Below are 55,100 nucleotides of genomic sequence, written 5' to 3' on the forward strand. Positions count from 1 at the left end.
TATGCTCAGGCTCGAAGAACGATTGGATAAAAAAATCGACGATAACACCAGAGAAGTAAAGGAACTCAGGACTGATGTACTCAGGGTTGAAAGCAGAATGAAAGTAATAGCTGAAAAACTCGAAGGCCATGAGAAGATTGTTCATCAGAGGTAAAAAGCACACCTCTTGTTAAGTTATCAGTGGTCAGTGGCCCCAAGGCTTATTCAGTGCCGTAGCTGAAGCACTGCATTTACTCACAATCAATAATGAGAATCCAAATACAAGAGAGCTGCCCTCTTACACTGCGAACGGGTGAATATTAAGCTTTTATTCAGGAGCCAGAAGTCAGGAGAGGATGATTGCTTATTCTAAATTCCCACTTCTGACAATTTACTACTCAGTTTCCCGATTACATTGCTAACAAGGTATTACATCTTCTGTGCCCCTTTGTACCTGAATAGTTACATTTTATGCTTATTCACCTATAGCCGTGTGCCCCTCTTTTTTAAACAAGTTTTAAGCCTAACTGCGCCCGGCATAAGAGTCCAAAACCAGACCCCAGAATTACCACCAATGACCCAGGAGCTACTGCTGATGCAGGTCTTTAGCGCGTTTGAGCTGGAAGAACTCTTCGCGTTCTTTTTCTTCGAGGGTATTTTCGAGGTATTTGATGGTTTCGCGGTATTCTGGGATAAAGAGGTAGTTGAGGGAGTTGGCGCGGCGCTGGGTTTTTTTAAGCTCGGTGGCCAGGCGAAAGAGAGAGACCTCGATTTCGGCGAGTTTAGCCAGGCGTTCAAGGCAGAGGCCGAAGCGGTGCACGGCGTTGTCCAGGCTGGGAGAGGTGCCCTGGAAGCCGTACTGGTGGTGTGAGGGAGTTGCCGTGCGGCTGAAGGCCACCTTGGGGATGGCAACGCCCATGATGCTGCGCTCGGTAACCTTGATTTTCTCTTTTGAAGCAACGGCAAAAGAGGCCCTGGTGACGCTCTCGGTGCCAAGGACCATGCTTGCCTCCTCCAGGGCGCGGTAGGCTGATTTGAGGCTATCTTCGGCCTCCTTTTTCCATTTCCGCAGCTCGTCGATCAGGGTCATGACCTCCATGACCAGCACTTCCCGTTTTTGCTCCAGCAGCTCGTAGCCTTCCTGGGCAAAGTCGAGTTCCTCCCTCAGGCGCAGCAGGTTACTGCGGGTAACAGACAGGTTCAATCGGTTGGACATGGCTCCTCCTCGCTTTTTTCCTCGACGGTAGTTTTGGGGTAATACTTTTGGATCTGGGCCTCGCTGACTCTGATCAGCTCTTCCATGGGCAGGGTGGCGGCGATTTTCCAGGCCAGGTCCAGGGTCTGGGTGATGGAGCGGTTTTCGTTCTGGCCCTGGCGGACGAATTCTTCCTCGAACATTCTGCCAAAGTCCAGGTATTTTTTGTCCCGCTCGGACAGCTCGCTCTCGCCGATGATCGAGGCCAGGGTTTCGACCTTTTTCACATAGGAGTAGGCCGCATAGAGCTGGTTTGAGATATTGGCATGGTCCTCGCGGGTTTTGTCCGCGCCGATGCCGTCGTTCATCAGCCGCGACAGGCAGGGAAGCACGTTGATGGGCGGATAGATATTGCGCTTGGCCAGCTCGCGGTCGAGCACGATCTGGCCTTCGGTGATGTAGCCGGTCAGATCGGGGATGGGGTGGGTGATATCGTCATTGGGCATGGTCAGGATGGGGATCTGGGTGATGGAGCCGGGGCAGTCGATGATGCGGCCTGCCCGCTCGTAGATCGAGGCCAGATCGCTGTACAGATACCCGGGGTAGCCTTTGCGGCTTGGCACCTCGCCCTTGGAGGTGGATATCTCCCGCAGGGCCTCGCAGTAGTTGGTCATATCGGTCAGGATGACCAGAACGTGCATGCCCTGCTCGAAGGCCAGGTATTCGGCAATGGTCAGGGCCGAGCGGGGCGTTACCAGCCGCTCGATGGAGGGGTCGTTGGCCAGGTTCAGGAACATGACCACCCGCGAGAGCACGCCGCTTTCCTCGAAGCTTTTGCGAAACATCTGGGCCACATCGTTTTTGACTCCCATAGCGGCAAAGACGACCACAAATTTCTCGCTCTGGCCGCATACTCTGGCCTGGCGCACGATCTGGGCCGCCAGCTCGTTGTGGGGCAGGCCGCTGCCGGAGAAAATGGGCAGTTTCTGGCCCCGCACCAGGGTGTTCATGCAGTCGATGGTGGAAATGCCGGTCTGGATGAAATCCTCTGGATAGTCGCGGACCACGGGGTTGATGGGGGCCCCGTTGATGTCACGCTTTTCCTGGTAGATAGGCAAGGGGCCGCCGTCGATGGGAAGGCCGAGGCCGTTGAACACCCGGCCCAGCATGTCCGCCGAGACCGGAATCTGGAGCGGCTGGCCCTGAAACCGCACCCTGGTGGTGGAAATGGTCAGGCCCCCGGTGCCCTCGAAGACCTCGATCAGGGCCGAGGTGCGGCTGGTGATCAGCACCCTGCCGTGGCGCACCTCGTTATTTTTCATCCTGATCTCCACTACCTCGTCAAAGCCGATGCCGCTGATGCCCTCGATGAACAAAAGGGGCCCGGCCACCTTGGACACGCCGATATACTCCTTGCCGAGAACGCCGCTGGCTGCAATGCCGCTGCAGCTCTCAACCGTGCTGGCGGTGCTTTTGCTTGTGCTTTCACTTATTCTGACTCCTGACTTCTGACTCCTGACTTCTGCTTTATCGCTCATAGGATTGCCATACTCTCCTTTTCGAGCTCTTCCATGCACCGGTCGATCTGCTGGAAGAGGAGGTCGAACTGTTCGATGTTGCCGTTGGGGATTTTCTCCTTCATGCGGTTGATTTCATTGACGATTGGAAGCTGCATGACTTTGGCTATCGGGATGTGGGCCCGGATGACATCGGATGCCCGGCGATAGAAGTGCATGATGGCCCGCAGCATCAGAAACTGCTTGCGGGGCACGGCATACATGTCCACCTCGTCAAAGGCGCTCTGCTGGAGGAAGGCATTTTTCAGGATGCGCGCCCCCTCGAGGATCAGCCGCTGGGCATCGGGCAGGGCATCCTCGCCGATCAGTTTGACGATCCGCTGCAGCTTGTAGTCCTGCTGGAGAATCTGCATGGCCTCATCGCGCAGCACCTTCCAGTCGGCATCCACTTCCCTCGTCCACCAGGCCTGGACAAAGTCCAGATACTCGCTGTAGCTTTCCATGTAGTGAATGGCCGGAAAGTAGCGGGCGCTGGCCAGTTCCTTGTTCAGGCCCCAGAACGAGCGCACGAAGCGCTTGGTGTGCTGGGTGACGGGCTCGGAAAAGTCCCCGCCCGGAGGCGAGACCGCGCAAATGGCACTGACCGAACCGGTCCTGCCGCCCAGGGTCTGCACGCGGCCCGCCCGCTCGTAGAACCTGGCCAGGCGCGTGGCCAGATAGGCGGGAAAGCCCTCTTCGGCTGGCATCTCCTCCAGCCGTCCCGATATCTCCCGCAGGGCCTCGGCCCAGCGCGAGGTGGAATCGGCCATCAGGGCCACATCATAGCCCATGTCCCGGTAGTACTCGGCAATGGTGATGCCCGTATAAATGCTGGCCTCCCTGGCCGCAAGGGGCATGTCCGAAGTGTTGGCGATCAGGATGGTGCGCTCCAGCAGCGGACGGCCACGTTTCAAGTCCATGAGCTTGGGAAAGTCCATCAAAACCCCCGTCATCTCATTGCCCCGCTCCCCGCAGCCGATGTAGACGATGATGTCCGCATCGCACCACTTGGAGAGCTGATGCTGGGTGATGGTCTTGCCCGTGCCGAATCCGCCCGGTATGCCTGCCGTCCCTCCCTTGGCTATGGGAAAGAAGGTGTCGATCACCCGCTGGCCGGTGATCAGGGGCTCTTCGGGCATCAGCCGCAGGAAATATGGCCGCGCCAGGCGCACCGGCCAGCGGTGAACCATGCTGACGGCCTGCGGGCCCGAAGGGGTACGAATCTGGGCCACCGGCTCATCGATGCCGTAGCACCCCTCCCGCTGGATGAGCTCCACCCGGCCCTCAATGGCGGGCGGCACCAGAATCCGGTGCTCAAACAGCGGCGTCTCCCGCACCAGACCCAGAATGCTCCCCGGCCCTACCTGATCACCCTCTGACACTGCAGGCGTAAAGGGCCATTTTCTCTGCCCGTCAAGGGGCCTGATCTTGACCCCCTTGCGGATAAAGCTGCCGCTTCGCTCATGAATGGCCTTGAGCGGACGCTGTATGCCATCATAAATATTGCCGATCAGCCCCGGCCCAAGCTCGACCGAAAGAGGTATGCCAGTGCCATACACGCACGAGCCGGGTTTCAAGCCCGTCGTGCTCTCATAGACCTGGATGGTGGCCCGGTCCTCATCAAGCTCGATGATCTCCCCGATCAGCCGCTCCTCCCCGATCTCCACCAGCTCCATCATCTCGACCGAATGTATATCCACCGCCTTCACCACCGGCCCGTTGATCCAATCCACTATCCCCACTACCTTCAACTTCATCTTGTCCACGTGATATCTCTCCTCTATCCTCCCATAGCCTGGGTCATACTGCCCACCTGGACCATCCACTCCAACAGCCACGCCTGGCGCACTTATTCGAACAGCAGCCTGGCTGCTGCCGAGCGCATGGTTTCCTCCCTGCGCTGGAAGATGGCCTCCAGGGTATTGTCATACTGGAGCCTTCCATCGCTGCGAATGACAATCACACCCCCTTCAGCATCGATGGCCTGCTCAGAGAGCATGAGTCTCTTGCCACTCTCCGCGCTCAGCTCCTCGAGCACCTTCGGGGTGAATAATCTGCGGTCCCGGCCATTGACCTGCACACTGAACTCATCCCCCTCAAGCCACGAGAGGGCCTCACGGGTCAGCCTCATCAGAATGGAGGCATAATCAGGATGGCGGGCCAGGGCATATAACTCCTGCCTCACCGCGGAAAGAACATCCTGGAGTATGGCCTCCTTCTGCCCGATGATCTCCATGCGGGCCGAAAGCTCTGCCTGTGAGATCATCTTGGCCTTGGCCAGATAGATGTCCAACTGGCTCTGACTGCTCTCGGCCTGCTGCCTCATCTGGGCCTGCACCCTGACTGACTCCTGCTGGATGGAGGCTGCCTCCTTCTTTGCCTTCTCCAGGATCGCCTCCGCCTCCTGAAACGCATCTTCCATGATTACCCTGGCTAATATCTCTCCGTTATTGCTTAACATGACCCTCGTGTCCCCTGGTTACTCTGTGTGTGTCCCGGTATGCTCTGTTTCCCTGCCCACGGATTCCCTGTTCCGCCATGAGAATGGTAAAAATAACCATCACCCCCACCCAGGCTCCCCTGCCCCAGGGGCTTTCTGCCTCAAGGGGGAGGAGAAAGACTGCCTTTACTAACAACTGAACCCTAATGACTGACCACTGTCTTCACTGGCCACTGACCACTCTCTCTCCTGACTCCCGACTCCTGACTCCTGACTCCTGTCTTCACTGGCCACTGGCCACTCTCTCTCTCCTCCCTACACCTTGATTCCCAGGGCAGAGAGGGCAAAATCCTCCACCGAGCGCTTGCCGGGAAGCGGTCCAAGGCGGTCAGGAATCTCCAGAATCAGGGCTGCGCCTTTTTTTTGCAGCAGCATCTTATTAATATGGGGCCGTAGCTGCTCAGCCAGCTTCTCGGTGATCAGGCAAATGCCGACATCACGCCGCCTGACGGCTCTGCGCAGGGCAGAAAGGGCCTGCTGGGCCGACTCTGCGGCCACCCCCTCAACCCCGGCCAGAGAAAACCCCAATACCGTCTCCTTATCACCAACCAGAAAGAATTTCATCGCTCTCCACCATCCCTAAAATCCTTGCATCCCCGCAATCCCTACACCATCCCCAGAATCATAATGGCCACAATCAGCCCATAAATGGCGATCCCTTCTGCCAGCCCAACAAAGATCAGTGCCCGGCCTGCCATCTCCGGCCGCTCACTCATGGCCCCCATGGCCGATGAACCCACCAGCCCCACCGCTATGGCCGCCCCGATCGTCGACAGCCCCGTAGCCACTGCCGCCGCCATGAAGCCCCAGCTCACACTGCCTGGATTTTTAGCTTCCTCCTGACTGATGCCTCCCTCCTCACTGCAATATGCCGGAACAACAAAGGGTGATATCACCATAAGCATACTTACTACAAATAATACTGCAAACGTCATGGGCAATACCTTTGATCGTATTACGTTGCCTATTGTCATAATCATTGCTCTTCTATCTCCTTCCCGCTGATTGCACTATGTATACTTTTACTACAATCTTATTGTACCTTTCAAAAACCCGTACTAATGCTCACTTTACACTGAAATAGAGAAATATTTGCTGGGGAGTTTTTCTTTTTTGCTGGGAGCTTTTGAATTGAAAAATCTATTCCGGCATAATAGGCTAAATTCGTAATGGCTTATAGATCTCTCCTCCTCCTTTAAAAAATTTGCTGAAAAACTCGTAATATTCCAGACGAATAATCTGAATAGATACCACCAGACCTTCAATCGCGATTATTCCGATATTGCCTACCAGCATAATCAGCCAGTACCAGAAAATACCCCCTTTCAAGCCCTGTAATACGTTCGCCAGGGCAAAAACCGCCAAAAAGAGACCTGCATGAGCGAGGGCAAATGCCGAGACACGAATGAAGGAAACTGTGTTTGAAAGAAATCCGATTACGGTATCACCTACCTCTATCAGGGACTCCATGAGGTAGATGCCTAAATTTTTGGGTAGAATAGGGATCTTTTTCTTAAATACCACCCTGTTATAGAGGTTATAGAGCGGCTCTTTCAAGAATATGGCCAAAAGGGGCAGAAAAAGTATCATGAACAGATAACCAAAGTTATCCAGAAATTTTCCCGTAGTCAGGTAGAATAATACCAATCCGACACATCCCCAGTAAAAGACCAGACCCATGATACCGAACTCGCCAAATATCCCTCTCTCATAGTCGCTGTGTTTAATCGAATTGATGATGTTTAAGATAAGGGCAATGCTGATTATGATCATGCCGAATCCCACGGTTACTTTCATGAAATAATAGATATTTTCCATGGGATTGAACCATAAGGGAGGAATGAGATGCTCAAAGCCGAACACGGAACCATAGAGGAAGCCAAAAATAGTGGACATGATTCCGCATTCCATGATAATCAGGCCGATATCCTGCAAATTCTGCTTACTGGATTTTTTAAAGGTAAACAATCCCATAAGGATCAAGGCCAGGCCGTGCCCGACATCCCCAAACATAACCCCGAACATAAAAAGAAAGCTCAAGGCGAAAAAGAATGTCGGATCCACCTCTTTATAGGATGGTATTCCATATTCTGAAACAAGTTTTTCAAAGGGTTTGAGAAGAAATGGATTCTGGAAACAGGTAGGTATTTTGAGAAGGTCCCCTACCTGCCACATGACATTTGAAGAGAGCACGGCAATTCTCACCTGGTGTTTTGTCGCTTCCTGTACCTTTTTCTCCAGAACAGGCACTACATCCTGCGGAACCCAGCCGGAGATATGATAAACACGACCAACTTTATCATACGATTTCCCAATTTCGAGAATGGCGACCGAGAGTAATACTTTCCGGTTTACCTCCTTCAGGCGCTCTTCCAGTTCCTTCTTCACCTTTTCCAGATTCTTCCGGGCTATGGATTTTTGCATTTCCAATTCCTGAATTTGCCCCCGCAAACTCTGGATACTGGGAACTCTGGAATTCTCATCCTGCCGGGGAATCTCAATTTTCTCAAAATAGGCGCTCTTCAGGGCCTTCTCAATCTTCTCCCGGTCTTTTCGAGAGCCAAAGGCAAAAACAAGCCGTCTGCTCCCGATCGGGTTTGATGGAAGTAAAAGGTGGTAAACATCGGATAAGCTGAATTCCAGACGGTCCATATTTTCCGCTGGTATCAGTCCTGCCGCAACATACAGAAACCGGCATTCATGTATCTGGTTAGTGTCAACACCCGCAGATGCAAGCAGCTCCAATTGCCTCAGCAATTGCTCTTTCTCTTTCCGTGTTTTTTCCTGGGCTTCAACATCCTTGACCAGACCTGAGATTTCCTTCTCCAATTTCTGAATTTCCTGGTCAATGACGATAATATCTTTATGGGGATTAACTTCCTCCTTTGAAATCAGGCTCAAATCGTCCGGATTGATTTCGAGCCACAGGAAAATTCTTTCCAGTCTACCTTTCAACTCTATATACTTACTTAATAAATTGCTGTCCGTATGAGACTCCAGATCCATTTCTCCCACACGGGTCTTTCGGATATTCATCAAGTGCAGTATTTTCAAGTTGGCAATAATGCTTGTTGTTTTGGCAACATGGTCCTGCGGGACCTGCAAATCAATTTTAGCCATTCTGGCAAGTCTAAACATTTCAACTCTCCTAACCCCTCATCCTAGCTCTAAAAAATAGTAACCTTAAGTCTTTTCCTCCCAATTTGGGTTTTTGGTTTGTTTTCAGCTATCGAAGCGTGACCGTAAAGGCTTTTTCCTTTGAAAATGGTTTATGTCCGGCTCTCAGGTTTCCTGATATCTGGTGTTGACCACATAATCGGCGATCATTTCTCTTGACAGGTTCAGACGTTTTGCTTCCGTGATACTGATTAAATTCTTAACCTCAATTTCCTTGAAAAACACCAGGTCCAGAACGGTACCGATATGAAAGGGAAAACCCTGCCAGTTCTTCCGGATCAAGTCCTGCAGATAACAGCATAACTGAGTGGAGCAAGCTTCAGCATCCTTGAGATCGGCCAGTAAAGCCTTGTAGGGAGTCCCTGCCAGATTGGTGATTACATCTTTTCGATCCACCGAAAAGGCAAGTTTTCTCCGACGCTCAGGCGAGATACGAAAACCCTGCATCAACCCGTAATTAAGAATTTCCTCTGGTGAAAAATGGTACACCTCCTTAAATCGAAAGATCCAGGTTATATTTAAAATGTCCATCTGAACACCGAGAAGACTTCGAACAATGTTCTGTTCCCGGCGGCTGAGGGTAGAGATGATTTTCCATAATTGATTGTAATAGCTGAGATCCAGTGCCATTTCGAGAGGGAAGGTATCCTTCTCCTCCTCAAAGCGGTAAAGAGCGCTTTTGAGTGGACTGTAATAACTGGTCCTTCGCAACTGGACCAGGAGATCTTCAAGACCTTTTGCCTGAAGCAGGGTACCAGGAGAAAAACTTCTGGACTCAGGTATCGGCAGCAGAACCTGCTCGCCTTCCTCCCTTGGTTTGTCCTGGCTGATAATCCGCACAATAACCTTGAGGTTCTCAAGCTCATATTTCTGATAGAGATGCTGGATCAGGTGCTTGCGGCTTCCTCCCAATGAGCGGATGACCTTGGCATAGCAGTCAAACAAGTCCTGATAGAATACTTTTATCAGGCCATCATACGAGGTTGCAGCCTGGCTGAGATATGGACCGTATGAAGTAGCTCTCAGGCACTCGACCAATCCACTATAGCCCGAAACACCAAGGAGATTTTCAAAATCGGCCGGGCCAAGCAGTCGGCTCTTTAACGCCCTGAACTTGGCATTGACATAGGAATATTGAAAAGCAGCTCTTAACATAGCTTAATTATCCGTTCTTACCAGATCCTCGAACAGTCTGCTGCGCAGATCAGCCAGCACTCGCTCGCGGTTCTTCCGGCTATGCTCCCTGATCCAGAGAAGGATCTCATCCTTTTCCGCAATGATCCTGGCTACCTCTTCTTCTCCTTCCATTTTGAGGCGTTGCTCCAGGGATTCCCGCTCTTTCTGGAGATCCTCCCGGGTTTTCTCAATCAGCCTGCGGGCATCTGCTCTGGCCTGAAGAACAATCTGATTTCCTTTCTCTTTTGCCTCTTCCAGAACCTTCCCGGCATTTCTTTCCACTCCCAGCATTTCTTCGATAATGGCGCTGTTCTCAGCTACCCCCTGCATATGATTGACCTCGCTCTCATGATAAATATTGGTTAACCACCCAATCCGGAATACCGAAAAATTATATTTCTCCCCTGGATTTTTCCTCTTTGAAGAGCAAAATTAATGCCTGTGTCATAATTTTTGAACCAGTCAATAAGCTATTGAATCTTAATTTTTATTGCTTGAAAGATGTGCCTCTTGTCACAATCAGGGCTGACATGACCATAAATATTATGGACCATGAAGCAGGCTTTTTAGTGGAGGCTGGAGAGACTGTCATAGAAATTACGGGGGGTATGGAGAGAATATAAAATTTATGATCGAGATCATAAATTTTATTACCAGCTCAAGACAGGGGAAAAAAGGAAGGTTTTAATAACCGCGCTGTTGGTGACCAGAAAGGGATTGAATGAAACATCTTCCCTTCTTGCTGCTGCTTTTCGGTATTCCTAAGCCCCAGGGATCTACAATTACTCCTTCATGGCCCGTTTCATTCTGGATATCAGAGTCATGAGCAGGATTATTATCCCTGAGAGTTACGGTGATACTTTGCTTATAGTTTTGCTTCGGCAGATTAGCGGTATCATATTTCCAGTAATCACCATCTCCGATATCATAGCCGATCTGGGCCAGCCATTGCTTATCATAGTAACGGCAGAGCCTGGCATGGGGACTGACCAGCATGTTATGAAAGAAAATTTTCAGGGTCACTTCGTCTTCGCCTTCATCATCCAGGCCTTCAATCCGAAACGAAATAAAACCATAGGGAAACTCTGGATCCGTAATCTCTCTCTTCGGACGGTTTGGATCGTTTTCGCTTACTATATGAACATCCCGAAAGACACCTTTATCAATTTTCATGGTGATTCTGTGGTCTTTTTTTTCACCTTCTTTGATGAGCAGCGAACAGAGATTAGGGTCACGGTAGGCAATCCCATTATAGGTCCCCACCGATGGTCCATTACCCTCATCCGTATCACTGATACCGTCTCCGTCAGTATCTGTTGCATCAACATTCTGTTCAGACAAAAACCGCTCCCCTCCACCTATCCCCCATTCATCAACATCCATCGGTTGCGAATCAGCAGCTTGGGCAAGCGGGGAGACCATGATGAAGAGCATCATCGCTCCCCATGCCACCAGCCCCACCCACCAAAGAGCGGGCCTTCGATGATAACAATCCTGGTTTTCCGGCATAAATATAAGCCCTCTCAATTGAAAGTCATGGGCTGATCTTCGCATATTCAAAAGGAATCTGGAAAAATTCCGACTTAATCGGCCCTTTGGTGATTTTAGTCAATGTACTTACTACCCTGACCTGTTTGCCTTGCAAGTTTGAGTCCATGATCACCTGTACCGGATAACCGGGATACTTGGCCAATTCTTCCATCATTTTCATCTTGCTGAACTTGGCCATTTTCTCGATCGCTTTTGATGAAATGTGAATTTCCTCTGTAAGCCAGCAGGTCGCTTTCATTTTATTGCCCTGGATTGTTGTATCCATTTGAACTTCGTAGCAATTCCAGTCCTTGATTTTCTTTTTTTCTCCAGTCCGCCTTGAGGTGATCATCGTTCGCTCATTGATCTGTTTCAGTTTATCCATCTCTGATGAAGCCTCTTTATAGGTTTTTTGGAGTTTGTTTAACTCGTAGGTCTTACCCTTGTCCATCAGAATCAAGGTAAACTGATCCTTATTTTCTTCGCTCTCAAACCGGATACGATCTCCTTTAAGCCAGACGGCCAGAAGTTTTTCCGGTCCTGCCAGTTCCCCATTAATAAAGGTCTGGCTTTTTTTCTCAAAATAAATATCCTCCTGTGGAGGCTCTTTCTCCACCTTCTGGGAATTTCCCGCTTCCTCTATCTTTTTAGGGTTCCCCGCCTCCGGTTCGGCTGCTGCTCCGAGATTGGCCCCGGAAAACTGTAAACAGGCTAACAATGCAATAAGGGCATAAATTACTTTTCTCTTACTCATACTTCCCTTCCTTCATCTGGTTCGACTTTTTGTTTACTGACCACTGGCCACTTACACTACTTCTCCCACAGAGCCCAGGCGTCGAACAAAGAATTATATCGCAGCAGGTATTTCTCGTTGGTTTCGGTCAAAACCTTAAAGTAATCCAGCTTGGGTTGAGTTGCCCGCATGCCGCCCTCATACCAGCGATCTAAAATTTCTTTGATCTTCATTGACTTTCCCTCCAGGACAAAACGCCTGGGGCTCTCATTGGCCTTATATCCTGAATAGCAATTTACTTCGATTTTTTTCCACATCTATAATATCTCCTGATTTAATTTTGCCGAATGACGATCAATAATGATTTATCCTGTTTCATGCAGTCTCTACCTCTGGATGGATGGCCAGAGAAGCAGGAAAAAGAACCCGGAAACAAGTACCCTGTTCAAGCTCGCTCTGAACATCAAACGTAACCCCATAAGGCCGCATCAACTGATAGCTGCTGTAAAGACCAAGTCCTGTGCCCTTGATACCGCCTTCCCCCTGCCGGGACTTTGTGCTGTAAAACGGCTCAAACAGCTTGGGCATATCCTCTTTCCTGATCCCGCAGCCTGAATCAGCAATCTCAACAAAAAGTTGTTGCTCATTCCATCCGGTCTTGACTGACAGCCTCTTTGTTCGTGAGGTTTTCATAGCATCCAGGGCATTCTTGATCAAATTTGAAAAACATTGGCTCAGATCACTGTAAACCCCTTCAATCTCGGGAAGATCATCAGCCAGATTCACAACCTTCTCAACCTGATGCTTAAAGTCAAGGTCTACTTCAAAGAACTCCAGCTCTTCAGTCAATATTTGGTTAAGGTTGATTCTTGATTTTTTCCGGTCATGTTCTTTCCGGGTATTATCCAGCATGCCGGAGATAATAGCATACATCTTGTTGGCCGCAGAGAGCATTTTGTCCAGTCTCGCTTCCTCTGGATATTTTGCCTTGAGAAATTCGGCATAGGCAATAATACAGCTCAGTGGATTATTAAGATTATGGGCAAATCCAGCGGTTAGCCTCCCCAGGGCCGCCATTTTCTCTTCCTGACCTTTCTTTCGCAATTCCTCGATCATTCGTTCTTTCTGCCGAATGGCCTTTTCCACCACCTCCAATAATTTCTCATTATTCACTGGTTTGGTTACATAGTCGAAGGCTCCTATGCGCATCACGCTGATAGCGGTTTCCAGCTCTAAAAAGCCGGTCAGCATAATTACCGGAACCAGGGGATAATGAGAGCGAATTTGCTCCAGCACTTTTTCACCATCCATTTCCGGCATCTTGATATCGCAGATCACCACCTCGATTTCCTGGTGAGAGGATAGAATTTCCAATCCTTTTCGTCCGTTTTCCGCGGTAAAAGCGGAATATCCCTCAAACCGGAATACATTGCTCAGCATCTTTGAAATACTGATATCATCATCGATAAGCAGGATCTTATGACCCATGACCGTGATTTTCCCCCTCATGAGAAGGTGTAGCTGCCGGGAACCGTAAGAGGAATGAGGTTCCCTCTTCCCTCCTGGTTTTTACCTGAATATCACCCTTGTACTGGTTAACGAGCCGGTAAACCACATTCAATCCCAGTCCTGTACCCTTCCCCGGATCTTTGGTAGTGAAAAAAGGATCAAAAATATAAGGCAGATTCTCCTGACTGATGCCGCATCCAGTATCCTGAATTCGGATATGCACAAAATTATCCTGCTGATGAGTCTCAAGACGTATTGTCCCCCGGCCTTGCATTGCATCCACTGCATTAATGATCAGGTTAACGAAAATCTGCTGGAACTGGTTAAAATTCCCAGGAACCAGGCCGGTTTCCTGATAGTCTCTCTGAATTTCGATCGCCTGCATATTCCGTACATGTGAAGACATGGTGATTGATTCTTCCAGGACCTGACTGATATCAATCAATGAGACCTTCTGGTTCTGGATGCCGCGAATATAGAGAGAAAGGTCCTTGATAATATTGGCCATTTTTTCCGCACATTCCTTGACCTGGCTGGCAATCTCGACGATGATTTCCCGATCATCCGCTTTTTTTATCAGGTAATTTGCCCCGGAGAGTATCACCTGGAGGGGATTGTTGATCTCATGGGCAACGCCGGAGGCCAGAATACCCAATCCAGCCAGATTTTCCGCCCTTCTCACTCCCTCCTCAAGCTCTTTGATCTTTGAAATGTCCTGCGTATAGACAAGCACATTATGTACCTGACCGAGCTCGGTTTTGATCGGGATATAGTGGATATTGACATACCGCCGGTTTTCCCGGGCACTTTTGGAACAACGGCAGTCGTTATCGAAAGGAATATTCAGGTCTGTTTTGGTTACCCCTTCCTGAAATACGGCAGGCGCCTTGCAGGCCGGGCAATGTGATGATCGGTTGGCAATAACCTGATAGCAGTATTTCTCGATCAGGTCTTTTGGCGTTTTGCCTAAATAAAACGCCTGGGTTTTATTGACTGCTTTAATTCGATACTCATGATCGATCATAAAGAGACTGTCGATGATTTCGTCAAAGATTCCAAGGAGCTTGTTCTTACTTCGCTCTATCATCTTGCGCAGATGAACTTCGGAGGAATTTTGAAGGCTCAGGATTCTCAGACACTCTGATGCACATTGATCAGTCTTACGGATCCAACTGACATCGAGAAGGGTTTCCAGGGCACCAATAAGTCTTCCCTGATCATCTTTCAGCGGATAGACTCCCCGCTCTACGGCTATGTGGCTTCCATCCTTACGGCGAAGAGAGCTTTTCCGAAGACAAGGGTTATGCTGCCCCGCCGCAGACAGAAAAGTACACGGCATCCGGCAATCGGTAAACCGGAGAAGACTGCAGGACTTTTCCACCATCTCATCAGGTGAGTATCCGGTGATATACTCTGCCATAAGATTATAATAGATGATTTTCCCTTCGATATCGATAATGAGTGCCGCTACCGGTAGCGAGGAAAGTATTTGTTGTAAAAGCCTCTGGTTTGGCTCGACCAGTGATTCGATCATTCTATTCTCTTTATTTCTATTTCTGATCAACCCTTAAATACTTTATCGATCCCTTTTGGGAAAACTTTGAAAGGGAAGATCAATCGTCTGCCGGACTGAAAAAACTGAATAAAGGCGAGCTCACGATCTATCAGCTCTTTTCGACACCGAACTTCGTGGTAACTTGTTTTTTAATATATCGATCCACCATCATGGACAGGGCATCTTTATCATCCCCGCTTGCCAGGGCTTTGAAAATCCCCAGTGGAAGACGAAAACCGCCCTGATCATACCTGCCCCCGTACTCTCCGATGACCACATCGGGAAAAGTACTTTGAATGAACTTTTCCGGCTGAATCACATCACTGTTCGTCCGCAAAGAGCAATCGATATACTCACCAACGATTCCATAGACCATTACCGTATCGATTCCAGCCCGTTTCAGCAGAAAGTCAGCAGCCTGGGGAATGGCATCCCGGTCTTCTTTCCGAACCACTCCTGCAGCAGCCAATAAAAAATTTCCGTACAGAGTCTTCCGCTGATAAGCCTGGAATATGATATCCATGGTCGCCGGGGACAGATTTTGCTGGGAAATTTTTCCCAAAAGCTCCGCATCGGCATACTTGCGAAGATAGGCCATGGACAGATAATCACTTTCCTGGGCCATAATAAGATCATTCGTGTCTACCCGGATTCCATGCATCAATGCAGTAGCAATAGACATGCTTTCTTCCTCAAGAGTCTCCAGTAAATTCAGCCTCTGAAGATATTCGGCATATATCGTGGCCGTCGAGCCTACGTTCTTTCGGATATCGATGAAATCCGCCCGTAAAGACCCGAATTGATCGTGGTGATCGACGATCGAGGCAACCGGCTTGCCTTTCAGCAGGTCAACCAGCTTGATATCCGGCCTTTGGGAATCCACCAGGGCTATCGCCGCATACTCTTCCAAAGGAAAACCAGGGTGATAGAGTTCCAGCTCAATACCCAGCAGTTTCAGTAGGGCCCGGTTTTCCTGGTGACTTACCTCTTCAACGTGCAAAATAGTGGAGGCGATACCCCAGGAGTTAAGGATGGCCTTATGAGCAAGAGCCGAAGAGATGCTATCCGAATCCGGAGCCCCCCGCAGCACCAGTAAAATTTTCTGACTGCCATAAGTCATCATCTTTTCATGTAATTCATTAACTTTCCCTAGATCACTATCCATAATCGGTTCACCCTTGAGCAGTGTGAAGAACTGCCTTAGTGTACCTTTTTATTATATAACAAATCTTCCGTAAAAAAAAGCTGACCTCACTATTCCCCCTTTTGTCAGCCATTCATGGGTGCTCACCAGGATACGGCAGGAAATTTTCTGGAAAAACATTTCCCCGGTTCAATATTCCCTTGGGATCAAGGATGAGCTTGATTCGGACCATTTCCTGTATCCCCTGTGAGCCATAGAGTTTTTCAAGAAGGCGGTGCTTCAGCTTTCCGATACCGTGTTCCGCCGATATTGTTCCTCCGCGAGAGACAGCCCAGGTGGCAAATTCAAGGCTTAATTCCTGTGCCCGAAGCATTTCCTCATCGGTCCCTGGCAGGATATTCAAGTGGAGATGACACTCCCCTATGTGCCCGAAGATAACATACTCAAGTCCCTGCTCCTCAATCCGGGTCCGGTAGAGGTTGAGCATCTCGTCCAGAGAAGATTCCGGCACGGCAATATCTGCACTGATCTTATGGATGCTCGGATAGTGCCGCTTGCGCTCTCTGAAAATTTCATTCAGAATGTCGGGAAGAGCGTGACGAAAATTTTTCATCTTCTCCAGCTCCCGCTCATCGAATCCACCCCAGGTATCATCCATAATAACTCCCTCTTCCTCCAGAGCTGTCTGCCAGTGCTCATACAAGACCTCCAGTTCCCCTTCCGGGTAGAACTGTTCAAAAAATATGGCGCTTTTGGCATAGAGAGGAAAGTCAGGAAGCGGACTGCCGGGGCCATCCGAAAGACGTTTTTGCCGCAGCAGGAAAAGGGAATGCTCGTCGAAATACTCCAGGGCTATTGGATGAATCTTGCTGCTCGGATCAGATCGCAGCGCCCGGACTTTGTGAGCGAATCGAACAGCCCCGGATGGGTCCGGGAAGAAGGCGATGCCGCTGAACGTATTGGCCGGTTTGGGAAGAAGCCTGAGCTCAAGATAAGTTATAACCCCTAATGTCCCCTCGGCGCCGATGAAAAGATCTAGCGGATCCATGTCTGGTCTGGCAAAGTATCCGGCAGCACTCTTTACCTCCGGCATCCGGTAGGTCGGGATGGGAATCAGGAATTGTGATCCCTCTATTGTCCGAAGCTCGATGTTACCTGATTTGTCAGCCCGCTTTTCACCTCTCGATATATCCACAATTTCTCCCGTGGCCAGGACCACTCTCAAGCGTTGAACATAATTCCGGGTTGAACCATAAGCCAGTGATCGGGCACCGGATGAATTCGCGGCTACCGTGCCCCCCAGAGTGGCTGTGCCTTCGGTCGGATCAGGAGGGTAGAAGTAAGAAGTTACATCTTCCTGAAAATCTTTGAATTTTTCCCTATCTGCGATGTCTTCGAAATTTTTCGACCCTACCTGCCCTTGAAGAGACCGGAGAATAACACCCGGCTCTGCCTGGACCAGCCATTCTCCGCTTTTGTGGCACCTCTTTACCCCCAGTATCCGGTTCATTCTTTCCAGGACCAGAACCACACCCCCGTGCGGTACCGCACCGCCAACAACTCCAGTGCGCGCTCCGGATACCGTCACTGCAGTTCCCGTTTTATGAAATTGAGCCAAAAGGGCGCTGACATCCTCTTCCCGTTCGGGAAAATACACTGCTGCTGCCTCACCGGCCGCAAGATGTGACTCATCCTGCAGATAGGGAGAGTCTGAAGTTGCAGTAAGAGTATAAATCTGTCTGATTTGCTCTTTACTTTCCATAAATGTTGGTTGAGTTACCCTTTCCCGGCATTTTTCCTGATCAGATCAAACCGATACAGCGGTATATTCGCCTCAAGTACGCCCATGACTCCCGGATGCAGAGTGTCTACCATTTCGTGCTCATGATTCCAGAGTGCAACTACCCGGCCTGTGCTGACCTGTGATGTGTTTCGGAATATCTCGATCATATCTTCACGGCAAATTTTGCTGCAAACCTTGATTGCGGCCTTGTACCTTCCGATACCCTCGCATACCAGCCCTGCTGTGTGGCTGGATGAAGAACATTCAGGGGCGGAGTAATACTGAGTGTGCCGAGGATTGGAATTAAAGTAAAATCCCGTCGTATATCCCCGCTGGCTTACCTTGATCAATTCCCGCAGCCAGGCTTCCCGGAACTGGTAGGCATGCGGGCTGGAATAGTAAGTATCGAGGGCCTCCCGGTATACCCTGGTGACTACCGAAAGATACGATAAGCTCCTCATCCTGCCCTCTATTTTCAACGAATTTATCCCGGCATCAATCAGTTCCGGAAGATGCTCGATCATACAAATATCCCTGGAGCTGAGAAGATAGGTCCCGCGACTATCTTCCTCAATACCAAGGGGGTCCTCCTCGTGATTCTCTCCGACAAGATTATATTTCCAGCGGCAGGGCTGGGCACAATCACCCCGGTTACCGTGCCGGTGGAGAAAATAGCTGCTTAAAAGACATCTTCCGGAATAAGCGACACACATCGATCCGTGGACAAAAACTTCGAGCTCCAGAGAGGTTTTTTGTCTGATCTCTTTAATGTCCCGCAGAGTAAGCTCGCGCGCCAGACAGATTTTCCTGGCTCCGAGATCCTGCCAGAACCGGGCAGCTCTCCAATTGCAGGTATTGGCCTGAGTGCTGATAGTAATGGGTATACTGGGGGCATATTCTTGTGCATACTGAAAAATACCGGGATCGGAAATTATCAGGCCATCCACCTTGAGCTGGTTTAGGCTGCTCAAGTAGCCAGGTATGTTTCGGATATCGTCGTTATGGGCAAAAATATTGACTGCAACGTACATCTTTGCTCCATAACTTCCCGTTATATCTCTTGCCTGGCGAAGCTGGTCAATGGTAAAATTCCCTGCCCGCTGGCGCAGGCTGAAATTTTCTCCACCCATATACACGGCATCCGCCCCGTAATGAAGAGCAAATTCCAGTTTTTCCAAATCTCCGGCAGGTGCCAGTAACTCTACCTTATTCATTATGGCTCACAAGATCAATTCATCAAAGCTCAGAAGCAATCCATGAATACCGTACTATCCTGTGCTTTTCTCTGTGCCTCTGGGCTTCTCTGTGGTGTCTTTTGTTTTTTTGTATTTACTGTATTGCCTTCATCAGGTCGATGATCCGCTCCAGCTCCTGCGGAGAGGAATAGGCAATCTCTATTTTCCCTCTGCCTCTCCTGTCCTTGATTTTAACCTGGGTTCCCAAAAGGGACTTCAGCTCCTCCTCGATCGATTGCAAAAACAGCCTGTCCTCATCCTTTTGATTAGGCTTCTTTGGTGGTGCTCCGTACTTTTTAACCAGACTCTCGACCTGGCGAACCGATAATTCTTTCTCGATAATTTTTGTGCTCAGCTTCAGCCGGTCCTGAGAGTCCGGTACACTGAGTAACGCGCGGCCATGACCCATGGTCAGACGGCCTGACCGGATATGGTCCTTGATCGGCTCTTCCAGCTTAAGCAGTCTGATGGTATTTGAAACGGTCGATTTATCCTTGCCCAGGATACTGGCCAGATGATCCTGGGTATAGTTAAACACTTCGATCAGCCGCTGATAGGATTCGCCCTCTTCGATGGAGTTAAGGTCCTCCCGCTGCAGGTTCTCGATTAAAGCCAGCTCCAGCTCTTCCTGCTCGGTGAGCTCTTTGACAATGACCGGTATCCGTAAAAGGCCTGCCTTCTGGGCGGCCCGCCACCTTCTTTCACCGGCCACGATTACATAGCCTTCCTCGCTCTTGCGGACGAATATTGGCTGAATGACACCTTTTTCCCTGATCGATGAGGCTAAACCGGCTAACTTCTCCTCATCGAAATATTTTCTTGGCTGGGCAGGATTTGGGAAGACACGATCGATCGGAATTTCCAGAATCTCACCGCGGGTATCGTAATCCACATTGGTGATCAGAGCACCCAGTCCCTTACCCAAGGCCTTTTTCGACATGGTCAATCACCTCTTTTGCCAATTGCAGATAAGCCTGCGCACCTGATGAGCGGATTTCATAGAGGATAATAGGCTGTCCATGACTCGGAGCTTCGCTTAAGGCTACGTTTCGCGGGATTACCGACTTGAAAACCTTATCGGAAAAATGATCCTGTACCTCTTTGGCTACCTGGTGAGCGATGTTGGTTCTCTGATCGAACATGGTCAGCACAACACCTTCGATCTGCAAGGTAGTGTTCAGGTCCCGCTTGATCAGCCTGATCGTATTCATAAGCTGGCTTATTCCTTCAAGTGCATAATACTCACATTGAAGAGGAATGATAACCGAATCGGCAGCCGACAGTGCATTGACAGTTAAAAGTCCCAGGGAGGGGGGGCAGTCGATAATGATAAAATCGTATCGGGACCGGATTTCTTCCACCGCATGCTTCAGGCGGTATTCACGTGAATAAACGGTTGTCAGCTCTATCTCCGCACCAATCAACTGAATGTTGGATGGAACCAGATCCAGTCCTTTGATTTTCGTCGGCCAGAGGATATTTTCTATTTTCTCTTTGTTAATAATGGCCTGGTAAATACTTCTTTCACTATCCTTATCTTCATAGCCTACGCCGCTGCAGGTATTTGCCTGGGGATCGATATCGATCAGGAGCGTTTTTTTCTCAGCTATTGCCAGGCAGGCGGATAAGTTTACGGCCGTCGTTGTTTTCCCCACTCCCCCTTTCTGATTGGCCACTGCAATTACCTTTCCCATGATCCGTTTGTCCTTCTTGAAAAAATCTCCGGTTAAGTTTTCACGTGAAAACCTGCTCGTGCTTCGTTAGTTTACCATAGCTTGTTTGCCGATGATATAATTATTTCCCAATACAAAATTTTTCAAAGATTTGATCTATGAGGTCTTCCGACCACAGCTCTCCTTTCAGTTGCCTGAAAAGCCGAGACAGGGTCCGAAATTCTTCCGCGAGTTGATCGTCAGGCTGTCTGGTTTGAAGCAACTCTTCCACTGCGGTGAGAGATTGCTGAACCTCAGTTAAGATGCCCTTTTGCCGCAGGTTGATGGCCAGGCTCAAATTTCCCGGCTGATCAGTAAGATAAAGGTCAGAGATGGTTTTGGTTATAGCATCGACGCCCTCCCCTGTCAAAGCGCAAACCGATATAACGGGATGGGATTGCCCGAAAAATTCAATCAGGGAATTTGTATCTATCCGGATGCCCAGGTCCGACTTATTCACTACGACCAGAAGGTTTTTCCGGCATTGCCTGATATGTTCCATAACCGTAAGGTCATGCTCATCGAGAGGTTGCGAGCCATCCAGAACCAGCATGGCCAGGTCTGCCTGGGAAATATTTTTCTGCGAGCGCCGGACACCTTCCCGTTCGATTTCGTCGGCTGACCAGCCAAATCCTGCCGTATCCATGATCCTGATTAAAATCCCGTTCAGATAAAGAAAGTCTTCGATTACATCGGTAGTCGTACCGGGGATGCTGGTAATTATGGACCGATCCTTTTTCAGAATCCGGTTCATCAGGGATGATTTTCCAACGTTGGTCTTTCCCGTAATAACCAGCTTCATTCCTTCGACCAGAAACCTGGCAGCTTCGGAGCTTTTCAGGTAGGTGTCGATAAGCTCAGTCCACCGATCGACTCGAGCGAGCAATTCCTGTGGCGAAATGCTCCAGGAGAGGTCCTCCGGAAAATTCAGCTCAGCTTCGATTCTCGCCTGCCAGTCTTCTACTTCCTGGTGCAGAGCAGAAAGAGGCTTGAAGGTATTTCCTTCCAGGGTGTTGACCAGAAGATGAAGACCCGCTTCACTCTGGACAGTAATGAGGTCGATAACGGCTTCGGCCTGCGGCAAATCGATCCGGCCATTGAGAAAAGCCCTTTTGGTAAATTCGCCGGGATCAGCCAGGCGAGCCCCTGCCTGCAGAACCAGCTCCAGAGTTTTATAGAGGACTGCTCTTCCCCCATGACAATTAATCTCAACAACATCTTCCCGGGTATAGGTGCGGGGTGCGCGCATGACTGCAACCAGGACTTCATCGATTTTTTTCCCGCTGCCCGGATCAATAATAAATCCGTAATGAAGAGTATGAGATGGAGCGCAGGCAATATCTTTATTGTTCCGGCCCCGGTATAATTTTCGAGCTATTTCGAGAGCCAAAGACCCGCTTATTTTAATGATCCCAACCGCGCTTTGACCAGCGGAAGTGGCAACGGCAGCAATAGTGTCATTCATAAATCCTTTGCCTCGAAATCTTGTCAGGCTCCCATTTTCTTGAGAATCAGGTAATGCTGTCCGATGGTAAGGACATTGTTCAGCAGCCAGTAAATAACCAGTCCCGAGGGGAAGCCGAGAAAAAACACGGTAAATATCAGCGGCATCATGGTCATCATTTTCATCTGGGTGGCATCGCCGCTCATCGGGGTCATTTTTTGCTGAATATACATGGTCAGCCCCATCAAAAGAGGAGTGATCAACAGAGGATCCATGATCGAAAGGTCTTTAATCCACAAGATGAAAGGCGCTCCCCGCAACTCAATGGATACCATCAATCCTTCATATAAGGCAAAAAATACCGGTATCTGGAGTAAAAGTGGCAGACAGCCACCCATGGGATTAATGCCTTTTTGTTTATACATGTTCATAAGCTCTTCATTGAGCTTTTTGGGGTCGCTTTTATACTTTTCCCTGAGCGAGGTCAGTTTTGGCTGCAGCTCCTGCATCTCTTTCATCGAGCGAAAACTTTTATCCGTCAACGGCCAAAAAACTATTTTTATCAGCAGGGTAAGCAGGATAATAGCTATCCCGTAATTGGGTATCAGCCGATAAAACCAGTTCAGCAGCCACATAAGTGGTTTGGCCAGAAAACTGAAAACTCCGTAATCCAGGGCTTGCTCAAGATTAATACCCAGGCTCTTTAAAATTTCATAGTCTTTCGGTCCGAAGTAAAACCTGTACAGGTCTTTTTGGCTGGACCTGGCTGCAATTTTTTTGGCCGGGTAATGAAGGCTTATCGTGGTCGCCTTATTTAAGTCGATATTTTCTTTACTGTTAATTGAAGGCCTATATACTGAAACTGTTGATTCTTCACTCTGGGGAATGAGTGCGGCCATAAAATAATTACTGGTCATGGCTGTCCATGAAATGTTTCCCTGATGTTGAACATCCCCGGCATTTTTCCCCGGTTTGTCTTTGATTTTTTTTCCATTAAGCCAGGTAACCGGTCCTTCAAATTTGTGCGCCCCCTTCTGAAAGGCGTTCCCCAGACCGGGACCCAGGAGCAGGCTATAGTCAAGCGTACTCTCGCTCTCCTTCAGATTTGTGCTCAAAACCTCCATATCAACCTGATAGCTGTCATAAGAAAAAGTAAGAAGTTTATCAACCTGAAAACCATTGGCTGTAATATAGGTCAGCTTTACGGTCTCTTTTGGATGCCGGGGGTTTAATACGATATTTTGAGCATCAGTCCGATAAACACCGCTATAGTAATCACCTGCGGGTTTTTCCCCTTTTCCCGGAAGGCGTTCGCCGGAAACGATTTGTAAGCCATATCCCTCGCCAGTTTTCGATAGTTGAAATAAATCTATGTTATCCTTTTCCCTGCTATCCTCTGAAGATCGAAAAAGACTGGCAAAGTAGCTTTTATATGAGCTTGCCACCCTTTTCCAAAAGCTGCCATTCCAGGGGATATTTTCATAATCCTGGCTTAACCGGTAGTCTTTCAGCTTCCAGCTCGTGATTCTGGCTCCATCAGTGCTGATGCAGGCCTGATATTTTTCCGTCTCGATAATAATATCTCTGGGTTTCTCATTCTTTTGTGCTTCGAGAAGCTGAGTTATCTCCTGTCCGAGAGATGTATCTCTGCCATCAGGTATCATGTCTGATGAAGGAATTTTATCCTTCTGATTTTTCCGGTTGAGATTCTCCTCCTGAGTTGGAGGATTGACCGGTGCCTGTGGCGCCTGTGGTGCAAAGAATCGGTAATAAACCAGTACAACAATTAAAGATAATATAACCGCCAAAATGGTTCTATCTTCCATATGGGTATATCCTTACTCACTCTCCTGTTTTTGATAAGTTTTTCGATAACTTTAATCCTCACCTTATTGAGTTTCTGCATTAAATTTCTGCAAGAACTTTTATGATAGCATGAGGTTGACCGTCATTCAATCTCTGAAAACAGGGTCATATCCACCCTTATTCCAGGGATTGCATCGTAAGACTCTGCTTACAGACTTGCCCAAACCGATCCATAAGCCGTATTTCTGAATAGATTCCACAGCATACTGAGAACATGATGGATAAAAGCGACATGAGGGAGGAAAAAAAGGAGAAATCAAATACTGATAAGCACGTAAAAAAAAAGGATAAATTTAATAAAAAAAATTTTTTTCAATTTGGCTGTCCATCCCTGGTCGATGAAATCACTTCATACTGATACATTTTTCCACTAAAGGCAGGAGGTTGTCTTTCAGCTCAAGGAAAGAGATATGTTTGACTATCTCTCTGGGAAAAATGACATAATCCATATTGGGAGAAAAATGGTCCATATTCAGCCGATAAATTTCTTTTATTCTTCGTCTTATCTTATTTCGTATGACTGCATGGCCAAACTTTCTTTTTAAGACGACAGCTACTCTGGCAACCCCCTGGTTATTGTCAGTATAAATAATTTTGAAGTATTTATTTTCAACCTTCCTGCCTGTGGAAAAAAGGCGTTCAAAATCTTTTCTCTCCCGAAGTCTATTTTCCCTTTTTAAAGGAAATTTCTTTTCCTGCTTATCCACTAACGGTTAATCTCTTTTTTCCTTTTCTTCTTCTGTTGTTAATAATCTTTCTTCCCGACCGGGTACTCATCCTTCGTAAGAATCCATGTTTTCTTAATCTTTTCTTTCTCTTGGGCTGATATGTCCTTTTCATGGTAAATTTTTTCTCCTTATACTCAAGCTTGTTGAGAATTTCGAAAAATTCCACTAGATCAGAAGATTATAAACCGTAATTCCTGGTATTGTCAAGCTCCCCGGAGAGAAAAAAACGTTGAAAAGCGGATTCATTTCTGGTATAGTTGTAATTCATATGGATAATTTATGGCATTAGCAGGTGATCAAAATCCCTCTTTAATTCCCTTGCTTTTCCAACCTCAGTAAGTGATCGCTCGTGGATAAATAAGTTATTCACACTTGTGGATAAAATTGTGGATAAGATGAACAATATTTGGGAAAAATCTCTCGAACTCATCAAAGAGAAAATTAATCATCAAAGCTTTAAAACCTGGTTTGCACCAACAGAATATATTTCCTTCGAGGGAAATCTTTTGAAAATTAAAGTTCCCAATAAATTTTATAAAACCTGGCTGAAAGAACACTATATGGACATTATTACTCAATCACTCAGCCAGATATCCCCGGTCGAAATCGACCTCGATCTGGTGGTTGAAGATGAAACCAGGGAAAATTCTTTTCCGCTCATTGCAGAAAATAGAGGGCTGAGCTTTCCTCCACCCAGTGCTCCCGTAGTTCCCCCTCCAGCCCTGAATCCAAAATATACCTTTGACACCTTCGTTGTGGGCACGAGTAATCAATTCGCTCACGCCGCTGCTCTGGCCGTAGCCGAGCACCCTTCTCTGACCTATAACCCCCTTTTCGTTTATGGAGGAGCGGGCCTTGGCAAGACTCATCTGCTTCATGCCATAGGTCACTATATAGCCAGCAAGTACCGAAATTTCAAACTGGTTTATACGCAAGCTGAAAAGTTTACCAATGAACTGATTAATGCGATCAGATATGACAACATGAATAATTTTCGGAACAAATATCGGAATATCGATGTTCTTCTCATCGATGATATCCAATTCATAGCTGGAAAAGAGCGAACTGAAGAGGAATTTTTCCATACTTTCAATTCTCTTTTTGAAGCGCATAAGCAGATTATCATTTCAAGTGATAGCCCTCCCAAGGAAATTTCCACCATTGAGGAGCGACTTCGCTCACGGTTCGAGTGGGGTCTTATTTCCGATATTCAGCCGCCTGAGCTGGAAACCAAAATCGCCATTCTCATGAAAAAGGCTGAAGCGGAAAATATCAATCTTCCGGATGATGTTGCTTTTCTCATTGCCAGTAAAATCAAATCGAACATTCGGGAACTGGAAGGCTGCCTGATTAAATTAGGCGCTTACTCATCCCTGAATTCAGAAGAAATTACTCTGGCTATGGCCAAAGATGCGTTAAGCGACCTTTTTGCCAACGACGATAAATTCATCAGTATTGAATCGATTCAAAAGATCGTCTGCAAGAATTTTTCGATTAAAATCTCTGACCTGAAATCGAAAAACCGGAGCAGGGCCGTCTCCTTTCCCCGGCAGATTGCCATGTATCTTGCTCGAAAGATAACCAATCAGTCTCTTCCGAAAATCGCTGAATGCTTCGGCGGAAAAGACCATACAACGGTAATGCATGCTTGTGATAAAATAGAAAAAATGATGGAAGAGGATAATGATTTCCGGTACAAAATTAACCATCTGATAAACCTGATCAAGAAGTAGACATGTGCAAAGGAGTAAAGCCGGTGGATAAAACTGGGGATAATGGCGGGGAAAAGCTGGGGATAAACTTTGAATAAAGATTGTTATCCTGGCAGGAGGTTATTATACTCACAGATTAATCAAAAAGCAAGGCAGGTAAAAATATGGATATTTTATCTCGGATAATCAAAGAATTATGGCTGATTTTCAAAATATCCACAAAGCCTATTACTACTATCAATATTATTATTAATTATCGATAAAATACCAATGACAGATAATAGAGATTCAGACATTATATCGAACAGCGAATATACTGCCAGCAGTATCCAGGTTCTTGAAGGGTTGGAGGCTGTCAGAAAACGGCCTTCCATGTATATTGGAAACACCTCGACTCTCGGCCTTCATCATCTGGTATTTGAAGTAACCGACAACAGCGTGGATGAAGCTCTGGCCGGGTATTGCAACGTCGTGGATGTCTTTATCCATATCGATAACAGTGTTACGGTTAATGATAATGGCCGGGGAATACCCACTGATATTCATAAAGAGGAAGGGATTTCAGCCGCCGAGCTGGTGCTGACGAAATTGCATGCCGGAGGTAAATTCGACAACAGGACTTATAAAGTCTCCGGCGGGCTGCATGGTGTGGGTGTGTCGGTTGTCAATGCTCTGTCAACATGGCTGGAGATGGAAATACGGCGTGAGGGTAAAGTCTACCAGCAGCGCTATGAGAGAGGAAAGCCGGTTACTCCGCTGGAGGTGGTCGGACAAACGAAGAAAACCGGCACGCGAATCAGTTTTCTTCCCGACAATACCATCTTCGAGGTCACGGAGTTCAGCTATGATATCCTGGCTAACCGCCTCCGGGAATTGTCCTTTCTCAATAAAGGACTGACCATCAATCTGGAGGATGAAAGATCCGGGAAAAAGAATACCTTTCTCTACGAGGGAGGCATCGTCTCGTTTGTCAATCACCTCAATAAAAACAAGGCCCCTCTTCACCCTGATCCGATCTATTTTAACCGGGAGAAAGATAACGTCATTGTCGAAGTCGCTATCCAATACAACGATGGATTTAATGAGCAGATTTTCAGCTATGCCAATAATATCAATACCTGTGAGGGTGGAACCCATCTTATCGGCCTAAAGAGCGCCCTGACGAGGGTTCTGAACCAGTATGGAGAAAAAAATAACCTTTTCAAGAATCTCAAATTCACCATCAGTGGAGAAGATTGCCGGGAAGGTTTGACTGCCGTAATCAGTGTCAAGCTGCAAAATCCCCAGTTCGAGGGGCAGACAAAAACGAAACTGGGTAACAGCGAGGTACGCGGCATTGTAGAATCGGTAGTCGGGGACAAATTGAGCCAGTTTCTCGATGAAAATCCGGATTGTGCGAAAAAAATCATCGAAAAGATGCTCAGCGCTGCCAGGGCGCGGGATGCGGCACGAAAAGCCCGGGATCTGGTCAGAAGGAAAAATGCCCTCAATTCTCTCTCTCTGCCGGGAAAATTAGCCGACTGCTCGGAGAAAGACCCTTCCCTCTGCGAGCTTTACCTGGTCGAGGGAGACTCTGCCGGAGGATCGGCCAAACAGGGAAGAAACCGGCAGTTTCAGGCTATCCTGCCCCTGAAGGGAAAAATTTTAAACGTAGAAAAGGCACGCTTTGATAAAATGCTGGGCAATGAGGAAATAAAAATCCTGATTACCGCTCTTGGCATGGGTATAGGAGAGGATCATTTTGATATTTCCAAGAGCCGCTACCATAAGATTATCATCATGACCGATGCCGATGTTGACGGAGCTCATATCAGAACTCTGTTACTGACCTTCTTTTATCGCCAGATGCCCCAGATTGTCGAGAAGGGCTATCTTTACATAGCCCAGCCTCCGCTTTTCAAGGTAAAGATGGGCAAAGAAGAATTTTATGTCAAGGACGAAAAAACACTGCAAAAGATTCTTCTTGCAAAATGCGGTCAAAATCTTCAGGTCATCAGTGATGAAACAATATTTGAAAACGAACGATTGGAAGCTCTGATCGATCGGATCAATAAGTATGAAAATCTGATATTGAAATTGAAGAATAAAGGCATCCCGGAAGAGATACTCCGCTTTCTGGTACTCGATAAGGACTTTGACAAGGAATTACTCAAAGATGCCGTCATGCTGAACGATAAGCTGAACCAGATGAATACCCGCTTTTGCTCGTTATTCCCGACCGAGACAAGCCTGGATTATAAAATTGAATTCGATGAGGAACACGGATGCTATAAAATAAATTTCCTGCTCAAGGCCAAAAAACTGGGCATGAGCAGGGAGCATCTGGTTGACATGGAATTCATTTTCTCTCCTGAAATCCGGGAATTGAGCTATCAGTTTCACCAGATCAACCTGGGGCTTCCACCCTACATTGTACGGAAATCCTCGGAAGAGCATAATGCCTACAGTTTTCGTGAATTAATCGATACGATTCTTACTTTGGCCAAAAAAGGGACTACAATTCAACGCTATAAGGGATTGGGAGAGATGAATCCTGAACAGTTATGGGAAACAACCATGAATCCCGAATCGAGGACACTGTTAAAAGTGAGAGTGGATGATATGGTCGAAGCGGATGAAGTCTTCAGTATCCTCATGGGTGATCAGGTGGATTCACGGAGAAAATTTATTGAAGAAAATGCCTTGAATGCAAAAAATATTGATATTTAAATTTTTACTTTGCATTGCAGAAATACAGAGGTAAGAAGGACCGATGAGCTTACTTGAAGAACAAATAATCGTTGATATCGAAGATGAGATGAAAAATTCTTATCTCGATTATGCCATGAGTGTCATCATCGGCAGAGCCCTTCCTGATATCAGAGATGGATTGAAGCCTGTTCATCGACGGATATTGTATGCCATGCACGAGCTGGGGCTTCTCTGGAACAAGCCCTTTCGAAAATCCGCACGTCTGGTTGGAGAGGTTTTGGGAAAATATCATCCTCATGGAGAAGCTTCGGTCTACGATGCCATATGCCGCATGGTCCAGAATTTCTCTCTTCGGTATCCTCTGATTAACGGGCAGGGCAATTTTGGTTCCATCGATGGTGATTCTCCGGCTGCGATGAGATATACGGAAGTAAAGCTTGAGAGGATTACTCAGGAATTTCTGAAAGATATCGATAAAGAGACAGTTGATTTTGTCAAGAATTTCGATGAATCCCTGGAGGAGCCGCTCGTATTGCCCACCCCGGTTCCGAATCTTTTAATCAATGGTTCTTCGGGAATTGCTGTCGGCATGGCAACTAATATTCCGCCCCATAACCTGAATGAGGTTATTAATGGATTGATTTTCCTGATCGACAACCCGGATTCCCCAATCGAACAACTTATGAAGTTCATTCAGGGGCCGGATTTTCCCACTGCGGGAATAATTCATGGAAGAAAAGGGATACTGGAAGCCTATACCACCGGCAAAGGCATTATCAAACTTCGGGCCAAAGCGGAAATTGAAAGGGATTCAAAGACCGACCGGGACAGGATTATCATCTATCAGATTCCCTACCAGGTCAACAAAGCCAAGCTGCTGGAAAAAATAGCGGAATTGATTAACGAGAAAAAGATTGAAGGCATATCTGATTTGCGGGATGAATCTGACCGGGAAGGAATGCGGATCGTTATTGAACTGAAAAAAAACGAGATAGCTCAGGCTACTCTCAATTTTCTCTATAAACATACTCCTCTCGAAACGAGCTTTGGCATTACCATGCTGGCGCTGGTCAATAATCAGCCAAGAATTTTGAACCTAAAAGAGATACTCCAGATATTCATCCTCTACAGAAAAGAAATCATTATCCGCCGGACTACCTTCGAGCTTCGCCAGGCAGAAGAAAAACTCCATATTCTGGAAGGATTGAAAAAGGCCCTTGACCACATCGACCGCGTCATTGAGATTATCCGCTCTTCAAAAACCGTCGAGCAGGCCAGGGAGACCCTGATGGGAGAGTTCTCCTTAAGTGCTCTTCAGGCCAAATCGATTCTTGAAATGAGATTGCAGAAACTCACCGGCATGGAAAGAGAGGAACTGGAAAACGATCTCAAAAACCTTTACGAAAAGATAGCTTATTTCCGGAAAGTTCTGGCAGAAGACCATCTGATCATGAATATTATCAAAGATGAGTTATTGAATCTGCAAAACATATATAAAGATAACCGGCTGACCCAGATAGTCGATCATGAAGATGAAATCAGCTATGAGGATATGCTGACCGAGCAGGAGATGGTAGTCATCATAACTCACCGGGGATATATCAAGAGGACCTCTCTTGACCAGTATAAAATTCAAAAGCGGGCAGGATGCGGAGTCCGCGGAGTCTTAACCTCGGATGAGGATTTTACCGCTCATCTGTTTGTGACTACAACGCATAACTCCATTTTCTTCTTTACTGACACGGGAAGAGTCTTCTGCCTGAAAATCTTTGAGATACCGGAAACCGGCCGCAGTGCCAAAGGAACCCCGATCGTAAATCTTTTACCCCTTCTCCCCGATGAAAAAATTGCCGCCTCATTTACCTTCAAGGAATTGCAGGAGGGGCAATACCTGGTTATGGCCACTAAAAAAGGACTGGTCAAAAAGACCTGTGCCGAAGAATTTAAAAATATCGAGAGATTCGGAAACCGGGGTATCCGGGGATTGATTATCGGAGAAGATGACAGACTGGTGCAGGTTAAAATGACTAACGGAAATCAGGATATTCTTCTGGGCACCAGGGGAGGACAGGCCATTCGGTTCAACGAGAAGCAGGTTCGTATCAGTGGACGGGTTTCTCAGGGAGTGAAGGGAATAAAGCTGGAAAAAAACGATGAAGTGGTGGCCGCGCTGATCCTGAATGGCGATTCCAGTATCCTGACGGTAACGGAAAAGGGTTTTGGAAAGAGAACCAGCGTCGATGAATATGTATTACAGAACCGTGGAGGAAAGGGGCTGAAAAATATCAAGCTTACCTCCAAGAATGGCCATGTTGTCGGTATCAGGGAGGTTTTACCGGAAGAGACGCTGATGATCATCACCCTGAGAGGCAAGGTGATCTGGATGCGCATTAATGACCTGAGCAGGGATATGGGCCGGAATACTCAAGGTTTGAAGCTGATAGAGCTGGATGATGACGACAGGGTTGTGTCGATTGACTCGTTTACGGAAAGCAGCGAGAAGGAGTAAAATCTTTTATTCATGATACTGTCTTGACAAGCATTCTTTGGGATGTTAATCTTGTAATCTATAACTCTAAAGTTTTGAGGAAAATCATTGCTGGATATTAAATTCTTACGGGAAAACATAGAATCCGTCAAGGCCAGGCTGGAGCAGCGGGCGCAGGGGTCTTCTCTCGAGCAGTTCATCGGGCAATTTGTAGAGTATGATCAGGAGAGAAGATCAATTGTGCAGGAGGTTGACCGGCTGAAAAATCAGCGCAATCTTGTTTCAGAAAAAATCGGCGAGATGCGCAAAAAAGGGCTGGAAGCAGCGGACGAAATCCTTGAAATGCGGAATGTTTCAGCCAAAATTAAAGAGTACGACGATAAAATTAAAGAAATTCAGCTCAAACTGGACTCTATTCTTCCTTTCATCCCAAACCTTCCTCACCAGTCGGTGCCGGTTGGCAGGGATGAAAAAGATAATCCGGTTGTTCGCACCTGGGGTGAGATCAGAAATTTCAGCTTTCCTCCAAAGCCTCACTGGGACATTGGCGAGGAACTGGGTATTCTCGATTTTCCCCGCTCGGCCAAAATAGCCGGATCACGGTTTTCCCTCTATAAGGGAAAGGGTGCCTTACTCGAACGGGCTCTGATCAATTTCATGTTGGATCTGCACAGCAGGCATCATGGGTATACGGAGGTTTTACCTCCATTTATGGTTAATTATGACAGCATGTTTGCTACCGGACAATTGCCGAAATTTGAAGAGGAATTGTTCAAGACTTCCCAGGATAATTATTACCTGATTCCAACGGCAGAGGTTCCGGTGACCAATATTCACCGGGATGAAATTTTGGAGGAAAGCCTGCTGCCGATAAAATATGTGGCCTATACACCCTGCTTTCGGCGGGAAGCCGGCTCTTATGGCAAAGATACGCGGGGCCTGATCAGGCAGCATCAGTTCAATAAAGTAGAGCTGGTGTGGTTTTCTCATCCTGACAAGTCCTATGAGAATCTGGAAATCCTGGTCCGGCATGCCGAAGAAGTATTGCAGATTTTAAATCTCCCATATCGGGTGATCAGCTTATGTACCGGCGATCTGGGATTTTCGGCAGCCAAGACCTATGATCTTGAAGTCTGGCTGCCGAGCCAGAATACCTATCGGGAAATTTCCTCCTGCAGTAATTTTGAGGATTTCCAGGCCCGGAGAGCCAAAATCCGCTACCGGGACCAGGAAAAAGGAAAGTCGCAGCTTGTTCATACCCTGAACGGTTCCGGTTTAGCCATCGGCAGAACCGTGGTAGCCATTCTGGAGAATTATCAGCAGAAAGATGGGTCGGTTGCAATTCCCCGAGGGCTTCAGCCGTATCTGGGAGGTATAGAGAAAATAACGAAAGAAAATTAATATTATTCTGGAGGGATGGCCGAGTGGCTTAAGGCGGCGGTCTTGAAAACCGTTGATCGAAAGGTCCGTGGGTTCGAATCCTACTCCCTCCGCTTTCCGAAATAAACCTGGAGAGGTGGCCGAGTAGGCTTAAGGCGCTCGCCTGCTAAGCGAGTGAGTGGGGAAACTCACTTCGAGGGTTCGAATCCCTCCCTCTCCGCCAGTTTTTAGTATGCACTACAAGCAGCCGGGATTTCCCTCCTTCAAACTCTTACAGATAGAAGAAAAGTATGACCTTCGGGAAAAAATACCGTAATTTCCTCTTCTTGTATGCTCTTGTATATTTATTGCTGCTTCCTGGGACTGCTGCCCGGCCTCCTGTTTGCCCTGGCCAGGATTTGCCTGCAATCCAGACCCAGGAACCAGGCCATGCAGACCGGTGCCTGGTCATCGATCCCGGCCACGGCGGGAAGGACAGCGGAGCTGCTTTTGGAACGAGCCTGTCAGAAAAAACCCTGACCTTAAGTATTGCCCAGAAGTTGAAAGAGCTTATCGAAGCTGACACTTCGCTGAATACCGGCCTGAAGGTGCTGCTGACCCGGGCAGGTGATAATGATGTGCCACTTGATGAGCGGGCGGCCATTGCCAATCACCATAAGGCAGAGCTGCTGCTCAGCATTCACTTCAGCAGTCACCTTTATCCTGCTGTGGAGGAGCTGCAGATTTTCATTGCCGATTACTCGCCGGAGGAACTGGAATATTTTGCGATAGCTGTCGATAGCTGGACATCGATGCAAAGCAGGCATCTTGCCGAAAGCCAAACATTAGCCCAAAATATCGAGAAGGCAGCCAGGGAAAGTATGGCCTTTAAGGCCGTCAACTTTCTGAAAGCTCCGGTCTATGTCCTGGAAGGGGCTTCGATGGCCGCGGTAGAGGTAGAAGCTGGTTTTGTTCCAACCCAGGAGAATATCAGGAAACTGGAAAGTGAAGAGTATCAGTGGCAGATTGCCAGGGTGCTCTTCCAGGGAATTATGAACTATCTCACCCAAGGCCAGGAGCAGGCTGAAGAGCACGACAGCGGCCAAGAGAAGGAAGAATGACCCGGACAGCATCTGGATCGAAAAATCGAGGCCTCGTCAAACAATTTCTGATCATTATGCTGATTCTTATTCTTGCCGGCGTCGGGTTGTGGGTATGGACAGAGCTCAAGAACCCGAAAAAGCTGGTAAAGAGAAACCCGCTCCTGTCCAGAATCCTGGAGGAGACCAGCCAGGAAAAAGAGTTTCTGACCGTGCAGCTTTATTTTGCCAGCAAAACGGAATTCTCTCTGGGCATAGAGTCAAGAGAAGTCAAGGGGGAAAAGTCCGGTATCCAGCAGGAAATCCGCCATGCTCTCTCGGAGCTGATCAAGGGACCGACTCAGGCTGATCTTGCTCCGACTATCCCTGTCGGAACCAGGCTTCGAAGTTTCTACCTGGATAAGAATGGGATTGGATATGCTGATTTTTCAAATGAAATGATCAAAAACCATCCGGGTGGCAGTTGGGGAGAGCTCATTACCATTTATTCGATCGTGAATACGATAACCAAAAATTTTCCTCAGGTTCACCAGGTTAAGCTGCTCATAAACGGTCTTGAAGTGGAAACCCTGCGGGGACACCTTGACCTGCGCAGGGCATTTTCGTTCAATGAAGCCCTGGTTCATGCTCAGTCTGAGTAACGATCGTGAGCAGAGCAGGGATGGAAAACCAAAGAAGGATGACAGGAGCATACGTTGTCAACGGTAATTAACCAGTCGTATTTTCTTCCCAGTAATCCTGTCGGCATTTTTGATTCCGGTGTTGGCGGATTAACAGTGGTACGAGAAGTTATCCGCAACCTGCCTCATGAAAATATCGTTTATCTGGGCGACACGGCCCGGGTGCCGTACGGAGTAAAATCCCGGGACACGGTGACCAGGTACGCTTTTCAAAATACCAGATTCCTTCTGACCCAGGGCATTAAGGTTATTGTTGTAGCCTGCAATACAGCCTCCGCTTTTGCCTTGAGAAGGCTTCAGGATCATTTTCCGCTTCCCTGCCTTGGAGTTATCGAACCGGGAGTCAAGGTGGCCATGGAGCACACGATAACAGGACGGATTGGGGTCATCGGTACAGCCGGGACCATATCCAGTCAGGCTTATGTACAGGCCATTCAGGCAGTCGATCCGAAGGTTGAGGTATTCAGTCAGCCCTGTCCCCTCTTTGTACCCCTGGTGGAAGAAGCCCTGATTGACCATTCAATTGCCTATCAGGTGGCTCAGATGTATCTTGAGCCGTTGAAACAGAAGCGGATTGATACCCTGATTCTTGGCTGTACTCATTATCCCTTGCTAAAAAAAGTCATTTCCGATATCATGGGTCCAGCGGTGACCCTTGTTGATTCAGCCACTTCGATTGCTCTGGAGCTTCAGACTGTTCTTCGCCGTGAGGGAATGACCAATCCACAAAAAGAGGGGGAAGTGCACCGGTTTTTTGTTACCGATATGCCGGAACAGTTTCAAAAATTGGGAAAGCTGTTTCTGCAGCAGACAATTTTTTCTGTCGAGCATGTTGATATATGCAGTTATGGCCACGAGGAGGAAGGAGAAAGCGAGCATGAGAGTTGGCGGACGTGCCAACGATGAGTTGCGCAAGGTTGCAATAACCCGTAATTATCTGAAGTATGCCGAAGGCTCCGTGTTAATTGAAATCGGGGATACGAAAGTAATTTGCACGGCCAGTATTGAGGACAAGGTACCTCCCTTTTTAAAGGACACGGGGAGGGGATGGATCACTTCGGAATATTCCATGCTGCCTCGCTCCTCGGCAACCCGCATCATCCGGGAATCCTCGCGGGGCCGGGTTGGAGGCCGGACCCATGAAATCCAGCGGCTTATCGGAAGATCGCTTCGATCCATCGTGGATCTCTCCCGTCTGGGAGAGCGGACCATCTGGATTGATTGTGATGTCATCCAGGCGGATGGCGGGACGAGAACAGCTTCCATTACCGGCGGATTTGTGGCCCTGGTTGATGCTTTAAGCGTGCTGAAAAAACAGGGCAGGATCAGCGAGTTGCTCATCAAGGATTACGTTGCCGCTGTCAGCTCAGGGATTGTTAACGGTGAAACTTTCCTTGATCTTGATTATGAAGAAGACTCCCGCGCCGAAGTCGATATGAATTTCGTTATGACCAGTGAGGGAAAATTTGTCGAGCTGCAGGGAACAGCGGAAAGCAACCCCTTTTCCCGGGAACAGCTCGATACTCTGATCAATCTCTCGCGTGATGGAATCAATGCTCTGATCGACAAACAAAAAGAGGCTCTGGGAGGAATCTCCTTTCGCCCTGAAATTCTGGTCTGATGCCATAGAATAACCATGAATAACCATACTGCCGTCATTCCTGATACCCTGATTGCAGCTTCTCATAACCCTCATAAAATCGAGGAGATCAGAAGCATCCTCAGCGATTTTCCCGTTCAGATTCTTTCTCTGAGGGACCTTGACTGGAAAGTCCCGCATCAGGAAGATGGCAGCAGTTATTACGAAAATGCCCTGAAAAAGGCCAGGGCCATTGCGAAGCATTTTGGCAGGCCTACCCTGGCAGAGGACTCAGGGCTGGAGGTGGATGCCCTCGGCGGTCAGCCCGGGATATATTCTGCGCGCTATGCCGGAGAAGATGCCACGGATGAGGACAATAATCAGAAGCTGCTGACTGCTCTTTCTCCTGTGCCCATGTCCGAAAGAACAGCGCGCTATCGATGCACGCTCGTGCTCATGTATCCGGATGAAAGGGTTTACTCCTTTGAGGGTACGTGCGAGGGAATAATCACCCTTGCCCCGCAGGGGGAAGAAGGGTTTGGGTATGATCCTCTCTTTCTCGTGCCGGAGTATGGTAAAACCTTTGCCGAGCTGGGAGATGAAATTAAAAATAGAATCAGCCATCGAGCCCGTGCCCTGGCCAAATTGAAGAAATTTTTCAGAATTCCTGTTGACTTTTCAGAACAGAATTCCTTATAATCCCCTCATACATGATACCGCACATACACTGTATCGGGGCGTAGCGCAGCCTGGTAGCGCACCGGTTTTGGGAACCGGGTGTCGGAGGTTCAAATCCTCTCGCCCCGATTGTTTTTTTCCGATATCTCTTCGCTATCTGCAATCGCTTGCATTTGGTGTGAGCAATTATCTTTTCAAGATGAGTAATCCGGTTAAGTATCATTACGGTGCATTTCCCCCTCAGGAATTAGACTGGCAGCAGCTTGTTCCGCTGATCGGTCCGGCCAATGCGGCGCTGGCACGCTATGATGGAACGCTATCGGCTGTTCCCAATGCGGGCGTTCTCCTGACACCCCTGACTACTCAGGAAGCGGTCTTATCTTCCCGCATTGAAGGCACTCAGGCCACTATGGGTGAGGTTCTGGAATATGAAGCACAAGCAGGCCCGCAAAACCTCCCTCCCGAAAAAACGGCTGATATCAACGAGGTTTTGAATTACCGGAAAGCTATATGGCAGGCAGTAGATTTACTCAGAGATATTCCCCTTTGTCAGCGCTTGATCAAAGAGGCGCATCGCATCCTCATGGATGGCGTACGAGGCAGGAATAAAGCACCGGGTGAATACCGCAGGATACCAAACTGGATCGGTCCTCCAGGATGCCCTATTGAAGAGGCCCGCTTTATTCCTATCTCTCCGGACAAACTGAATGATAGCATGGCCTCCTGGGAGCGCTACATTCATACGGAATTTCCAGACCGGCTGGTTCAATTGGCTATTCTTCATGCGGAATTTGAAGCGCTGCATCCTTTTCTGGATGGAAATGGCCGGTTAGGCCGCATGTTTATCCCGCTCTTTCTTTTCAAGATGGGTCTTCTTTCCAGTCCGATATTCTATATCAGCGCCTATTTCGAGCGCAACAGGGATGAGTATTACGAGCGCCTACTGGCTATTTCACGAAATAAGGCCTGGACAGAATGGTGTGTGTTTTTCCTTAAAGCGGTACAACAGCAGTCCCTGGAAAATCAGCAGAAAGCGGATGCAATTTTAAGGCTCTACGAGGATAAGAAAAAGCACATTACCAAATTGGCCCATTCTCAGTATGCCATACATACCATTGATTTTCTTTTCCGCCGTCCGATTTTCAGGTCTCCCGAATTTGTCAGTCAAGCAGGTATCCCCGAACCGACAGCCAAGAGACTCCTGAAAGTACTGCGTGAAGATGGTCTGCTAAAAGTCTTGCAAGAGCCCAGCGGCAGGAAGGCTGCTGTCCTAGTGTTCCGGGAGCTATTGAATGCCGCGGAAGGATATGAAGCATTTTAAGGATCATGGATGATCCACAAAATGCTTTGTGGATCATTTTTTATAAAAAATGATCCACAAAATGCTTTGTGGATCATCAGTGAGCTACAAAATCTCTCCGACATCCTTAAGGAAAAAAGAAAAAATGGCTCTTCCGTAATAGGTGTGCTGGTTTTTGACAAAAATACCGTTATTCCTTCACTGGGTAAGTTTTATTTACCCGGACATCCGAGTCAATCGGGACATGGGAAACATGAAAATAAAGACCTTGTTTCTCTGCCTGTTCATGATTTTCCTCCCAGAGTGGCGTGATATTTTATCGTATATTGTATTACTGATGCGAAAATTATGCCAAATTAGTCAAGGTCAAATCCTGCACAATTATTGACTGCATCCCTGGTCTTTTCTCATATCCAACGGGAAAGTATCCGTTTTCTGAGAGTCTCCATCAAAAATCTGAGAGTTTATTTTTCAAACAGGCTTTAAAACATCTCCTTCTCTGCTCCGGGAGTGATCTGGAAGGCCACGGTAAAGGTAGTCCCCTGATTCGGCACACTTTCGACCGTCACTGTCCCCTTGTTTTTTTTGATCAGCATATTGACGATTGCCAGACCCAGTCCGGTCCCTTTGGACTTGGTAGTAAAAAGAGGGGTAAAAATTTTCCGGATATTAATCGGAGATATTCCGACTCCGGTATCGGTGAAGGAGAGCACCAGCCGTGCGCCTTCCCAGCTCCCCTGAATCTTCAGTCTGCCGCCGCATGGCATGGCCTGGATGGCATTGGAAATGATGTTATGGAAAATCTGCTCTGCATGGTCTGGATCGACAAATGCCTTGGGCAGGCTTTTCGGGTAGTCGACAACGACCTGAATATCGGAAGGAATGTCTATCTTCTGCAGCAGCTTTTGCAGGATCTTCTCCAGATCGACCTGTTGAAAACGGGGAGGAGAAGTGCGGGACAGATCCAGAAGATCCTCGACGAACCGGCTCATCTTATGGATTTCCTCTTCCAGGGTATCGACAAACTCCTCGATATCTTCCGACTCATCCCGGTTTTTCAGAAGGTATAATACACCCGACAGGATGGTCAGGGAACTTCGGAATTCATGTCCCACGCTGCCGATCAACTGGCCGATAACAGCCAGTTTCTCTTTGTGTACCATCTCTTCCTGGATCTTCTGCAATTCTATTGTCCGCTCTTCCACTTTCCGCTCAAGCTCTGCATAAAGCTTTCTGATTTCATCCTCTGCCTGCTTGCGCTGCGTAATGTCTCGGGAAAACTCAACCGCCTGAATTACCTCTCCCTCGGCATTCCGGATCGGAAAAGCGAAAACCTCAGCCCAGGAAGCCGCCTGCTGATCGGTATTCTCCCGGCACCGCAATCGGTAGGCAGGTTTTCCGGTTTGAAAAGCATCGATGATCGCACAGGAGAGGCAGGGTTCGGCGCGGTTATGGAAAGCCTCGTAGCACTTTCTGCCAATGATATCCTGCGGCTGTACATTGTAAAGCGTTGCTCTGGCCGGATTGCACATCAGAATGGTGAGTGAGCGGTCTTGAATATTGAGCGGATCGGCAATGCAACTGAATACTGCTTCGAGCTGGTTTTTCGTCTTTCGCAGCTCTTCTTCAGCCTGATGGGCGGATTTTATCTGGCTGATAATTCCGGCCACTAACCGCAGGGATTGAATATCCTCCATCCGCCAGTCCCGCGGGCTGGTTAAATCCTCGAAAATGACAAAACCGGCAAATTGTCCATGAGCCCACAGGGGTATGATTAAAAGAGCCTGAATTTCCGAAGTTCCAAAAGGGCAGAGTGTACCCGGACCGGATTTGCCTTTCAGCTCTGGAAAGACGATATTCTGGTTCTTCTTCAGAGGATCCATCCACGCAGGAAGAGAGACTACAGGAGTTCCCTGCCATTGATACCGGCAGGATGAAATGCCGGGGGAGCACCACTCGTGGACGATGTCCAGCAAATCTTCATTGGACCCTATGGCTACCAGGCAAATGCGGTTTAAGGCCAGATACTGACCGATCTTCCTCAAGGCGTTTGTTATAGCCAGATGGAGATTTTGTGTAGCCACAAACGAAGATAACAGAGAAGGCAGGATTTCTTTCATGGTGATCTCCAAATTCCTTTCGTTTATGGTTGGAATAGTGATTAATTAGCTGAAAAGAAGAAAAACATTCCCTATATAATGATATATGAGAAGAGAGAAAAATCAAGGAAAATGATTACGACAGGTCAAAATCGGCGTGCGGGTCAAGGGCACTGCCCTTGACCCGCACGATTGAGTCAGATATTATCTTTCTTCAGCCCGCTGATCTTGGTTACCCCCTTGAGGTCCCCGTTAACGGAATATCGCTCAAAGCCAATAAATTCATCCTCGGAGATAAATCGACAATGGTCCAGAACTTCAGTACCATCCTCCAGGATATATTTGATAACAAATATTGTCTCACCATAAACACCGGCCAGGGGGAGCGCCTGCCCTCGGCCCGACAACTGGGCTTTGCCGGAAATAGTACCATCTGGGTTGAAAGTTACCACCAAATATCCCTGCTCTATGCTGCCCACGCGGATAGCATAGGTATGGGTGCCGGAAAACTGCGCCAGTGCAACACCCGCAAAAAGAACTACTGCGGTTAAAACCGTGGTAAAAACAGCAAGACTGAATTTATTTGGCATATAAATCATCTCCTTTAATTCCATTATAATCCCTTTTAAAAAAAACACAAGCGAAGGATGTTACAAATCAGCACCGAGCATCTGAAATATATCCCCACCCCCATCAGGCATCCTTGCGAAGATCATTTTATCATGATATATTGACCAGGCGATGATCCATAGCAATGAAATGTCTGAAAAAAAATACTTTATCTTCCTCTGGTCCTGCACGGGCATAGCTCTGGTTTTTACCATATCTTTTCTGGTCAAATATCTCAATGACGTTCACAGCGCTTTGGCCAACGGCAGGTACCTGGCTGGCTACCTGGTTTTATTCATCCCTCTGAGCATTGGGCTCTACAAGGGGTCAGACGAACTCGGCCAGAAAATTCTGCTTTTCTACGGCATTGTACTCATGTTCTGGGCGTATGGACTGCTCCTTTCAACTGCCAGTTGGCTCTCCTTATGTCTTGGGCTGCTTTTTATGTGCGGCTGGATGCGGGAATACGATGAAGGCTGGTCACATCTTCTCTTTCTGACCATTCTCCTGTGCACCCTGCTGCTCGGAGAATCAATACCTCAGTTCGGCGTCCGGTTTGCCGGAAGCAAGGACCTGTTATGGGCAGGTCTGTTTGATGAATTCCTGCATATCCTGGCCGCCCTCCTGGTAATATTTCCCCTCCTCCTGTCCGAGGACAAAATGGCCAAAAGAGGATATCTGCTGGCCATCATGATGCTGGCTGCGGTACTCATCGACCTTGATCATATCGACCCCCTGCTTTTTCTCAGTACCGGACAGGGAGTATTCAGGGCACGGACTCCGGTTCACAGCTTCTTGTGGGGCGGGATCATCTCCCTGCCCTTGTGGTTTCACCGGGATAAAAAATTCGGCCTGGCGTTTTTACTGGCCCATTTTTCTCATATTCTCCGGGATTCCTACGGATTGGGGCGCATACAAATGCTCTGGCCCCTCTCTATCCCCAAATATCCCAGGCCGGTATATCCTCTCGGTATGGTTGTCCTGTTTCTTGTTTCCCTGGGGTTCCACTACCGGAAGCATCTGAAAGAGGGCTGCGCCAGAATTATCAAGCCGATTCTCTGGTCCGCGAGCTTTGCCCTGCTGACAGGACTTGGGATATTTTTCCTGAAAAGACTGCCTCCCCCAAGAAACCAGCTACTGCCTCAGGGTGCCCGATGGGTGCAGAAGGGATTTTTTCTCCTGCTGGTGATGGAAATTTTTGTCCTTTCACTCTGGTTTCCTGACAAGGAAACCACGGAATTTCATGCCTGCTGCCCCAACCCCTACCTCCTTTCCGGTGTCTGCTCCGGCCTTATTGCAGGGATTGCATACGTTCTGTCTGCCGGAATATCCACCTTGCCCTACCTTGTATCCCTCGCCATCCCAGGCATCTTTCTCCTCGTGCTTACCTGCTGCCAGCGGCGGGGAAAGCAGGTTATCAGTGGCCAGTAAAGACAGTGGTCAGTGACCACTCTCTTCATTTTCTCCTTAAACTTTCAGCCCGAAAGGAACGATAAGAAAATAATAGCGGAAAATGGAGGTCTTGAGTATAGGTATGATAAGCAAAAGGAAAGTCGGTCTGGCCTTGTGCAATATGGCCACTATCGGTATTTTTCTCATTCCTGTCACGATTTGTTCAGGCTCTTTTGCTCAATCCTCGTTACCGTTTCACCTGTCCAGCAGAGAGGAGAAGATCGAGGCATTTCCCTGTCAGGACTGCCATGAGGATATGTCGGCAGAAGGGGGAGACGAAAATGCGCAGCCACAGGAACATGCCGGAATTTCGCTCAAGCATGGGGGCTTACGGTGTTTCAACTGTCATGATCAAAAGGACCGGGATACCCTGCAAACCGTCGATCATCGCCGGGTCAGCTTTTCCAATATGGAAGAGGTGTGCGGTGGATGTCATGCGGCTGATTACCGGGATTGGACCAAAGGGATTCATGGCAAGCTGGTTGGCTCCTGGAAAGGAATTCAGCGGGGACTTCGCTGCGTGGAGTGCCATGATGTCCACGAACCAAAGCCGATAACTGTCAAACCGGAGCGGCCCCCCGATCCACCGGCCGCATCGCACCCATAAGGTCACAGCCATAACCTGAACATGAGGTAGGAGCTGGAAACGTAACTATGCTGACACGAAGGGAGTTTATTAAAAAATCGACTCAAGGGGCCTCTTTGCTGAGCCTGTCTTCATTAATCAGCGGCTGCTTTTCAGAAAAGTTTTTCCAGGATCACATCAGGCGGATGAGTCGGGAAGAACTGCACAAGACCATTCAACGGCTGGAAAATGAATACCGGCAGAAATTTTGCCGGCAGATCAAGATCAAAACCACTCCTGCTCAGCAGGATGTTCTGTTTGGCATGACTCTGGACCTTTCCAAGTGCATCGGCTGCCGAAGGTGTGTATGGGCCTGTGCTCAAGAGAACAACCAATCCAGAAAGCCCCAGATCACCTGGATCGATGTACTTGAGATGAAGCATGGGTCAATGGATATTAAGGAAGGAAACCGTTACTACCGGCACGAATCAACTCCGGCGGAAGGATATTTTTACCTGCCGATCCAGTGTCAGCAGTGCCAGGATCCTCCCTGTGTCAAGGTCTGTCCGGTGAACGCCACCTGGAAGGAGCCGGACGGGATTGTAGTCATTGACTACGACTGGTGCATCGGATGCCGCTACTGTCTGGCCGCCTGCCCATACGGTGCCCGGAAATACAACTGGAGCCGCCCCTCCTTGCCGGCAAATGAGATAAATCCTGATGTTCACCTTCTGGGAAACCGGCCGCGAGACAAAGGTGAGGTTGAAAAATGCACTTTCTGCCTTCACCGGACCAGGGAGGGACGCTATCCTGCCTGTGTTGAGGTCTGCCCTACCGGTGCCCGGAAATTCGGCGATCTCCTTGACCCGAAAAGCGTTGTCCGCACAATCCTGGCTGAGAAAAATGTCTTTGTGCTCAAGCCGGAATCGAACACCAAACCAAGGTTCTATTACTATTTTGGATAGTGAGGAGTATGATACCTGACCACGTGAAGAAAACCAGTTCAAACCTCTTTCCCCGGCTCCTTACGGGAGGATGGGCTTATTACCTCTGGCTGTCCGTTCTGGGAATTACCGTGGCGGCAGGCGCTTTAGCCTTTGCCTTTCAGGTTCGAGATGGCCTGATCATCACCGGCATGCGCGATCCTTTCCCCTGGGGGCTCTATATTGCCAATTTTGCCTTTCTGGTAGGCATAGCGGCAGCCGCAGTCCTGGTGATTATTCCCTCGTATATTTACCACTATCAGCCTTTGAAGGAAATCTGCCTCATCGGAGAGTTTTTGTCCGCTGCCTCGATCGTCATGGCCCTGTTTTTTGTGGTCATTGACCTGGGCAGGCCAGACCGCTTCTGGCACATTCTCCCCGGCCCGGGGCTGCTCCACTTTCCCCAATCCCCCATGGGCTGGGACTGCCTGGTCCTGTGGGGTTATCTGCTTCTCAACCTGGTCCTGTGCGGCTATATCTTACGATGCAAATACCAGGGCAGGCAGCCAAACCTTCGCCTGCTCATGCCCCTGGTTTATCTTTCCATTGTCTGGGCCATCAGTATTCATACGGTAACTGCCTTCATCTACTGCGCGCTCTCCTCCGTTCCCTCCTGGCACCAGGCGATTACGATACCCCGGTTTCTGGCTTCGGCTTTTGCCTCCGGCCCTGCTCTTTTGATCCTGATCCTTCAGGTCATTGGACGCTACACCCGGTGGCCGGTAGAAAAAAAAGCACTCTCCAAACTGGCCGAAATCATGACGGTGGCCTTATTCTTCAACCTGTTTATGCTCGGAGCCGAAATATTGGTTGAAGGTTACACCAGAGGCTCTCATTTTTCCCACTGGCAATACCTGCTCTTCGGGCTTCATGGACATACCGGCTGGGTCTTTCTCACCTGGACCGCAGTAGCGGCTCAAGGTTTCTCTTTGATTCTCCTTTTGGTTCCCCGGATCCGCTGTAACCTGAAGCTTCTCAGCCTCTGCTGCACCGCCATATTTGCCGGAATCTGGCTTGAGAAGGGAATCGGACTTCTCGCCTTCGGATTTATCCCCTCAAACCTTGGGGAGATATTTGAATACCGTGTCACATCCGCTGAGATCGCCATTACTGCGGCCATCTGGGCTATCGGTATGCTCATTATTACTCTGCTGGTCAAGCTGACTATCCTGATTGAAACAGGAGCTTGCCGTCATGTCGATAAAGCTCAGGGCGAGCAGACAAAGGCCGCACAGATCGAGGCCGGAGAAGAAGTAACACCCCTGACCCAGTGAATAAGGGCCGCTGACCTAACCAGCTCATCATGAGCTGCCCAGTCTCCAACTTGTCATCCAGGGATGATGGTGTCAGCCTAAAATAAAAAATTCAAACACTTAACTTCTTGCTTCCGATGTATTATCATAGAGAGGAAGAGAACGATATACGATAAGGACCATCGGCTGTTAGGTTTTCTTGGACAGGATTACCGATGAACCAAGAGAGCCCGATGGAGGAAAGGAATATATGACCAAAGAGAATGAAGAAAAATTAGAACAACTGATAAACCTGGGGAAGGATCGGGGAGGTTATCTAACCTATACCGAGGTTAATGATTTCCTTCCGGATGAGGTCATATCTGCGGATGAAATCGATGACCTCGTAGCGGAGCTGGAAGAAAAAGGTATTGAACTGGTCGATACTCCTCCTGTTGTGGGCGAAGAAGAGCGAGGGCATCCCGCAGGAGAAGCCCGCAGCATCCTGTCCCTGTCTTTCGGAGAGGAAGAAGCCGGGGAGGAAGAGGCTGTGCAGGGAGAACAGGAGGCTGCTCCGGAAGAGGATGATGAAGAAGAGGAGGCAACTCTCGACTATGCACGGTTATACCTGAGAGAGATGGGAGCGGTGCCTCTTCTGACCCACGAGGAGGAGATAAGCCTTGCCAAACAGATCGAGGAGGGTGAAAATGAGGTTATCCGCGCGGCCCTTGCTTCTCCCCTCACCTTCAGAAAAGCAGCCGAATTCGCAGATATGCTGCTCTCGAACAAAGAACCCGAAGAATTGGCCAGAGAGCTGGAGGCGGAGAATTATCCGATTGAGGAATCACTCGATATCCCCCCGATGCTCTCCCTGATCAACCAGGTCAAAAGGCTGATCGAACAGGACCGGCTGGCACAGGAGGAGGCAGCGGTCAGGGGCCGGATTCCGGATACTGCCCATGCCAGGATGAAAAAGCAGGATCATCAGAGGAAAGATACAATCGTCTCCCTCCTCAAGCAGATAAACCAAAGGGTCAGGTTTATTGATAAGATCGTCCAGAGCCTGAAAGAGCTCGGAGCGCAGGCAGCCAAAGCCGAGGATGAAATCATCCGGGCCGGGGAGCACATCAAAACTCCTTCCGGGCAATGGCCCGCTTTCCCCCAGCCGGAGAATAACGATCAAGGCGGCAGAGATGAACAGGATAAATACCTGCGGATAATCACCAATGCCCGAAAGACCATCCGCCGGGTGGAGGAAGAGGCCATGCTGCCACTGGAGGACTTAAAGCGCACCATCCAGGTCATCAAGAGCGGCGAGGCGAAGACCAGACAGGCCAAAGACCATATGACCAGGGCCAACCTGCGCCTGGTGGTCTCCATTGCCAGAAGGTACATGAACCGCGGCCTGCCCTTCCTGGATCTGGTCCAGGAGGGAAATATCGGGCTGATGAGAGCTGTGGACAAGTTCGACTACACCATGGGGCACCGATTCAGCACCTATGCCACCTGGTGGATCAGGCAGGCTATCACCCGGGCTATCGCCGATCAGGCCCGGATGATCCGTATCCCCGTGCATATGACGGAAACCATCACCAAGCTGATCCGCGCCTCCACTGCCCTCGCGCAGGAGCTGGGGCGGCAGCCTACGGCGCAGGAGATCGCCGAACGCCTGAATGTTCCCGTAGAGAAAGTCAGCAAGGCGCTGGAAACCGTCAAAGAGCCGATCTCCCTGGAAACTCCTATCGGTGAAGAGGAGGAAAGCTACCTGGAGGATTTTGTCGAGGATAAAAAGATCGCCTCCCCTGAGGAGGAAGCTACTCGCCAGAACCTCTCGGAGCAGACCCGGAGAATGCTGGCTACCCTGACCCCCCGCGAGGAGGAAATCCTGCGGATGCGCTTTGGAATCGATGAGTCGGAGGACCATACCCTGGAGGAAATAGGGGAGAGATTCCACGTTACCCGAGAGCGCATCCGGCAGATCGAGGCCAAGGCACTGCGCAAACTGCGCCACCCCTCCCGCTCCGAACAGATCAAGGAATTCGTGAGATAGTGGAGGCAGAGGGGACCACAAGGGGCGTTAGACAGCGGGATAGCGGGATTCGTGAAATAGCTAAGGGGAATGGCACTTACATAAGCCAAGCTTATAAATAGAGAGGACACAAAGCACACAGGGAAAAAAGATCTCCCGCAGAAGACGCAGAGAACAACCAATCCGGCAAGGTCCTGATGAAAGTCGGGATATATCGATGTGTCAACGGCCTGGAAGCAAGCAAAAAGTAAAAAGGCACAAGGAGGAACTTGTTTTACTTTTACTTTTCAATGATATCCTCTGCGTCTCAGCGTCTCTGCGGGAAAATTACTAATTCTTATGTAAGTGCCATTCATTTTAAGCGTGGAAGATTATTTACGAAATATTATAAACCAACCGACAATCCTTACTGAAATTCAACTTAGTGCGCAAGAGGCTGGCTTAGATAGAATGACAGATGAGGAAATTGATGCTGAGATCAAGGCTTATAGAAAATCAAAAAGATAAAATTTTCCACATATGCTAAAAATTGTAGTTGATACTAACGGAGTAGTCTCAGCATTTTTAAAGCCTTACAGTAACCCGGCATTAATCCTTGCACTCATTGCTCAACAAGAGGTTAATTTATGCCTGAGCAGGAATATTTTAACTGAGTATAGACAAAATTGAGACTTTTGTGCAGGGCATGGATTTTTCTGAGTTTGTCCATGACGATAAAACGAGCAGTGCAGTAGTCAGAAAGCCTGAAATAATAGGCGAAGCAGCCAAGAATATCCCCTCGTATATCAGACAGCGGTATAAAGAACTGCCCTGGGCAGAGATGGCCAAAACAAGAGACAAGATCATCCACTTCTATTTTGGGGTAGATTACGAGATTATCTGGAAAGTCATTATACTGTGAACGGGTGAATATTGAACTTCTTATTAGGAGTCAGAATCCAGGAGTCAGAAGTCAGAAGAAAAGATAGCCTTTATTCTGACTCCTGACTCCTGAATTCTCGACAAAAAGTAAAGTTTTAACCCGTTTGCAGTATAAAGGAAAATTGCCTGGTCTCAAGCCATATCTTGAGAAGATATTGGACGACCTTAATAAGTGAGAAGTAATTGACCTTTTTATTACCCAACTTATTATCCAGCCATTTTTAATCTTGTCTTTTGTTAACCTTTAATTTATCATTGAGAAAAATAATGGCATAGTGATCCATAGATAAAGACTTCCACTTTATTAATTCAAACCCATGCCGGGCGTACTAACTCAAGACGCTCACCATGATCTTGTAAATTCGTTGAGCTCATTTGTCATGTGTATAGAAGATGATCGATGCCCACTGAGTGAGGCTGATACACGAGCAAAGCTTATTGACCCGGTCATCCATAAGCGAGGATGGACCGAGGACCTTATCCGGCGGGAGGAGACGGCAGGGAGCATCGAGATTATTGGTGGCAAGGCCAGGCGCAGGTCACGGGGTAAGGCTGATTATGTATTGCGGATCAAAGTCAACCCCAATACTCAGCCGGTAGCTGTAGCCCTCATCGAAGCAAAGAGGAACAACCTCCCACCAGGCCACGGCCTCGATCAGGCCAGGGGCTATGCGGAATGCAAACGGCTAAATGTACCTTTCGTCTTTTCATCCAATGGATACCAGTACATAGTCTTCGATCGATTTACCGGCCTTACCAGTGGACCCAGGCCAATGGGCGAATTTCCCACACCTGCCGAGATCCGGGCACGGTATGAGCAGGCTATGGGTTTCAGTCTGGATGATCCGGCAGCCAAACCACTTCTCACCCCATACGCCGGAGGCGAGGCAACCCGCCGTTACTATCAGGATGCTGCCATCCGCGCTGTTCTGGAAAAGAACATCCAGTGTGAGCTGCACAATAAACCCAAACGGGCGTTGCTTTTTCTTGCAACCGGCGCCGGGAAAACTTTTATCGCCGTCAATCTCCTCAAGCGCATCGCCGATGCTGGTCAACTCAAACAGGCGCTTTTCATCTGCGACCGGGATGAGCTCCGTACCCAGGCACTCAGGGCCTTTCAGAATGTTTTCGGCTCAAATGCCGCTGAGGTATACCGGAAGCCAGATGGCAGCAATAATGCCAAAAATGCCCGCATCCATATTGCCACATACCAGACTCTCGGAGTGGATACTGAGGATGGCGATGCGAATTTCCTGACCACATATTACCCTGAGAATTATTTCACCCATATCATTATCGACGAGTGCCACCGCTCCGCCTGGGGTAAATGGTCACAGGTGCTCACCCGCAATGCCAAAGCCATGCAGGTAGGTCTTACTGCCACGCCGCGCGAGCTTAAAACCACCGAAAAGACCAGGGAGTCGGAAGCGGACGCCGCGATTACAGCCAATAACATCGCCTACTTTGGCGAACCGGTCTACGAATACGGTATGGCCCAGGCTATTGAGGACGGCTATCTGGCTGCCTGCGAAATCCAAAAAGGCCGGGTCAATCTCGATGATACGGGCCTTACCATAGATGATGTCATGGCCCGCAATCCAAAGGATGCCATCACCGGCCGTTTGATGGTGCGCGAAGAGCTTGCAGCATTCTACGCTAAAACGGATTATGAGCTTCGCATTGTCCTCCCGGATCGCGTCCTGGCCATGTGCCAGGATTTGTTCAACTACTTTCTCGCAGGCGAAGGGCCTGAACAGAAGACCATCATCTTCTGTGCCCGCGATTATCATGCCGACAGTGTGGCGGTGCAGATGAACAACCTCTATGCCCAGTGGTGCCAGGCGAATGGCAGGGAGCGCCTTGAACCTTACGCATTCAAGTGCACCGCAGCCGCGAGCGGCAACGATCAATTGCCGGACCTGCGCGGCTCATCCCGCAGCCATTTTATCGCCACAACCGTTGACCTTTTGACTACAGGCGTTGATGTGCCCTGCGTGCGGAATATCGTCTTCTTCAAATACCTGAAGTCGCCGATCAGCTTCTACCAGATGGTCGGTCGCGGCACGCGCATCGACCTGCCAACGGGCAAGCTCATGTTTCATGTGTATGACTATACCGATGCAACACGGCTTTTCGGCGAGGATTTTATCGTCAAGCCTCCAAAGAATACTCCGGAAGGCAGCGGCCCGGAGCCGTCTGATCCACTGTTGATAGTAAAGCCTATTATCAGGGTGGAAGGTTTCACTGTACATGTTATGGAAGCGGGCCGCTCCATCGTCACGGACGTGGACGGAAAGGCAATGCCCGTGACCGTGGAGGAATATAAGGCCAGATTAGCGGCCAAACTCATGGAACAGGCCCATACACTCGATGAATTCCGTAACCTCTGGGTCAGTCCACCTTCACGCAGGGAGATGCTCGATACGCTGGTAAGAGCCGGGTATTCCCCAATCGTCATCCGGATGGTGGACGACAAGGACGAATATGACCTGTATGACGTACTGGCTGAACTCGGCTGGGGTTTAAACCCGCGCACCCGGCAGGACCGCGCATTCGCCTTTATCTACAAGCATGAAGATTGGCTGAACACGCTTCCCAAACAGGCCGCAGCAACAATCCGTGCCATTGCCAGCCAGTTCGAACGCGGGGGCACGGAAGGACTGGAGAATCCACACATATTTCAGACCCCGGAGGTTAAAGCAGCCGGTGGACTTGCAGCCCTGAAAGCAATGGGAAAACCCGCTGATCTTTTGCGCGAAACCAAGATGAGGATGTTTGCGGCATAGGACATAGGGCATAGGAGAAAAAAGCATGGTTTCGATGAGTGAGATCAGAAAACTGGCCGATCGTATTGCCCAGGAGTTCCATCCAGAGAAAATCATCCTGTTTGGTTCCTACGCTGAGGGCAATCCTACGGATGATTCCGACGTGGACCTGTTTGTTATCCTTCCCTGCCAGGGCAAGCCCTGGGAGATGGCGGCTGCTGTGCGCAGCCGTATCCGCCCGGCATTTCCCGTTGACCTGATTGTACGATCTCCCCAGGGACTACGGGAGCGACTGGAAATGGGGGATGTTTTTTTTCAATATATCCTGAAAAATGGGAAATTATTGTATGAAAGCCATAAGCAGTGAATGGGTACGCAAAGCCGAGGGGGACTTTCTCACGGCACAAAGGGAAATGAAGGCTAGCCCGGCAAATTATGATGCTGTATGTTTCCATGCGCAGCAGTGCGCTGAAAAATACATCAAGGCCAGGCTGGTGGAAGCAGGAATAGAGTTTCCCAAAACCCATGATCTCAGCGCCTTGTTGAATCGTATCCTGCCGATTGAACCTGGTTGGGAAGTCTTGCGGGAAAGTCTTGACCGGCTGTCTGCCCTGGGTGTTGAAGTGCGCTATCCCGGCCTCTTTGTGGATGCCCACGACGCCTCCGAAGCCCTGCGGACTGCTGAAAACGTCCGCAGCCTTGGCCGGTCCAGTTTGGGGGTGGAAGAGTGAGAGGGGGAATGATAAGCGGACATACGGGAAGATGGCCGGGTGATGGTGCGGTGCCGGAGGGCAGGAGGAAGGGACCCCTGGGACTTGCTTTGAGAGAGCAAGGGGAAGATGAGGATGTTTATGAAATGAACAAGGAATTTGACAAACTTCCCAGATGGAAGCCGATGCCATTTTCGAAAGTTGCGCAAAGGATTAATCATGGGATCAGAACACTCAAGTCCCAAGAATACAGGCAAAGTGGGAAATACCCAATTGTTGACCAGGGACAGAAACTAGTCATTGGATACGCAGATGATGAAAAATCAGTATTTACTGGCCCATTTCCCGTAATTGTTTTTGGTGATCATACAAAGATAGTGAAATACATAGATTTCCCTTTTTCAATAGGTGCAGATGGGGTTGTTATTCTCTCTGTAAAAGCAGGCATAGATCCAAAATTCTTATACTATTTACTTCTTCATACAGATATTAAAGATTTAGGATATTCACGCCATTATAGTATTCTAAAAAAAGTATCGTTTTCAATCCCCCCCCTTGCCGAGCAAAAGCGCATCGCGGCGATCCTCAACGAGCAGATGGCCGCCGTGGAGCGGGCGAGGAAGGCGGCACAGGAGCGACTTAAGGCTGCAATAATGCTGCCCTTCTCACTTATCCGCAATTCTATTGCGCATGGCGGTACTCGATGTCTGACTCTTGATGACTGTCTTGTAGAGGTTAAAAATGGTGTTGGCACTGATTGGCAAAGATACCGTCTTGTAGGAGCCACGAGGGAAGGCATTGCCCCAGCTAAAGAGGGAGTAGGAAAAAACCCAGAACGATATAAGCTGGTCGATCCAGTAACTGTATTTTACAACCCAATGCGTATTTTATTGGGCTCCATTGCAATGGTAGACGAAAACAACGAGACTGGCATCACCAGCCCTGATTATGTTGTAGTAAAGGGTAAAGAAGGAATCCTGGATACACGATGGTTTTATTACTGGTTCAGATCGTCATATGGAGCTCATCTCATTGATTCCCTGACGAGAGGTGCGGTTCGAGAACGTGTTCTCTTTAATCGGCTCTGTAAGGGTAAGATAGTCCTCCCCAATTTCCATACTCAAAAGGTGGCATCTGAAAAGATGAAAGAGGCTCAGAAGATTGCTGAAGCCATTTCACAGGAGATCATGATGATTGATGCACTTCCTTCAGCATTGATACGCAGAGCTTTTAATGGAGAAATATAACCTGATGGCAAGGCGAACAAACAATAATCAGAACACCACCCCCACCCGCCGTCTTTCAACCCCCCAATCCGTCGATCAGGCCGTCAAATCCATCTGTGACATCATGCGGCGTGGCAACTGTGCCGGGGCGCTCCAGTACGTCCCGGAGCTCACCTGGATTCTCTTCCTGCGCATCCTTGATGAGATAGAGGAAAAGGAGGCGCAGTGTTCCGAGACTGTCGGTGTCCCGTTCAGGCCTTCACTTGAGGCCCCTTACCGCTGGCGGGACTGGGCTGCGCCGTTCGACGAGAAAATATCAGTCACCCTGCCCAATGGAACCAAGCCCCAGGGCTGGAAGCGGCAGGAGCTTCAGGAAGGAGCGATGGGCTCATTCTTTGCCTTCGTGAATGGCACCCGCGACGCGGGCGGCAATCTCACAGGGCTTTTGCCTTACCTCAAGGGTTTAAAGGAGATGCCGAATGCCTCGCCGCGCCAGAAGGTCATCAGTGAGGTCATGACTGGTGTTGAGCGTGTCCGGATAGACACCGAGCGGAATTTTCTGGACGTGCTGGACAAGGTTCACGAGATCAGCGCCGAGGCGGTGGATAAGACACATGTCTTCACCCTCTCTCAGGTTTATGAGGGGCTGCTCCTCAAGATGGGGGAGAAGGGCAATGACGGCGGGCAGTTTTTCACACCCCGTGAAGTGATCCGGGCAATGGTGCGGGCGATTGACCCGCAACCGGATGAGTCGATATACGATCCTGGCTGCGGGACTGGCGGCTTTCTGGCCCAGAGTTTCGAATATATCCTTAATGATAAACTCGGTAACAGTGCCACGCCGGAGCAACTGGAGACACTCAAGACCAGAACCTTCTGGGGCCGGGAGAAGGAAAACCTCATCTATCCCATTGCCCTGGCAAACCTCATCCTCCACGGCATGGACAAGCCGAATATCTGGCACGGCAACACCCTTACCGGCCAGGAGATCTATGGCGGACTTTTCGATGGCGCCCCTCCACTTTTTAACGTAGTGCTGACTAATCCGCCGTTTGGTGGAAAGGAAGGCAAGGAAGCCCAGACCAATTTCGACTACAAGACCAGTTCCACGCAGGCACTGTTTCTCCAGCATGTTATCCGCAGCCTGAAGGAGGGAGGACGCTGCGGCATTGTTCTCGATGAGGGACTGCTTTTCAGAACCAACCAGGATGCCTTTGTAAAGACGAAAACAAAACTCCTGAATGATTGCGATCTGTGGTGCATCGTGAGCCTTCCAGCCGGAGTCTTCACGGCAGCGGGTGCTGGTGTCAAGACAAATCTGCTCTTTTTCACCAAGGGCAGGCCGACGCGGACTATCTGGTACTATGACCTTACAGATGTGAAAGTGGGAAAGAAAACGCCGCTTACTCTGAAACACTTTGAGGATTTTTTCAAGCTTTTGCCCACCAGGGCCGAGGGACCGCTTTCCTGGACAGTGGATATGGAAGCGCGCAAAAAGATGGCAGCGGATGAGGCGCGACCGTTCAAGGAGCAGGCGAGTCGCAAAAGGCAGGAAGCCGGGCAATGGGAAGAAAGGCTCAAAGAACTCAAGGAGGCCAAACCGCCCGATGTATCTGCCATTGCCGAGGCTGAAGAGAACATCAAATCGCTGATAAAAGAAGCCAGGGACGCCGCCGCCAAAGCCAAGGAAATAGAAGATGCTGTCTACGATCTCAAGGCCGTGAATCCGAATAAGAAACCTGATATAGACACCCGAACACCAGAAGAACTCCTGGACATCATCGAAGCAAAAGGAAAAGAAATCGCTGAAGCGTTGGCTATACTCAGGGTAACCCCAAATAGCAGCGGCTGAAGATACCCTGCTAAGTAGAATGGCACTTACATAAGCCAGGGAAGTAATGAATAGAAAGCCGATTTCCCGCAGAGACGCAGAGGCGCAGAGAATGAAAGCCGGGATTACCCGAATGTGCCAATGGCCTGGAAGTAAAAAGGTAAAAGGAAAAAGAAAAGGAATCGCTCTCATTTATCAGTCGCCATACTTTCTGGCACCAGGAAAACAGGGAAAAGACGTAAGACACTTGAGGTATCTGGTGGGGCTAC

52 protein-coding genes and 3 tRNA genes (1 of these 55 only partly in view) are annotated in these 55,100 nt (G+C 48.8%); 29 read left to right on the forward strand and 26 right to left on the reverse strand.

Annotated features, from left to right (window positions below; all coding sequences use genetic code 11):
- Nucleotides 1-154, forward strand: partial view of a hypothetical protein gene (locus AB1611_17125; GenBank protein ID MEW6381309.1) — the end only. 563 nt of this gene lie to the left of the window's left edge; only the last 154 of its 717 coding nucleotides appear in the window; the start codon falls outside the window, past its left edge; it ends in the stop codon at nucleotides 152-154.
- A 411-nt stretch (nucleotides 155-565) separates the two neighbouring features.
- Here AB1611_17125 and AB1611_17130 read toward each other — a convergent pair whose 3' ends face one another.
- The 24 genes from AB1611_17130 to rpmH all read right to left on the reverse strand — a co-directional run bounded on the left by AB1611_17130 (nucleotide 566) and on the right by rpmH (nucleotide 24,934).
- Entirely contained in the window at nucleotides 566-1,195 is a 630-nt protein-coding gene (locus AB1611_17130) for a V-type ATP synthase subunit D (protein ID MEW6381310.1), read from the reverse strand.
- Nucleotides 1,180-2,712 carry a V-type ATP synthase subunit B gene (locus tag AB1611_17135; GenBank protein ID MEW6381311.1) on the reverse strand — a complete coding sequence of 511 codons (1,533 nt, stop codon included), beginning with the start codon at nucleotides 2,710-2,712 and terminating at the stop codon, nucleotides 1,180-1,182. Before AB1611_17135 ends, AB1611_17130 begins: the two co-directional genes overlap by 16 nt.
- Nucleotides 2,709-4,487 carry a V-type ATP synthase subunit A gene (locus tag AB1611_17140; protein ID MEW6381312.1) on the reverse strand — a complete coding sequence of 593 codons (1,779 nt, stop codon included), beginning with the start codon at nucleotides 4,485-4,487 and terminating at the stop codon, nucleotides 2,709-2,711. The genes AB1611_17135 and AB1611_17140 overlap by 4 nt, the downstream gene beginning before the upstream one ends.
- Nucleotides 4,488-4,579: 92 nt before the next feature.
- Complete coding sequence (locus AB1611_17145; protein ID MEW6381313.1) at nucleotides 4,580-5,191, reverse strand: V-type ATP synthase subunit E family protein; 612 nt, start codon at nucleotides 5,189-5,191, stop codon at nucleotides 4,580-4,582.
- Nucleotides 5,192-5,485: 294 nt separating this feature from the next.
- Nucleotides 5,486-5,794, reverse strand: a complete 309-nt coding sequence (locus AB1611_17150; GenBank protein MEW6381314.1) for a V-type ATP synthase subunit F — start codon at nucleotides 5,792-5,794, stop codon at nucleotides 5,486-5,488.
- A gap of 41 nt (nucleotides 5,795-5,835) precedes the next feature.
- A complete protein-coding gene (locus AB1611_17155) occupies nucleotides 5,836-6,210 on the reverse strand; it encodes an ATP synthase subunit C (GenBank protein MEW6381315.1) in 375 nt (124 codons plus the stop codon).
- Between the two features lie 178 nt (nucleotides 6,211-6,388).
- Nucleotides 6,389-8,368, reverse strand: a complete 1,980-nt coding sequence (locus AB1611_17160) for a V-type ATPase 116kDa subunit family protein (GenBank protein MEW6381316.1) — start codon at nucleotides 8,366-8,368, stop codon at nucleotides 6,389-6,391.
- Between the two features lie 144 nt (nucleotides 8,369-8,512).
- Nucleotides 8,513-9,562, reverse strand: a complete 1,050-nt coding sequence (locus AB1611_17165) for a V-type ATPase subunit (protein MEW6381317.1) — start codon at nucleotides 9,560-9,562, stop codon at nucleotides 8,513-8,515.
- A 3-nt stretch (nucleotides 9,563-9,565) separates the two neighbouring features.
- Nucleotides 9,566-9,913 carry a hypothetical protein gene (locus tag AB1611_17170; GenBank protein ID MEW6381318.1) on the reverse strand — a complete coding sequence of 116 codons (348 nt, stop codon included), beginning with the start codon at nucleotides 9,911-9,913 and terminating at the stop codon, nucleotides 9,566-9,568.
- A gap of 354 nt (nucleotides 9,914-10,267) precedes the next feature.
- Nucleotides 10,268-11,092, reverse strand: a complete 825-nt coding sequence (locus AB1611_17175) for a choice-of-anchor U domain-containing protein (protein ID MEW6381319.1) — start codon at nucleotides 11,090-11,092, stop codon at nucleotides 10,268-10,270.
- A gap of 25 nt (nucleotides 11,093-11,117) precedes the next feature.
- A complete protein-coding gene (locus AB1611_17180) occupies nucleotides 11,118-11,867 on the reverse strand; it encodes a DUF4412 domain-containing protein (protein ID MEW6381320.1) in 750 nt (249 codons plus the stop codon).
- A gap of 56 nt (nucleotides 11,868-11,923) precedes the next feature.
- The gene (locus AB1611_17185; protein ID MEW6381321.1) at nucleotides 11,924-12,163 is read right to left on the reverse strand and encodes a hypothetical protein; all 240 of its coding nucleotides are present in this window, start codon (nucleotides 12,161-12,163) and stop codon (nucleotides 11,924-11,926) included.
- A 58-nt stretch (nucleotides 12,164-12,221) separates the two neighbouring features.
- Entirely contained in the window at nucleotides 12,222-13,334 is a 1,113-nt protein-coding gene (locus AB1611_17190) for a response regulator (GenBank protein MEW6381322.1), read from the reverse strand.
- Entirely contained in the window at nucleotides 13,324-14,889 is a 1,566-nt protein-coding gene (locus AB1611_17195) for an ATP-binding protein (GenBank protein ID MEW6381323.1), read from the reverse strand. Before AB1611_17195 ends, AB1611_17190 begins: the two co-directional genes overlap by 11 nt.
- A gap of 130 nt (nucleotides 14,890-15,019) precedes the next feature.
- Nucleotides 15,020-16,075: a bifunctional oligoribonuclease/PAP phosphatase NrnA gene (locus AB1611_17200; GenBank protein MEW6381324.1), complete on the reverse strand. Its 1,056-nt coding sequence runs from the start codon at nucleotides 16,073-16,075 to the stop codon at nucleotides 15,020-15,022.
- Nucleotides 16,076-16,187: 112 nt separating this feature from the next.
- Entirely contained in the window at nucleotides 16,188-17,816 is a 1,629-nt protein-coding gene (locus AB1611_17205; protein MEW6381325.1) for an FAD-binding oxidoreductase, read from the reverse strand.
- A 14-nt stretch (nucleotides 17,817-17,830) separates the two neighbouring features.
- Nucleotides 17,831-19,051: a peptidase U32 family protein gene (locus AB1611_17210; protein ID MEW6381326.1), complete on the reverse strand. Its 1,221-nt coding sequence runs from the start codon at nucleotides 19,049-19,051 to the stop codon at nucleotides 17,831-17,833.
- Between the two features lie 115 nt (nucleotides 19,052-19,166).
- The gene (locus AB1611_17215) at nucleotides 19,167-20,012 is read right to left on the reverse strand and encodes a ParB/RepB/Spo0J family partition protein (GenBank protein ID MEW6381327.1); all 846 of its coding nucleotides are present in this window, start codon (nucleotides 20,010-20,012) and stop codon (nucleotides 19,167-19,169) included.
- Nucleotides 19,990-20,766 carry an AAA family ATPase gene (locus AB1611_17220; GenBank protein MEW6381328.1) on the reverse strand — a complete coding sequence of 259 codons (777 nt, stop codon included), beginning with the start codon at nucleotides 20,764-20,766 and terminating at the stop codon, nucleotides 19,990-19,992. The genes AB1611_17215 and AB1611_17220 overlap by 23 nt, the downstream gene beginning before the upstream one ends.
- A 100-nt stretch (nucleotides 20,767-20,866) precedes the next feature.
- On the reverse strand, nucleotides 20,867-22,249 hold the full coding sequence (mnmE, locus tag AB1611_17225; GenBank protein MEW6381329.1) for a tRNA uridine-5-carboxymethylaminomethyl(34) synthesis GTPase MnmE: 1,383 nt from the start codon (nucleotides 22,247-22,249) through the stop codon (nucleotides 20,867-20,869).
- Between the two features lie 23 nt (nucleotides 22,250-22,272).
- Entirely contained in the window at nucleotides 22,273-24,054 is a 1,782-nt protein-coding gene (gene yidC / locus AB1611_17230; protein ID MEW6381330.1) for a membrane protein insertase YidC, read from the reverse strand.
- Nucleotides 24,055-24,180: 126 nt separating this feature from the next.
- A complete protein-coding gene (yidD, locus tag AB1611_17235; GenBank protein ID MEW6381331.1) occupies nucleotides 24,181-24,387 on the reverse strand; it encodes a membrane protein insertion efficiency factor YidD in 207 nt (68 codons plus the stop codon).
- 51 nt (nucleotides 24,388-24,438) lie between these two features.
- Nucleotides 24,439-24,801, reverse strand: coding sequence for a ribonuclease P protein component (gene rnpA, locus AB1611_17240; protein ID MEW6381332.1), 363 nt, complete (start codon nucleotides 24,799-24,801; stop codon nucleotides 24,439-24,441).
- The gene (gene rpmH, locus AB1611_17245) at nucleotides 24,794-24,934 is read right to left on the reverse strand and encodes a 50S ribosomal protein L34 (protein ID MEW6381333.1); all 141 of its coding nucleotides are present in this window, start codon (nucleotides 24,932-24,934) and stop codon (nucleotides 24,794-24,796) included. Before rpmH ends, rnpA begins: the two co-directional genes overlap by 8 nt.
- 283 nt (nucleotides 24,935-25,217) lie before the next feature.
- Here rpmH and dnaA point away from each other — a divergent pair, with 283 nt between their 5' ends.
- From dnaA to AB1611_17315, 14 genes are all read left to right on the forward strand, one after another.
- Nucleotides 25,218-26,555 carry a chromosomal replication initiator protein DnaA gene (gene dnaA, locus AB1611_17250; protein ID MEW6381334.1) on the forward strand — a complete coding sequence of 446 codons (1,338 nt, stop codon included), beginning with the start codon at nucleotides 25,218-25,220 and terminating at the stop codon, nucleotides 26,553-26,555.
- Nucleotides 26,556-26,804: 249 nt separating this feature from the next.
- Nucleotides 26,805-29,243: a DNA topoisomerase (ATP-hydrolyzing) subunit B gene (gene gyrB, locus AB1611_17255; GenBank protein ID MEW6381335.1), complete on the forward strand. Its 2,439-nt coding sequence runs from the start codon at nucleotides 26,805-26,807 to the stop codon at nucleotides 29,241-29,243.
- 43 nt (nucleotides 29,244-29,286) lie between these two features.
- The gene (gene gyrA, locus AB1611_17260; GenBank protein ID MEW6381336.1) at nucleotides 29,287-31,734 is read left to right on the forward strand and encodes a DNA gyrase subunit A; all 2,448 of its coding nucleotides are present in this window, start codon (nucleotides 29,287-29,289) and stop codon (nucleotides 31,732-31,734) included.
- A gap of 87 nt (nucleotides 31,735-31,821) precedes the next feature.
- Nucleotides 31,822-33,114, forward strand: a complete 1,293-nt coding sequence (gene serS, locus AB1611_17265; protein ID MEW6381337.1) for a serine--tRNA ligase — start codon at nucleotides 31,822-31,824, stop codon at nucleotides 33,112-33,114.
- A gap of 9 nt (nucleotides 33,115-33,123) precedes the next feature.
- A tRNA-Ser gene (locus tag AB1611_17270) sits at nucleotides 33,124-33,206 on the forward strand.
- A 17-nt stretch (nucleotides 33,207-33,223) separates the two neighbouring features.
- Nucleotides 33,224-33,316, forward strand: a tRNA-Ser gene (locus AB1611_17275).
- Between the two features lie 67 nt (nucleotides 33,317-33,383).
- Nucleotides 33,384-34,193: an N-acetylmuramoyl-L-alanine amidase gene (locus tag AB1611_17280; protein MEW6381338.1), complete on the forward strand. Its 810-nt coding sequence runs from the start codon at nucleotides 33,384-33,386 to the stop codon at nucleotides 34,191-34,193.
- The gene (locus AB1611_17285; GenBank protein MEW6381339.1) at nucleotides 34,190-34,813 is read left to right on the forward strand and encodes a GerMN domain-containing protein; all 624 of its coding nucleotides are present in this window, start codon (nucleotides 34,190-34,192) and stop codon (nucleotides 34,811-34,813) included. Before AB1611_17280 ends, AB1611_17285 begins: the two co-directional genes overlap by 4 nt.
- A gap of 54 nt (nucleotides 34,814-34,867) precedes the next feature.
- A complete protein-coding gene (gene murI / locus AB1611_17290) occupies nucleotides 34,868-35,758 on the forward strand; it encodes a glutamate racemase (protein MEW6381340.1) in 891 nt (296 codons plus the stop codon).
- On the forward strand, nucleotides 35,730-36,473 hold the full coding sequence (gene rph / locus AB1611_17295; GenBank protein ID MEW6381341.1) for a ribonuclease PH: 744 nt from the start codon (nucleotides 35,730-35,732) through the stop codon (nucleotides 36,471-36,473). Before murI ends, rph begins: the two co-directional genes overlap by 29 nt.
- Nucleotides 36,474-36,488: 15 nt before the next feature.
- Nucleotides 36,489-37,130 (forward strand): XTP/dITP diphosphatase, encoded by a 642-nt coding sequence (locus tag AB1611_17300; protein ID MEW6381342.1) that lies wholly within the window; start codon nucleotides 36,489-36,491, stop codon nucleotides 37,128-37,130.
- Between the two features lie 34 nt (nucleotides 37,131-37,164).
- A tRNA-Pro gene (locus tag AB1611_17305) sits at nucleotides 37,165-37,238 on the forward strand.
- 70 nt (nucleotides 37,239-37,308) lie between these two features.
- Entirely contained in the window at nucleotides 37,309-38,430 is a 1,122-nt protein-coding gene (locus AB1611_17310) for a Fic/DOC family N-terminal domain-containing protein (protein ID MEW6381343.1), read from the forward strand.
- A 9-nt stretch (nucleotides 38,431-38,439) separates the two neighbouring features.
- Entirely contained in the window at nucleotides 38,440-38,721 is a 282-nt protein-coding gene (locus tag AB1611_17315; GenBank protein ID MEW6381344.1) for a hypothetical protein, read from the forward strand.
- Nucleotides 38,722-38,891: 170 nt separating this feature from the next.
- Here AB1611_17315 and AB1611_17320 read toward each other — a convergent pair whose 3' ends face one another.
- On the reverse strand, nucleotides 38,892-40,529 hold the full coding sequence (locus tag AB1611_17320; protein ID MEW6381345.1) for an ATP-binding protein: 1,638 nt from the start codon (nucleotides 40,527-40,529) through the stop codon (nucleotides 38,892-38,894).
- 176 nt (nucleotides 40,530-40,705) lie between these two features.
- Entirely contained in the window at nucleotides 40,706-41,098 is a 393-nt protein-coding gene (locus AB1611_17325; GenBank protein MEW6381346.1) for a hypothetical protein, read from the reverse strand.
- A 169-nt stretch (nucleotides 41,099-41,267) separates the two neighbouring features.
- Here AB1611_17325 and AB1611_17330 point away from each other — a divergent pair, with 169 nt between their 5' ends.
- The 14 genes from AB1611_17330 to AB1611_17395 form a co-directional block, all read left to right on the forward strand.
- Nucleotides 41,268-42,548 carry a metal-dependent hydrolase gene (locus AB1611_17330; GenBank protein ID MEW6381347.1) on the forward strand — a complete coding sequence of 427 codons (1,281 nt, stop codon included), beginning with the start codon at nucleotides 41,268-41,270 and terminating at the stop codon, nucleotides 42,546-42,548.
- 103 nt (nucleotides 42,549-42,651) lie between these two features.
- Complete coding sequence (locus AB1611_17335; GenBank protein MEW6381348.1) at nucleotides 42,652-43,176, forward strand: hypothetical protein; 525 nt, start codon at nucleotides 42,652-42,654, stop codon at nucleotides 43,174-43,176.
- Nucleotides 43,177-43,223: 47 nt separating this feature from the next.
- Nucleotides 43,224-44,099: a 4Fe-4S dicluster domain-containing protein gene (locus AB1611_17340; protein MEW6381349.1), complete on the forward strand. Its 876-nt coding sequence runs from the start codon at nucleotides 43,224-43,226 to the stop codon at nucleotides 44,097-44,099.
- A gap of 8 nt (nucleotides 44,100-44,107) precedes the next feature.
- The gene (gene dsrP, locus AB1611_17345) at nucleotides 44,108-45,391 is read left to right on the forward strand and encodes a sulfate reduction electron transfer complex DsrMKJOP subunit DsrP (protein ID MEW6381350.1); all 1,284 of its coding nucleotides are present in this window, start codon (nucleotides 44,108-44,110) and stop codon (nucleotides 45,389-45,391) included.
- Nucleotides 45,392-45,620: 229 nt separating this feature from the next.
- Nucleotides 45,621-47,399, forward strand: coding sequence for an RNA polymerase sigma factor RpoD (rpoD, locus tag AB1611_17350; protein MEW6381351.1), 1,779 nt, complete (start codon nucleotides 45,621-45,623; stop codon nucleotides 47,397-47,399).
- Between the two features lie 324 nt (nucleotides 47,400-47,723).
- The gene (locus tag AB1611_17355; GenBank protein ID MEW6381352.1) at nucleotides 47,724-47,885 is read left to right on the forward strand and encodes a hypothetical protein; all 162 of its coding nucleotides are present in this window, start codon (nucleotides 47,724-47,726) and stop codon (nucleotides 47,883-47,885) included.
- 12 nt (nucleotides 47,886-47,897) lie between these two features.
- Nucleotides 47,898-48,047 (forward strand): PIN domain-containing protein, encoded by a 150-nt coding sequence (locus tag AB1611_17360; protein ID MEW6381353.1) that lies wholly within the window; start codon nucleotides 47,898-47,900, stop codon nucleotides 48,045-48,047.
- Nucleotides 48,043-48,279 carry a HepT-like ribonuclease domain-containing protein gene (locus tag AB1611_17365; protein MEW6381354.1) on the forward strand — a complete coding sequence of 79 codons (237 nt, stop codon included), beginning with the start codon at nucleotides 48,043-48,045 and terminating at the stop codon, nucleotides 48,277-48,279. Before AB1611_17360 ends, AB1611_17365 begins: the two co-directional genes overlap by 5 nt.
- Before the next feature lie 400 nt (nucleotides 48,280-48,679).
- Nucleotides 48,680-51,085 carry a DEAD/DEAH box helicase family protein gene (locus AB1611_17370; protein ID MEW6381355.1) on the forward strand — a complete coding sequence of 802 codons (2,406 nt, stop codon included), beginning with the start codon at nucleotides 48,680-48,682 and terminating at the stop codon, nucleotides 51,083-51,085.
- A 25-nt stretch (nucleotides 51,086-51,110) separates the two neighbouring features.
- On the forward strand, nucleotides 51,111-51,431 hold the full coding sequence (locus AB1611_17375; protein MEW6381356.1) for a nucleotidyltransferase domain-containing protein: 321 nt from the start codon (nucleotides 51,111-51,113) through the stop codon (nucleotides 51,429-51,431).
- The gene (locus AB1611_17380) at nucleotides 51,412-51,795 is read left to right on the forward strand and encodes a HEPN domain-containing protein (protein ID MEW6381357.1); all 384 of its coding nucleotides are present in this window, start codon (nucleotides 51,412-51,414) and stop codon (nucleotides 51,793-51,795) included. The genes AB1611_17375 and AB1611_17380 overlap by 20 nt, the downstream gene beginning before the upstream one ends.
- A gap of 8 nt (nucleotides 51,796-51,803) precedes the next feature.
- Entirely contained in the window at nucleotides 51,804-53,021 is a 1,218-nt protein-coding gene (locus AB1611_17385) for a restriction endonuclease subunit S (GenBank protein MEW6381358.1), read from the forward strand.
- A gap of 4 nt (nucleotides 53,022-53,025) precedes the next feature.
- Nucleotides 53,026-54,852: an N-6 DNA methylase gene (locus AB1611_17390; GenBank protein ID MEW6381359.1), complete on the forward strand. Its 1,827-nt coding sequence runs from the start codon at nucleotides 53,026-53,028 to the stop codon at nucleotides 54,850-54,852.
- 46 nt (nucleotides 54,853-54,898) lie between these two features.
- On the forward strand, nucleotides 54,899-55,100 hold a 202-nt coding region (locus AB1611_17395), incomplete at its 3' end, for a hypothetical protein (protein ID MEW6381360.1).

Source organism: bacterium (genome assembly GCA_040755755.1).
In the GTDB taxonomy this organism is placed as follows: Bacteria; SZUA-182; SZUA-182; order DTGQ01; family DTGQ01; genus DTGQ01.

Coding starts and splice junctions, on each gene's coding strand:
- rph (MEW6381341.1), top strand. CDS start 35,730: ATGAGAGTTGGCGGACGTGCCAACGATGAGTTGCGCAAGGTTGCAATA.
- AB1611_17130 (MEW6381310.1), bottom strand. CDS start 1,195: ATGTCCAACCGATTGAACCTGTCTGTTACCCGCAGTAACCTGCTGCGC.
- dsrP (MEW6381350.1), top strand. CDS start 44,108: ATGATACCTGACCACGTGAAGAAAACCAGTTCAAACCTCTTTCCCCGG.
- AB1611_17185 (MEW6381321.1), bottom strand. CDS start 12,163: ATGTGGAAAAAAATCGAAGTAAATTGCTATTCAGGATATAAGGCCAAT.
- mnmE (MEW6381329.1), bottom strand. CDS start 22,249: ATGAATGACACTATTGCTGCCGTTGCCACTTCCGCTGGTCAAAGCGCG.
- AB1611_17310 (MEW6381343.1), top strand. CDS start 37,309: ATGAGTAATCCGGTTAAGTATCATTACGGTGCATTTCCCCCTCAGGAA.
- AB1611_17300 (MEW6381342.1), top strand. CDS start 36,489: ATGAATAACCATACTGCCGTCATTCCTGATACCCTGATTGCAGCTTCT.
- AB1611_17155 (MEW6381315.1), bottom strand. CDS start 6,210: ATGATTATGACAATAGGCAACGTAATACGATCAAAGGTATTGCCCATG.
- AB1611_17180 (MEW6381320.1), bottom strand. CDS start 11,867: ATGAGTAAGAGAAAAGTAATTTATGCCCTTATTGCATTGTTAGCCTGT.
- AB1611_17385 (MEW6381358.1), top strand. CDS start 51,804: ATGATAAGCGGACATACGGGAAGATGGCCGGGTGATGGTGCGGTGCCG.
- gyrA (MEW6381336.1), top strand. CDS start 29,287: ATGAGCTTACTTGAAGAACAAATAATCGTTGATATCGAAGATGAGATG.
- rpoD (MEW6381351.1), top strand. CDS start 45,621: ATGACCAAAGAGAATGAAGAAAAATTAGAACAACTGATAAACCTGGGG.
- AB1611_17335 (MEW6381348.1), top strand. CDS start 42,652: ATGATAAGCAAAAGGAAAGTCGGTCTGGCCTTGTGCAATATGGCCACT.
- AB1611_17330 (MEW6381347.1), top strand. CDS start 41,268: ATGTCTGAAAAAAAATACTTTATCTTCCTCTGGTCCTGCACGGGCATA.
- AB1611_17325 (MEW6381346.1), bottom strand. CDS start 41,098: ATGCCAAATAAATTCAGTCTTGCTGTTTTTACCACGGTTTTAACCGCA.
- AB1611_17280 (MEW6381338.1), top strand. CDS start 33,384: ATGACCTTCGGGAAAAAATACCGTAATTTCCTCTTCTTGTATGCTCTT.
- AB1611_17160 (MEW6381316.1), bottom strand. CDS start 8,368: ATGTTTAGACTTGCCAGAATGGCTAAAATTGATTTGCAGGTCCCGCAG.
- AB1611_17135 (MEW6381311.1), bottom strand. CDS start 2,712: ATGAGCGATAAAGCAGAAGTCAGGAGTCAGAAGTCAGGAGTCAGAATA.
- AB1611_17140 (MEW6381312.1), bottom strand. CDS start 4,487: ATGAAGTTGAAGGTAGTGGGGATAGTGGATTGGATCAACGGGCCGGTG.
- AB1611_17145 (MEW6381313.1), bottom strand. CDS start 5,191: ATGTTAAGCAATAACGGAGAGATATTAGCCAGGGTAATCATGGAAGAT.
- AB1611_17170 (MEW6381318.1), bottom strand. CDS start 9,913: ATGCAGGGGGTAGCTGAGAACAGCGCCATTATCGAAGAAATGCTGGGA.
- AB1611_17210 (MEW6381326.1), bottom strand. CDS start 19,051: ATGAATAAGGTAGAGTTACTGGCACCTGCCGGAGATTTGGAAAAACTG.
- AB1611_17315 (MEW6381344.1), top strand. CDS start 38,440: ATGATCCACAAAATGCTTTGTGGATCATTTTTTATAAAAAATGATCCA.
- yidC (MEW6381330.1), bottom strand. CDS start 24,054: ATGGAAGATAGAACCATTTTGGCGGTTATATTATCTTTAATTGTTGTA.
- dnaA (MEW6381334.1), top strand. CDS start 25,218: ATGAACAATATTTGGGAAAAATCTCTCGAACTCATCAAAGAGAAAATT.
- AB1611_17370 (MEW6381355.1), top strand. CDS start 48,680: ATGTGTATAGAAGATGATCGATGCCCACTGAGTGAGGCTGATACACGA.
- AB1611_17390 (MEW6381359.1), top strand. CDS start 53,026: ATGGCAAGGCGAACAAACAATAATCAGAACACCACCCCCACCCGCCGT.
- AB1611_17215 (MEW6381327.1), bottom strand. CDS start 20,012: ATGTCGAAAAAGGCCTTGGGTAAGGGACTGGGTGCTCTGATCACCAAT.
- AB1611_17175 (MEW6381319.1), bottom strand. CDS start 11,092: ATGCCGGAAAACCAGGATTGTTATCATCGAAGGCCCGCTCTTTGGTGG.
- AB1611_17195 (MEW6381323.1), bottom strand. CDS start 14,889: ATGATCGAATCACTGGTCGAGCCAAACCAGAGGCTTTTACAACAAATA.
- AB1611_17165 (MEW6381317.1), bottom strand. CDS start 9,562: ATGTTAAGAGCTGCTTTTCAATATTCCTATGTCAATGCCAAGTTCAGG.
- AB1611_17340 (MEW6381349.1), top strand. CDS start 43,224: ATGCTGACACGAAGGGAGTTTATTAAAAAATCGACTCAAGGGGCCTCT.
- rpmH (MEW6381333.1), bottom strand. CDS start 24,934: ATGAAAAGGACATATCAGCCCAAGAGAAAGAAAAGATTAAGAAAACAT.
- gyrB (MEW6381335.1), top strand. CDS start 26,805: ATGACAGATAATAGAGATTCAGACATTATATCGAACAGCGAATATACT.
- AB1611_17190 (MEW6381322.1), bottom strand. CDS start 13,334: ATGGGTCATAAGATCCTGCTTATCGATGATGATATCAGTATTTCAAAG.
- AB1611_17220 (MEW6381328.1), bottom strand. CDS start 20,766: ATGGGAAAGGTAATTGCAGTGGCCAATCAGAAAGGGGGAGTGGGGAAA.
- AB1611_17285 (MEW6381339.1), top strand. CDS start 34,190: ATGACCCGGACAGCATCTGGATCGAAAAATCGAGGCCTCGTCAAACAA.
- AB1611_17320 (MEW6381345.1), bottom strand. CDS start 40,529: ATGAAAGAAATCCTGCCTTCTCTGTTATCTTCGTTTGTGGCTACACAA.
- AB1611_17200 (MEW6381324.1), bottom strand. CDS start 16,075: ATGGATAGTGATCTAGGGAAAGTTAATGAATTACATGAAAAGATGATG.
- AB1611_17150 (MEW6381314.1), bottom strand. CDS start 5,794: ATGAAATTCTTTCTGGTTGGTGATAAGGAGACGGTATTGGGGTTTTCT.
- AB1611_17375 (MEW6381356.1), top strand. CDS start 51,111: ATGGTTTCGATGAGTGAGATCAGAAAACTGGCCGATCGTATTGCCCAG.
- AB1611_17360 (MEW6381353.1), top strand. CDS start 47,898: ATGCTAAAAATTGTAGTTGATACTAACGGAGTAGTCTCAGCATTTTTA.
- AB1611_17380 (MEW6381357.1), top strand. CDS start 51,412: ATGAAAGCCATAAGCAGTGAATGGGTACGCAAAGCCGAGGGGGACTTT.
- AB1611_17205 (MEW6381325.1), bottom strand. CDS start 17,816: ATGGAAAGTAAAGAGCAAATCAGACAGATTTATACTCTTACTGCAACT.